Source organism: Brevundimonas sp. LPMIX5 (assembly GCF_003576505.1).
GTDB classification, from domain to species: Bacteria; Pseudomonadota; Alphaproteobacteria; order Caulobacterales; family Caulobacteraceae; genus Brevundimonas; species Brevundimonas naejangsanensis.
The window spans coordinates 337,520-394,089 of sequence record NZ_QWTZ01000002.1; the positions used below are offsets into that span (position 1 = coordinate 337,520).

Here is a 56,570-nt window from a genome sequence, read left to right on the forward strand (position 1 = left end):
GCCGCTCTGGACCTCCTGCACCAGCACTCCGGCGATGAAGGGGTGGTCGGGAGCCGGCGCGCCCGGCACGCGCCGCGCCGCCGGAGTCCAGAAGACGGGTCCGCCGGAGTTGCCCTGCGCCACCACGAAATCGAGCAGGAAGGTCGGGAAATGCCGGATCGGCGTCAACGGCCATGAACTGATCCGTCCCAGCCGCAGGATCGGGAAACCAGCCCGGTTGGCCGACAGCCCATGCGGATAGCCCAACGCCATCAGCTCATCCCCAGGCCCCATGCGCCAGCGGTCAAACGCCCCCGCATCGGCCAGCCAGCCCGACGGGATCGCCGCCTGCGCAAAGGCGGGCGGCGCTGAGATCTGCATCACCGCCACGTCCCGTTCGGGGTGAGAGGTCCAGACTGGTTCGCCCGCCGCATCGCGGATGGTCAGGGTTTCCGGCGTGAATTTCCAGACGCCGTCCGCCTCGGCCGTCCGCCAGCCTATCCGCGCCTCACGCCCCGGCATGACATCCAGCACATGGCGCGCGGTGACCAACAGGACGCGCGGCGTCCCATCCGGGCGCGGCGCCGCAATCAGGAAGCCCGTGCCGACCTTTCGCTGGCCGCCGTCGATGGACTGATCCAGTTGCACGGTGGCGTTGATGACCCCGACGGTCAGATCCCATTCGGGCGGCGCAGCGGCGACGACGGCCGGTTGTTCGGGCGGAAGATCCTGAATGACCATGACGCCATTTGACGCCGAGCGTCGCCGGGCACAAGGTCCGGCTCAAATCATATTCCAGGGGGAAGCCAAAGCCATGAACCGCCGCGAACTGATCGCCTCGACCGCCGCCGTCGGCTTGGTCGCCGCCTCCCCCGCCCTTGCCCGCCAGAGTACCGGAGCCTCGATGTCCAAACCCACGCCGCCCGTCGCCAAGAAGGTTCCTGTCCGCATCGAGCAGCTGGGCCGTGTCCGCGTCGACGACTATCAGTGGATGAAGGACGACAACTGGCAGGCCGTGCTGCGCGACCCGTCGCTGATCAAGGCCGACGTCAAGGAGCACCTGACGGCCGAGAACGCCTATCGCGAGGCCATGATGGCCTCGACCCTGCCGTTGCAGGCTCAGATGTTCGAAGAGATGAAGGGCCGTATCAAGGAGGACGACAGCTCCGTCCCCGCCGCCGACGGCCCCTGGGAATACTACGTCCGCTACAACACCGGCGACCAGCACCCCCTTTATTGCCGCCGCCCCCGCGGCCAGAAGGAGGGCGAGGTCATCCTGCTCGACTGCAACAAGCTGGCCGAGGGCAAGGCCTATTCCGAAGTCTCGGCGACCGAGCACAGCCCCGACCACGCTTTGTTCGGCTATGCCGAGGACGCGCAGGGGTCCGAAGTCTACAAGATCTATGTGAAGGATCTGGCCACCGGCGAAGTGCTGCCCGACCCGATCGAATCGGCCAGCGCCAACTTCACCTTCTCGCCCGACAGCCAGTGGATCTTCTGGACCAACCGCGACGATAACGGTCGCCCGGACAAGATCTTCCGACGCCCGGCGCGCGGCGGCGAGACCGCCCTGGTCAACGAGGAAACCGACGAGGGCATGTTCCAGGGCATCGGCCGCACCGCCGACGACGCCTTTATCGTCATCACCATCGGCAATCAGGAAACCTCGGAAAGCCGCACCATCCCGGCCGCAAACCCCACGGCGACGCCCGTGGTGGTCGAGCCGCGCCACGTCGGCCGCCTGTATGACCTGGACCACTGGGGCGACCGCTGGGTCATCCGCACCAACGCCGACGACGCCATCGACTTCAAGGTCATGGAGGCCCCGACCGCCTCGCCCGGCAAAGCCAACTGGAAGGATCTGATCCCGCACACGCCCGGCCGCTTCATCGAGGGCGTGGCCCTGGTGAAGGACTATCTGGGCCGCCAGGAACGCGCCGACGCCAACACCAAGATCGTCATCCGCGACCGAGCGGGCGCCGAACATGAGATCGCCGTGGACGAGCCCGCCTACGCCCTGTCGCTGGGCGGGGCCTCGGAGTTCGACACCACGGTCATGCGCTATGGCTACAACTCCCCGTCGACGCCGACCTCGACCTATGACTACGATCTGAAGACGCGCGAGCGCACCCTGCGCAAGGTTCAGGAAATCCCCTCGGGCCACAACCCGGCCGACTATGTGGTCGAACGGCTGAACGCCCCGGCCTCGGACGGCGAACTGGTGCCGGTGACGGTGCTGCGTCGCAAGGGCACTCCGGTCGACGGGTCGGCGCCGCTGCTGCTCTACGGGTACGGCTCCTACGGCATTCCGATGGCGGCGAGCTTCTCGACCAACCGCCTGTCGTTGGTGGATCGCGGCTTCATCTACGCCATCGCCCATATTCGCGGCGGCTCAGACAAGGGCTGGAACTGGTTCCTGACAGCGCGCCGCTTCACCAAGAAGAACACCTTCACCGACTTCATCGCCGCCGCCGAGCACCTGATCGCGCAGAACTACACCAGGGCCGGAAACATCGTCGCCGAGGGCCGCTCTGCGGGGGGGCTGCTGATGGGCGCCATCACTAATATGCGGCCCGAACTCTGGGCCGGCGTGATCGGCGGCGTGCCCTTCGTCGACGTCATCAACACCATGAGCGACACCAGCCTGCCTCTGACGCCGCCGGAATGGCCTGAATGGGGCAACCCGCTGGAGGACGCAGCGGCCTATGACTACATCCTGTCCTACAGCCCCTACGACCAGATCGATGCCAAGCCCTATCCCGCCCTGCTGGCGACGGGCGGCCTGTCCGATCCGCGCGTGACCTATTGGGAGCCTGAGAAGTGGGTGGCGAAACTGCGTCCCGCCTCGATCTCCGGCAAGCCGGTGCTGCTGAAGATCAACATGGAAGCGGGCCACTTCGCCTCGTCAGGCCGGTTCGACTATCTGAAGGACATCGCCCACGATTACGCCTTCGCCGTCTGGGCTGTCGAAAAGGGCTGGGAGAAGGCCTGAGCAAGGCAGGCGCGCTGCATCAATGCGGGGGACATCGGCGCGCGCGACGCCCCCGCCTCCACCAGAGCAGCGAGCCTCGGAAAAACGTCGCTAACAACTGAATTCGCAGATTTTTATCAAAAAGCGCGACAATGCGCTTGACCGAAGCGATGACGCCCCGTATCCGCTCCTTCCTCTCCTCCTCGCGGGGAGAGCAACGCGGGTGTAGCTCAGTTGGTTAGAGTGCCGGCCTGTCACGCCGGAGGTCGCGGGTTCGAGCCCCGTCACTCGCGCCACTCCTCTCAAGGCTTTGAGGGAGTGGCGCACCGCCCTTCCCTCTTCTCCTGAAATCGAAACGGTACACCGGAGGCGCGCATAACGGCCGCCTGCCGATTTCGTGTGCGGTATTCTCCCCGTTCCTCGTCCATGAGCGCCAGTTCCTAGGCTCTTCCCGGTTTTCAACGCTCAAGGAAAAAAGGCGGCGAGCCCGAAAGCTCGCCGCCTCGCTTAAAATCTCCGTGGAGACTTAGAAGTTAGCCGTAACGCCGAAGAAGAAGTAACGGCCCATGGCGTTGTAGAGTTGCGGATAAGTGTTGTTGTTACCCGTCGTACCAACCGAGTAGGACAGCGGCGGATCGGAGTCAAAGACGTTATTCACGCCCATGCGCACCGAGATATTGTCCCGCATCTGCCAGGTTCCAGCCAGATCGAAATAGTTCTGGGCATCCAGTTCTCGATCCAGGCGGCCTGCAGCAGCGTTGTTCAAGCTCCCGTCTGCACCCAGAACAGCAATTTCAGCCGGGCCATAATAACGCCAGGTGCCGTTGATATTCAGACCATCGATCGGAGTTCCCCAGTCAACGCGCATACGATGGCGCCATTCCGGGTTCGGCACGCCGCACTGGTTGGCGTAGAAGCCCGCGCAATCATACACCGAGTTGTCGAAGCCTAAGCCCGTATCGGTTTCGAGCTTCTCGATCCAGGTGCCGACCATGGAGAAGCCAAGCGTACCTGCCCGCTCCCAACCGAAGTCGGCCAGATCGACATTATAGTTGGCTGCGATGTCGACGCCAGACGTCTTCAAGCCCCCAATGTTGGTATTGAGGTCGCGCACATTACCCGACCCGATCCACAACTGACCATTTGCGTTTCTTTGAATGTTATCGCAAGCGGCCTGCAGACCAGCCGTATAGCACGCATCAAGCGAGTTTTGCTCGCCAATAGAAGAGATCAGATTATCGACCTTAATGTTGAAATAATCAACAGTCAGATTGAACCCTGGCAGGAATACAGGCGTAAAAACAACGCCCAGGGTCAGAGTATCCGACTCCTCAGGATTAAGATCAGCAGATCCACCTTGAAGAACATTGTACTGACCCGCAGGGCTGCTCAATGCACCACTTTGCGACTGAGAGTCTGAGACCTGCCAAGGATTGTTACCGATACAAGATGCCGGAATGCTTCCATTAACGCCATCCGCATCGTCATTCAGGTCATCACAAGGGTCGTTGTCCATATCGAACAGGTTGAAGCCCTGCGCGGTGAACAGCTCAATGACATTTGGCGCCCGAACAGCACGCTGCATGCTAGCACGGAAGCGGACCGACGAAACCGGCGCCCAATCCGCGCCGAACTTCCAGGAATCAGTACCGCCGCCTAGCTCATACTCTGAGTGACGATACGCCAAGTCGACCGACAACTGATCAGCAAAGGCCATCCCCTCCGCGATCGGCACCTGAGCTTCGACAAAGACGTCATACACCTGATTGGCGCCGTTTAGACCCAAGGTCGGGCCGCCTTGGCCAGCCCCATCACCGGACGTGAACGAAACGTCAGGGGTCAGATCCAGGGCGTCACGGCGATACTCAGCACCAAACGCCGCCTGGACGCCTCGCGAAGCCCACGGCGTCTTCAAACCGTAAGCACCGAGATCCGCCGTCATAGAACCCGTCACAACCTGCTGGGTGGTCCACCCCGTCGCAACCAAGGGGACCTGCAGATAGTTCAACGCCTCTTGGGTCACGCCACCTTCTTGGAAGATGTTATACGGGACGCACTCGGCATCGATGCCGGCCAACACAGACGAACACACCGGATTACCGGTAACCGGATCTGCTACAACATCCAGAGCCCGTGCTAGGCGCGTATTTGAGAACTCGTTGCGATAGATGTTGGTAAACTGCGAGCGAGAATACTGAATTGCAACATCGTAGCTCCACGCATCATTGAGATCACCGCGAGCGCCCACCACACCTCGATAGGCTTGATAGCGAATATCAGACTGGCGCCCGCCGCCCTCAACGTTACGACGACCGATAAACATCGGCACATAGTTCGGATCGTCGAGCAGACGGAAAGCATCAGGGTTTGTTGCGTCCGACAGCTCGGGCAGATCAGTCGCCGGATTGATCCAGACGAAGGTATCGTAGGCGGCTTGAGCCGCCGCACCACAACCGATAGCCGCCGCCTGGACAGCATTCAGAAGCGGATTATCGCAGTTCACATATGAAGATCCATCCGTAGTGCGGAATCCACCTTTGAATTCGCCAAAGAAATTCCCGGACGGCGCAATCTGGGCGACTGTAGAATAGTCGCTGAACATCAATTGCGTATAAACTTCAATCTTGTCAGTAACGTCATAATGTCCGAACGCTCCTAAGGTGTAGCGCTCATCTGGTCGCTGAAAATAGTTCAACGGCCCGAAGTTATAGGCATCCGCACCCGAGTAGTCTCGGAATCCGCCGTTACCAAGCGTCAAGTCGAAGCTCGGCATCGGGTTTACATCAACGCCGCCAATCTTGAATTCATTGCTCCCAAAATCGGAGAACAAACCTGGATAAGACGTGCCTGAACCCGCGCACTGGAAAGAGTCTGGCGTACCTGCTGCGGGGGCGCCAAGGGAGCAGGCCGAATAATCGTAATCCCGTCCAAGAACCTTATTGTTCTTCCGGTAGCCCGCATACAACGTGATGTTGCCGCGATCATCAGGGGCATTGACGCCCATCAAGATATTTATCTCGCGGCTGAAGCCCGTATAGACGTTATCGTCTGGCATCATGTATTGTGACGGGTTTCCAGCAGCTCGATCGGCTAGAACGTCGCGAACGTTACCTACGCCGTCATAATTATTATTATGCTGATTAAAACCGTACTGCGCGTCGATTTCGATACCTTCAAAATTACGGCGCATGATGAAGTTCACCACGCCAGCGACGGCATCCGAGCCATAGACGGCTGAAGCCCCGCCGGTCAGAACTTCAACTCGCTCGACCATCTGACCAGGAATCTGGTTCAAGTCGGCGGCATCGTCCTGAGGCGAGCCATAGCCCATCCGCTTTCCATCTATCAGCACTAGGGTGCGCGACGAGCCCAAGTTCCGTAGCGAGACGGTCGCCGTGCCCGAGGCGCCGTTAGCGACGGTCGAGTTCTGCGCGGCGAAGGCCTGCGGTAGTTGCGACACCAGGTCCTCGACGCGCGTCACGCCTTGAACGTCGATATCCTCGCCCGTCACCTGCGTCACCGGGCTGGTGGTGGTGAGGTTTGGTTGACGCAGACGCGATCCCGTAACAACGATGTCGCTGACTTGGCTGGGTTGATCGGCCTGAGCAGCCGCCGTGGTCTGAGCCATCGCCGGCGCGGCGAAGCCGGCCAAGGCGAGACCCGCGATCATCGTCGACGTCAGCAGACGCTCGCGTTTGATCTGAAGCTTCAAGGTTCATCCTCCTAAGTGGTGATCGACTCCGGTGAAGTCCCCCTCCACCCGTCGACCACGGATAACCTCGGATGGCATCCAGGCTGGACGTTCCGCCGATATCCAGACAGCAGGGTAGGCATGCTGATCGAATATAGGCCACGCAAATTACATGACAGTTACGATTGCGCCTCTCATATGTCGTAATTTCGCCACGCTATGACGAGCATGAATTTGAACGCGCTTCGAGCATAACGGACATTTCCTTGTCAAAACTGAAATTTCGAATGGGGCTAAAATGCGACTAATGTTGACCCTTTGCGCCGCCACAATCAGCGCGTTCGGCCTCAGCAGCGACGCCGTGGCGCAAGTTCACACCACTGAACGCTCCGCCATGCTGAGTGCGCTGTCGGAGTGCCGGGCCATGCCGGATGCAGCAGCGCGTTTGGCCTGCTTTGACCGAACGGCGGACGCTTTGGATACGGCTGAACGCCAGGGCGATTTGGTGGTGATGGAGCGCCAACAGATTCGCGAAGCGCGTCGTCAGCTATTCGGCTTTACCGCTCCGGCTCTGCCCGCTCTTTTCAGCAGAGGCAGTGATGGAGAGCAGGGCGAATCCGATCTCGATTCGGTGGAAACGACCTTGCTGGGCGCGGGCCAGGATCATGAAGGGAAATGGACCTTCCGGCTGGCCGATGGCAGCGAATGGCGACAAATCGATTCCGCCCCGGTTCGTTTCCAGAATCGAAACGGGACAGAAGTGCGCGTCCGTCGCGCCGCTCTGGGCAGCTTTCTGCTGACTGCGGGAAAGAGCCGCGCCGTACGGGTGAAGCGGCAGTAGGTTGAACTTAAGGCTGACGGCGCGCAGAGAAGCTGGCCATGATCCCTTACGTTCGCCAGTTCGACTTCGCCTATGGACGGCGCGATCAGGTCTCGCCGTTGATCCAGCGCGTCATTGCGGACAACCCCGGGCCTTTCACCTTCACAGGCACGGGGACCTATATCATCGGCCGGGATAGGCCTGACGCGGGCGTGGCGGTCATTGACCCTGGCCCGCTGGATGACGTTCACTTGGACGCCCTGCTGCGCGCGGTGGCCGGACGCACGGTCAGTCATGTGCTGGTCACCCATACGCACCGCGACCACGCCCCCCTAGCCCGCCCGTTCGCAGAAGCGGTCGGTGGCGCGCCGATCCTGGCCATGCAGCCGCCCGCGCGCACCATTCACGCCTCGGACAGCGGCCTGGATGAGGATGACGACGAGGATTTCCGTCCCGATATCGTCCTGACCGGCGCAGAACGGATCGAGGGCGACGGCTGGACCCTTGAGGCGATGGCGACGCCCGGCCATGCCTCGAACCACATGGCCTTCATTCTAAGGGAAGAGAACGCCCTGTTCAGCGGCGACCATATCATGGGTTGGTCGACGAGCGTCGTGGCGCCGCCTGACGGTGACATGACGGCCTATATGCAAAGCCTCGACGCCGTACTGACGCGCGGCTTTTCGACCATCTGGCCCACACATGGCCCAGCGATAACCCAGGTCGCGCCCTTCCTGAAGGCCTATCGCGCGCACCGACTGGAGCGGGAAGCCCAGATCATGGCCCGACTGGCGGCAGGCGACCGGATCATCGCGCAAATGGTGCCGATCCTGTACGCCGCCGTGGATGCACGCCTTTGGCCCGCCGCCAGCCTGTCGGTGCTGGGCCACCTGATTAAGCTGCTGAAGGAGGGACGCGTTCATGCCGAGCCTGAAGCCCAGCTTGGCGCCCACTGGCGACTGACTGAAGGCGATTAGGGCGTCAGTTCAGCCGCCACCGCCTTGGCGAGGCGGCAGGCTTCATCACCAATTTTCAGCCTGTCTCGTCCGGCGACGCGCACATCTGTCCGGCCAGGGCGGATGCGAACGGTGACGTCGTGGGTGACGCCGAACCAGGCGCTCTGCTTACGCCCATCAACTCGGAAGGGAGACGTGCCGAACACGGTGAAGCCTGCCTTTTCAAGCGCCCAGGCGGCCGTTTCAGGCGCAACCTGCGTCGATGCAGGCTCAAGTCCCGCACAGGCCCGAGGATGGCTGTCGTCTGTGCCGGCGAGGCGCCTTTCAGCCGCAAGGCCCCGAGCGAACGCGGGCGGCTCATTCACATCCGTGGTCACATCGCGCGGCGCGTCGGTGAAACGACGCTCCTGAAGCACATAGCCTGCGATCGTCGCGCCCGCGATCAGCAGGGCGGCGCCGGCGATACCCATGAGACGACGCTCGCGAAACGCCAGCAGGCAGGCGACCAGAGCCGCCGCCAGACCGAGGTAGGCCAGAATGCGTCCGACCGTGAGCGCCAGCACCCCCATGCCGAAGTCCGTGCTCCACAGCTCGCCTCGGGTTCCTGCGGACGCAACCAACAGCAGGCCCGGCGCCAGCAGCGTCGTTGCAAGAAGCAGCTTGGCGAGCGTGTTTCCCTTGGGGCGGGGCGTCGACATGGGATCCTCCCTAGCAGTCAGCCAGCGGCGGGCAATTGATAGTCCTTCATCCGCTCTCTCAGGGTCTTCTTATCAATCTTGCCCGTGGCGCCCAGCGGAATGTCGTCCACGAAGACGACATCGTCAGGCATCCACCATTTGGCGATCTTGCCCTGCAGGAAGTCCAGATGCTCCTGCTTGTCCTCGGCCTCGCCATCCTTGAGCTTGATTAACAGCACGGGCCGCTCGTCCCACTTCGGGTGCGCCGCGCCGATGACGGCGGCCAGGGCGACCTTCGGGTGGCCCACGGCGATGTTTTCGATGTCGATAGAGCTGATCCATTCGCCGCCGGACTTGATCACATCCTTGGCGCGGTCGGTGATCTGCATGAAGCCGTAGGCGTCCACGCTGGCGATGTCGCCCGTGTCGAAGAAGCCCTCGTGGTCCAGGATGTCCCCGCCCTCGCCCTTGAAATAGGCGCCGGCGATGGTCGGTCCCTTGACCATGACCCGGCCGAAGGTCTTGCCGTCATGGGGCATTTCCTGCCCGCCGTAATTCTTGATCTTCAGTTCGACGCCCAGCGGCGGCGTGCCCTGCTTCAGACGCCAGGCCATCTGCTCGTCATAGGGCTTGGCCTTCAGCTCAGGCGTCAGGTTAGCGATGGTGCCGATCGGCGACGTCTCGGTCATGCCCCAGGCGTGAACCACCTCGACGCCGAACTGGTCCTGAAAGCCTCGGATCAGGGCCTCAGGACAGGCGGACCCGCCGATCAGAACCTTGCGCAGGGTCGAAAACTTCAGCCCGTTCTCGACCATATGACCATACAGCCCCTGCCAGACCGTCGGCACGGCGGCCGAGAAGGTCACGCCTTCGGTCTCGATCAGTTCATAGACAGAAGCGCCGTCCATCTTGGCGCCCGGCATGACCAGCTTGGATCCGGCCGCCGGCCCGCCGAAGGCTATGCCCCAGGCATTGGCGTGGAACATCGGCACGATGGGCAGGATCACTTCGCTGGGCGTCGCCCCCATGACCGTCGATTGCAGGCCCAGCAGGGTATGGATGAAGTTCGAACGGTGCGAATACAGCACGCCCTTTGGATTGCCGGTCGTGCCCGATGTGTAGCAGAGGCCGCAGGCGGTCTGCTCGTCAAAGCCGCCCCAGACGACGTCGCTGCTGACCTGTTCCAGAACGGTCTCATAGGCCTCGGCTTTCGGCAGCTTGGCCTGAGGCATGTGGGCGGCGTCGGTCATCACGATGACCCGCTCGACCGTCGGACAGTGCGGCAGGACGGCTTCGAGCAGCGGCACGAAGGTCAGGTCGGTGAAGATGACCCGGTCTTCGGCATGGTTGATGATGTAAGCCAGTTGCTCGGGAAAAAGACGGGGGTTCAGGGTGTGGCAGACGGCGCCGATTCCCATGATCCCGTACCAGGTCTCCATGTGGTTGCCGGTGTTCCAGGCCAGGGTGGCCACACGGTCTCCCGGCTTGATCCCCCAGGCCAGCAAGGCGTTCGAAACCCGGCGCGCGCGATCATGAATGGCGGCGTAGGTGGTGCGGACGATCGGCCCTTCGACCGAGCGGGTCACGACCTCGCGTCCCCCGTGCCAGTTCTTCGCGTGGTCCAGGATCTTGTCGACCGTCAACGGCCAGTCCTGCATCATACCCAGCATTCGGCATTTCCCTCGTATGTGCGCCTAATTGAAAGCAGCGCTTGTCGCCACGCTAAGACAGGTGAACCGCCACAGGCAACGTGACGCAAGGGAAGCCTGCCCGCGACAGATCGCCTTAAAACCGCCCACGCCGGGCTTGCCTTACAACGCGTCCGGAGGAAGTAGAGCGCCCATGACCATCTTGATCGCAATCACCGGCGGTTCGGGCTCGGGCAAGAGCACCCTGGCCGAAGCCCTTGTTTCCTCCCTGCCCGACGGCATAGCCACGCTGTTGCGGGAAGATTCCTACTATCTGGACGCCGCGTCCATTCCCGGCTTCGACGCCGCGACGCATGATTTCGACGACGTGGCGGCGCGCGATCACAATCTGCTGATCGCCGATCTGGCTGCGCTCAAGAGCGGACAGGCCATAACGGCGCCCGTCTATTCCTTCATCCATCACGGGCGAGAGGCGCAGGGCGAACCGGTCAGCGCCACTGACGTGATCGTGGTCGAAGGCACGCACCTGCTATGCACGCCCGCCCTGGCGGCGCTGTTCGATATCAAGGTGTTCGTCGATACGCCTGCGGACATCCGCTTCATCCGACGCCTGTTGCGCGATCAGACTGAACGCGGCCGCACGGCGGAATCAGTCATTCAACAGTACCTCGGCACCGTCCGGCCCGGCCATGAACGGCTGACCGAGCCGTCGCGAGTCCACGCTGACTTCATCGTCGCCGACGCCACGGCGGCCGTGCGTCTGGAAGACCCCCAGGCCGTCGTGCGACTGGCCGCGCCCGTCCTCGCCCACCCCCTGCTAGAGACCTGGCTGGCGTAACGACGGTCAGGCGTGACGTTTTACGATCCCGTTGCAATTGCGGCGACTTAAAGGCAATCTCCGGCGAAAGGCTGGTGAACGCCATGACGGCCCCTATCAACGATATCGACGACCCTCGGCGCACGGCGCTGGTCCGGCAGGCGCGGCAGCATTTTATCACCGAAGGCTATGTCGGCACGCGGATGGAGCCGATCGCACGAGAGGCCGGCGTCTCGACCGCCACCCTTTATGCGATGTTCGAGAATAAGGCCGCCCTCTTTGCGGCGGTGATCGAGGAGGCGGCGGCCGACTTCACGGTCAGAATGTCAGCGGTCCAGAACTGCACCGGGTCGCCGCAAGAGCGTCTGCTGGGCTTCCTCACAACCTATGCCGACTTCATGAGCGACGCCTTCGTCCAGGCCATTTTCCGCCTGGTCATCACGGAACGGTCGCGATTTGAAGCCTTGGCCATCGCCTTTTTCGACAAGGCGAAGAACGATTTCGGCGGGCCGCTGATCGTCGCGCTGAACGAGATGGAGGCCAGCGGCGATCTGAAGCTGGAAAAGGCCTCCTGGGCGGCAGGGCAACTGATGGGAATGATCGAGCATCCCGTCTTTTTCGTGCCCATGGTCACGGGCGGCCAGGTCCGCGCCCAACGCGCAACGGCCGAGATCGCCGCCGACGCCGTGCGGACCTTCCTGTCACGCTATCAGGCCTGAGAGGCCGTTTTTACGGCCACAGGCGGCTGGTCGACCAGGTCTCCGCCACGCGATCGAACCGCAGCCGATCATGCAGGCGGAACGGACGGTCCCGCCAGAACTCGATCTGCTGAGGAAGAACGCGCCAGCCGGTCCAGCGGTCCGGACGCGGCACCTCCTCGCCTTCGAACCTCGCCGTCTGTTCGGCGACCCTCGCCTCCAGCGCATCGCGGCTGCTGAGAGGGCGAGACTGGTCTGAGGCCCAGGCGCCGATGCGGCTTTCCCGCGCCCGGCTGGCGAAATAGGCGCTGGCCTCCTCGGCGCTGATGCGCTCGACCGCGCCGCGTACGCGGACCTGGCGTCGCAGGCTCTTCCAGTGAAACAGCAGGGCGGCCGCCGGATGGGCCCAAAGCTGCTCTCCCTTGGCGCTCTCCTGGTTGGAGAAGAAGGTGAAGCCCCGGGCATCGACATCCTTCAACAGAACCATGCGGACGTCGGGCATGCCTTCTGCATCGACGGTGGCCAGAGCCATAGCGTTGGCGTCGTTCGGCTCGCTGCGCTTGGCCTCTTCCAGCCATTCGACGAACAGGCCGATCGGCTCATCACGATCAAAGATCGTGTCATCGGCGTTGGCCGCCAACTGGGCGGCGTAATCGTCTGCGGATGGGCTGGGCGGGATAACCGACATAGTCACTAACAAGGCTTCCTGAGGCCGCATAAAGGCGCGGGCCATCCCTGGCTGACATGGCTCCTGTGTCAATAGCCCAAAGCGTCGCCGCGCACCCTGTTCCGCGCTGGCGCATCGAAAGACGGTTAACCTCGTCTTGACCATAGTCCCGCACGGTGTCGCCATGAACGCGCAGCCGTTTCTTTCCATGGCCGAGGCACGGATGCTGTTGAGGCTGCGCGGCCCCGCGGACGCCGATGGGCTGACGGCGGCGTTTCGCGCCGCTGTGAAGGCCGTTCACCCCGACCATCCCGATGGCGACGCCGAGCGGTTCAGAAGAACAGTCGCCGCCTACCGCCTGCTGCAGGCGCAACTCCCCGCCCTGCCCGCGCCTGTTCGCGTCGAAAGCCGAGCCGAGACGCCCCTTCCTGCGCGCCAGGTCATCCCGGCCCTGATCGTACTGACCCCCATGCAGGCGCTGAGCGGCGGAACCGTCTGCGTCAGGGCGTCAGGCCGCCAGCTGCTGGTGCATGTCCCGCCCGGCGTACGAACGGCGGATCGTATTCGCCTGAAGGACGTCAAGGGACTGATCCCGGTCTTGATCCGCCCTGCAGATGGCCTGTCGGTGCTGGGCGCGGACCTGTTCATGGACTGGCCGATCGCCTCGCGGCTGATGCGAGACGGCGGACGGATCGAGATCGACACCCACGCCGGGCCGCAACCGGCATGGCTGGTGCCGGACATGACCGCGCCGGTTCGCCTGCGCATGCCGGGCCTGGGCCTGCCCGCGCGTGGCCGGCGTCCTGCAGGCGACCTGTTCGTGAAGCTGATTCCGTCTGACGAACTGCCCTCAGCGGCCGAGGATATGCTGCTTCGGTTCACTCGGGTCTGGACGCCGCAGCGCATGGCGGCTTAAGCCTCGCCGTCATGTCGCACAACACCTTCGGCCATCTGTTCCGCATCACCACCTGGGGCGAAAGCCACGGCCCGGCCATCGGCTGCGTCGTCGACGGCTGCCCGCCGCTGATCCCGCTGACCGAAGCCGACATTCAGCCCTGGCTCGACCTGAGAAAGCCCGGCGGCAGCCGCTTCGTCACCCAGAGGCAGGAGGCCGACCAGGTCCGAATCCTGTCCGGCGTCTTCGATGACGGAAACGGTCCAGTCACGACCGGCACGCCGATCAGCCTGATGATCGAGAACACCGATCAGCGGTCCAAGGACTATGGCGAGATCGCCCGCGCCTTCCGCCCCGGCCACGCCGACTACGTTTATCAAAGCAAATACGGCGTGCGCGACCATCGCGGCGGCGGCCGTTCCTCCGCGCGCGAAACGGCCAGCCGCGTGGCGGCCGGCGCCGTCGCCCGCAAGGTGCTGGGAGAGAGCATCGTCATCCGCGCGGGCGTGGTCCAGCTCGGCCCGCATCGCATCGCCGACGACGCCATCGACTTCGGCGCCGTCTACGACAACCCCCTGTTCGCTGCCTCGGCCGAGGTCGTGCCCGCCTGGGAAGAGTATCTGGACGGTGTGCGCAAGGCGGGCTCGTCCATCGGCGCCGTCGTGGCGCTGGAGGTCAAGGGCGTGCCCGCCGGTTGGGGCGCGCCCCTCTACGGCAAGCTGGACGCTGAGCTGGCTGCAGGCCTGATGTCCATCAACGCGGTCAAGGGCGTCGAGATCGGCGCCGGTTTCGGCGCAGCCGAGCTGTCGGGCGAGGACAATGCCGACGAAATGCGCCTGGGCGCGGACGGCCGGCCGGTTTTCCTGTCGAACAAGGCGGGCGGCGTACTGGGCGGCATTTCTTCGGGCCAGCCCCTTACCGCGCGAGTTGCGTTCAAGCCGACCTCCTCCATCCTGACCCTGCGCCAGTCGATCAACCGCGACGGCGCCGAAGTCGATCTGCGCACCAAGGGCCGTCACGATCCGTGCGTCGCTTTGCGCGGCGTGCCGGTGGTCGAGGCGATGGCCGCCATCGTCCTGGCCGACGCCATGCTGCGGCACCGGGCGCAGGTAGGCTGAACGTCAAAGAGGCCTACCCCGCCTGCGTCGCCTTCACCTTGATCTCGACGCCGATGGCCTTGGACACCCAGTCGCCGCCCGCGTCGGACATCATGCCCATGTTCAGGGCCGTGCGGTCCAACTCCAGCTTGCCCGCAACCGTCGCCGTCCCGTTCGCCTCGTCGAAGGTGAAGGGCAGGACGACCGGAACCGTCGTCGTCTTGATCCGCAGAGTTCCGGCCGCCTCATAGCGGTTTCCGCCCAGCGCCTTGAACGCCGTCGCCTGGAACCGGGCGGTCGGATAGGTCGCGGTATCGAACCATTCGGCGCCCGGCAGGCTGCCTTCCTGGGTCGCGTCGCCCGTCTTCGCCGAACCGGTCTGGACCGTCACTACGGCTTTCGAGCCCGCCAGATCGGCCGGGTGGAACCACACTTGCGCGTCCCACTGCTCGAACCGGCCGGTGAACGCCTTGCCGGTGTGGGTTCCGGCGAACTGAATGGTCGAGACGGCCTTGTCCACGGTCCAGGCTGCGGCCGTGCCCGGCGTCACGGCGGCGTCGACTGCAGGCGCCGCGACGGGCGCGGAGGCGACCGCCTGCCCTTCCGCCCTCAGCGCAGGCCTGGCCGCCAGACCGAAGGCGGCGCCGATCACAACCACGAAAGCAACGCCCGCCAGCCGCTCGGCCCAGCGCAGGGCTGGCGTCGGTTCGGGCGCAAGGCCGTGACTGTCGTCGCCATGCGGCAGGACCGGGATCATGTGCGACAACACGCCGTCGCGGTCGAAGAACTGATGCTTCAGCGCCGCTCCGACGTGCAGGACGACCAGAACGATGGCGCCCCAGGCCAGCTTGCTGTGCGCGCCCATGGCCATCCACGCCGTAGCGCGGCGGGCGGCTTCAGAAGCGTGCTCGATGAAGGGCAGGTGCGGAATGGTGAACAGGCCGAACCAGCTGGTCGCCACGGCCAGCGGCGTGTCCGTGACCACGGCCCAGCCGGTCGAGACATAGATCCACCCCGTCAGCGGCAGGGCCAGCATCAGGGCATAGAAGGCGGCGTGCGTCGCCCGCGCGGCGAACTGCTCCCACCCCTTCATGGCGCCCGGCAGAGCCGGGACCGGGTGCGTAAGCCGCCACACGATCCGCAGCACCGTCAGCGCCAGAATCAGAAAGCCGATCGACTTGTGAATCTGGAAAACGCGATAGGCCAGCGCCTGAGTGTCCGGCTGAGCAATGGCGTCGCTCATCCACCAGCCCATCGGGATCATCGACAGGATGGCGACCGCAATCAGCCAGTGCAGGGCGATGGCGACGGCGCTGTATCGGCTGGGGCGGCGGGTCATGAAAACTCTCGCGTCAGTCTGAACATGAAGAGGGCGGGACCAAACGGCCCCGCCCCTTCGTCGTGGTTCGCCTATCAGGCAGCCGGTGCGGCCGGAGCGGCTTCTTGAACGAACTCGGCGTCGAAGCGAATCGTCACCTCGTCGCCGACCGGGCCCAGCGGCATACCGAAGTCGGTGCGCTTGAACTTGCCCTCAGCCGCGAAGCCGATGGCCGGAACAGGCATGAAGGGGTGCTTTTCCAGATCGCCGTTGAAGGTGGCGTCCAGCGTCACCGGCTTGGTCACGCCCAGGAAGGTGAGGTCGCCCGTCACCTTGGCCGTGCGCGCGCCGGTCAGCTCGACCTTGGTGGACTTGAAGGTGATCTGCGGGAAGGCCGTGGCGTTCAGGAAGTTCTTGTTCTTGGCGATGTCCTCGCTCCAGCTCTTGAAGCCGGTGGCGGCGTGGGTGCCGACGTAGTCGCCCTGATAGTTGGCGTCGACCGAGGTCGGGTCGATGGTCGCCTCGACCGTGCTGTTGGCCAGGTTGGCGGTATCCAGCGTGATCTTGGCGTCGAACTTGTTGAAGCGCGCCGTGTAATTCGAGATCGAGTTATGCGGCAACGACCACTGCAGCGAGGCGTGGGTCGGGTCCATCACATAGACGCCCGAGGTGGCCTTCAGCGCGACCGGAGCGGTCGAGGCGGCGTCGGTCGTCGGTGCGCCGGCGGTATCGGCGGGCTGGCTGCAGGCGGCCAGCAGGGCGGCGGCCGAAACGGCGATCAGGGCGGCTTTGATCTTCATGGGGGAGAAAACCTCAATCAGGCGGTTGAAACGATAACTGGACAGAAGGTCCGCAAACAGGTCGTGTGTCAGCTCGGCCTCGCCGTCGCGACTGCAACAGTATAAGTTGCCATTGACGCGCTTCAAGTCCCTGCATCACGAAAATCGTCATCCGGCTCACGAAAAAAGGATTGAGGTGCGTCCGGCGACGACGGCGCCTATCCTTGCGACTCACATGACCATCCGCCGTCTCCCCCCCGAAACCGTCAACCGCATCGCCGCAGGCGAGGTGGTCGAACGCCCGGCCAGCGCCATCAAGGAACTGGTCGAGAACGCCATCGACGCCGACGCCCGCAGCATCGAGATCCAGGCGGACGGCGGCGGCCTGACCCGCATCCTCATCGCCGACGACGGCAAGGGCATCCCGCGCGACGAACTGCCTGTCGCCATCGAACGCCACGCCACCTCGAAACTGGAGCCGGACGATGCAGGCGACGTGGACCTGCTGCGCATATTCACCCTCGGCTTCCGGGGCGAGGCCCTGCCCTCCATCGGCTCGGTCGCCCGGCTGAACATCACCACCCGCGCCCGGGCCGAGACGGGCCTGCCCCAGAACGACGCCTGGGCCGTCTCCGTCGAAGGCGGCGCCCAGCGCCCCCTGTCGCCCGCCGCCTTCCCGGGCCCGCACGGCGCGCGGGTCGAGGTGCGCGACCTGTTCTACGCCACCCCTGCCCGGCTGAAGTTCATGAAGTCCGAGCGGGCCGAGGCGATGGCCATCTCGGAAGAGATCAAGCGTCAGGCCATGGCGCACGAGGCCGTCGCCTTCACCCTAACGCTGGACGGCAAGACCACCCTGCGCCTGCCCGCCGAACACCCCGGCGACGAGGGGCGACTGAAGCGGCTTGGCGCCCTGCTGGGCCGCGATTTCGAGGCCAACGCCCTGTTGATCGACCAAGAGCGCGACGGCGTGCGCCTGTCCGGCTATGCGGGCCTGCCGACCTATTCGCGCGGCAATGCGGCGCACCAGTTCCTGTTCGTCAACGGCCGCCCGGTGCGCGATCGCCTGCTGCAGGGCGCGCTGCGCGGGGCCTACGCCGACTTCCTGGCGCGCGACCGGCATCCGGCGGCGGCCCTCTTCATCGACATCGACCCGCTGTATGTCGATGTGAACGTCCACCCGGCCAAGGCCGAGGTGCGCTTCCGCGATCCGGCGCTGGTGCGCGGCCTGATCGTCGGCGCCCTGCGCCACGCCCTGCACGCGGCGGGACACCGCGCCTCGACCACGGTCGCTGCAGACGCCCTGTCAGGGTTCCGGCCGCATACGGGCGATGCCCTCTACAACCCCGCCACGCCGCAGTCATTCAGCAACGCCGCGCCGGGCTGGAGCGGCTGGCAAGGCTGGTCGCAACCGGCCGCCGCCGCCCAGAACCTCCCTGGCCTCAACGAACGCTCTGGCCGCGTCGAACACACATGGAGCGGTGAATCCGCAGCCCCCAGCTTCCGCACCTTGGGCGAAATCCAGGCCGAACATGCCGGTCAAATCGCGCCTGGCGCCCCTGCCCCCGTCGACCTGATCGACTATCCGCTGGGCGCTGCGCGGGCCCAGCTTCATGCGAACTACATCGTGGCCCAGACCCGCGACGGCCTCGTCATCGTCGACCAGCACGCCGCCCACGAACGTCTCGTCTATGAGCGGATGAAGGCCCAGATGGCCGATGGCGCCGTCACCCGCCAGGCCCTGCTGACGCCCGAAGTGGTCGAACTGGACCCCGCCGAAGCCGAGCGCGTCGCCGCCAAGGCCGATGAACTGGCCGAAATGGGCCTGATCGTCGAAGCGTTCGGCGCGGGCGCGGTGCTGGTGCGCGAAACCCCGGCTCTGCTAGGCGACACCGACGTTCAGGGCCTGATCCGCGACATCGCCGACGACCTGTCCGAACACGGCGCCGCCCTGTCGCTGAAAGAGCGCATGGCCGAAGTCTGCGGCACCATGGCCTGTCACGGCTCGGTCCGCTCGGGCCGTGTCCTGTCGGCGCCCGAAATGAACGCCCTGCTGCGCCAGATGGAGGCCACGCCCCACTCCGGCCAGTGCAACCACGGCCGTCCGACCTATGTGGAGCTGAAGCTGCACGACCTCGAGAGGCTGTTCGGGCGGCGCTGATCTTTTCGTCGCCCTACCGCTTCGCTACTTGAGGGCATGGCTCCTTCCGTCCTCTTCGTCTGTCTCGGCAACATCTGTCGCTCGCCGCTGGCCGAGGCCGCCTTCCGCGAAAAAGCGCGTCGCCTGAAGCTGGATGTGATCGCCGATTCCGCAGGAACCGGCGGCTGGCACGTCGGCGCTCCGCCCGACCCGCGCGCCCAGGCAGTCGCCCTGAGGAACGGCGTCGATATCTCGGCCCTGCGCGGTCGCCAGGTGAAGCCCGCCGACTTCCGCCGCTTCACCCATCTGGTGGCGATGGATCACGAGAATCTGGCGAACCTGCGCCGCCTCGCCCCGCCCGACGCCACGGCGAAACTGAGCCTGCTTCTGGACCACGTCGAGGGCCGCGCCGGTCAGGCCGTGGCCGACCCCTATTTCGGCGAGGACGACGGCTTCGACGTCACCTGGGCCGACGTCACGGCGGGCGCCCGCGCCCTGGCCGCCGAGCTCAGGCGTCTCAGAGGCTGAGCGCCTCGACCAGACCGCTGGCCTTGCCGCCCGACGCGACTTCGCCGCCGCCGAGGGCGTAGACTGTTCCATCCACGCTGGCCGCCGCCAGACCGTGACGCGGGGTGCGCATGGCCGGTCCCGCCGTCCAGGCGTCGCGCGCCGGGTCATAGAGCCAGGTCTCGGCAAAGACCCCGCCGCTTCGCCCTTCTAACCATTCACCACCGAAGGCGACCAGCCTTCCGCCCGCCTCGGCCATAGCCAGACCGCCGCCGACCTGCTTTCCGGTCGCGGGCGAGGCAGGGATCGGCGCCAGGGTGTCCCAGCGGTCGCTGGCGGGATCATAGCGGTCCAGCCGCCCGGTTCCGCCGCCGTCCACCGTGCGGCCGCCCGCCACGAACAACTTGCCGTCCAGCACGGCGCCCGCCGCGCTGTTGCGGGCCATCGGCGCCGGACGCGCCGTCTCCCAGCGATTGGCGGCGGCGTCGAAGACCAGATGGGTCGCCACGTCGCCCTGATCGTTCCACTGACCGTTCGCCTCGCCCTTGGGCGAGCGGCCGGTGATCAGGTGCACCCGATCGCCCACCGATAGCCCGACCGTCTCGCACAGACGCTCGGGCATCTCACCCACCTGAGCCCAGACGCCCTGATCGATGGCCCATATATCCGTCATGGCCGTCCATTCGCCGCCGTCGCGCCGGTCGTAGCCGCCGAAGGCCCAGATTCGTCCAGCCGCCGCCGCCAGCATCGGGTGATGGCGCGGTTGCGGCAGTCGCGGCCCCTCGCTCCAGAGGTCGGCCTTCACGTCATAGACGGCGGTTCGATCATTGATGTGCAGCCCGCCTGTCGCCGCGCGGACCAGGCCCCCTGCGACCGTGATCCGCCCATCCAACGCGGCGCAGTAGATTTCCTGCGTCGGCCACGACATCGAGGCGCGCGGCGCCCAGCCCGTCTGCGCGAGAGATACGGAGGGCGCCGCCGCGACAGCGGCGCCGGCGGCCAGAAAGGTGCGGCGGTGCAGGATCATGGCGCCAGCCTAGCCGTGGCTGTCGTCCTGCGCTAGAAGTCCGCCCCCTTCCCCCAACGGGATCGACCATGTTTGAGATTGTAGCCACGGCATAGGCCCGGACGCTGATCGTCCCGAGGCCTCCTGAGCCCGCCCCGCGCAGCCTTGCGCCGGGCGCGTGTCTTCTCATGCCTTGGAAATCTCAATCCCATGAACCTGTCACGTGCGGAGCAACGCACGCTCCACGCCCTCGCCCAGGGCGGTCGCATCCTGCTGGAACGCGACGAACAGGGCCGCATCCTGGCCGCCCGCTGCTTCACCCGCGAAGGCTGGGTGCTGGACAGCTGCAACCTTGATCAATGGCGCAGCCTGAAGCGCAAGGGCGTCATCAAGTCCCGCAATGGCGGCCCCTATGTCGTCAACCGCGACGGCCTCAGCCGCCTGCGCAGCCGGGCCGACAACCGGACCTCAGGCCGAGGCTTCTGACGCCCTGAGGAACAGGACGCGCGCGGCGCCATAGTCGCGCGCGTCCAACCGCTCATAGCCGGGCGTGTCGATCTCGGGCTCGTCCGAGCCGCGCTCGAAGACCACGATGGCGCCCGGCGCCAGCCAGCCGCCCTCCAGCAAGCGCGCCAGCGTCTGTTCGCCCAGTCCCCTGGCGTAAGGCGGGTCCAGAAACGCCAGGGTGAAGGCCTCGCCCGCCGAACCGGGACGCGGCCCCAGGTCAGTTGCGCTGCGCCGATGCACACGGCACCGGCCGAACAGACCATAGGCGTCCATATTCTCACGAATGGCGCCGCGCGCGCCGTCGTCCGTATCCACGAACAGGCAGAAGGCCGCCCCGCGCGACAGAGCCTCGAACCCCAGCGCGCCCGAACCGGCGTACAGGTCGATCACCCGCGCCTCATGCAGGCCCTCGGCCCAGGGGGCGTGCTCCAGCACGTTGAAGATCGCCTGACGCGCCCGATCCGAGGTCGGGCGCGTGTTCTGCCCCTCGGGCGTGACGATGGCGCGCCCCTTAAGGCTACCCGCTACGATGCGCATGGATCAGCCGCGTCCGCGCGGGCCGCCGCGACCGCCGCCGCCCGAAGGCTTGCCGCCAAAGGGTCTGCCGCCAGAGGGCTTGCCCCCGAACGGCTTGCTTCCAAAAGGCCTACCCTCGCCGCGAGGTCCGCCGGGCCGGTCGCCCGACCGCTCGCCAAAGCGGTCGTTGGGACGCGCGTCGGAACGCCCGCCTGCGCCGCCGGAACGGCCGAAAGGCTTATCGCCGGGCTTGCCGCCGGGGCGACCGCCCTTGGGCGGGCCGCGACGGTCGTCGATGAACTGGTCGGCGCGCGGTTCACGCGGCTTGAACGGGCGGCGCGGGCGGTCGTCGTTCCCGGCGCCTTCCCCCTCGCCCGGACGGGCGCGCGGCTTGAAGCTCTTGGAATGCTCGAACCTGGGCTTGGCCTTGGCCCAGCCTTCTTTCTTGGCGGGTTTGCCGAACTCAGCGCCCTCCTCCGCAGCCGTCTCGGCGGCGCGTACGCGGCTGGGCTTGCGCGACGGGTCGGACATGGCTGAACCCGATTTGCCGCGTACGATCGGAGCGCCGGTGCGGCGGCCGGGCGTCGGAGCGAGCGTCTCGACCGTATTGCCGGTGGGCAGGTTCTCGGGGCGGATGTGCTCGGCCAGCATCTCGCGGATCACGCGCGGGCCGACTTCCTCGACCGCGCCGACCGGCAGGGTGCCGAGTTGGAACGGGCCATAGGCCAGGCGGATCAGGCGATTAACCGTCAGGCCGACGCTTTCCAGCACCTTACGGACTTCGCGGTTCTTGCCCTCGGTGATCTGGACGCTGAGCCACAGGTTGGCCGAAGACTTCTCGCCCTCGGCCTTTTCCTTGGCCTTGTCGATGGTGGCCTCGACCGGGCCATAGCGGACGCCGTCGACGACCACGCCGTCCTTCAGCTTGTCCAGCTGTTCCTGAGTGATGCGGCCGCGCGCACGGGCGCGGTACTGACGCACCAGAGCCGTGTCCGGCAGCTCCAGCGCCCGGCTCAGTTCGCCGTCATTGGTCAGCAGCAGCAGTCCTTCGGTCGCCAGATCAAGACGGCCGACCGAAATCACGCGCGGCATACCGCTGGGCAGGGCGTCGAACACATTGGGGCGGCCCGCCGGGTCGTTGTGGCTGGTGATCAGGCCCGCAGGCTTGTGATAGCGCCAGACGCGCGTGGCCTGGGCCGCCCCGATCGGCTTGCCGTCGACGGTGATCTTGTCGTCGCGCTTCACCAGCACGGCGGGCGTGGCCAGGATGCGGCCGTTCACCGCCACCTTGCCCAGACCGATCAGCCGTTCGACCTCGCGGCGCGAGGCGATGCCCGCGCGGGCCATGACCTTGGCGATTCGTTCGGTGCGTTCCGGCGCCTTGGCTTCGGGTGCAGGCTTGCCGCCGGAACGGCCCTCGGCGCGGTCGCGGGGCTTCCCGCCCGGCTTGCCGTCCTTGTCGAAGGGCTTTCGCGGGCCCTTGTCGGCGAAATTACGGGGACCGCGCGCGCCGTCGTCTTGACGGGAGCGGGGCTTCTTGTCGTTGTCTTTGGGATGGCGATCCATGATGAGCGGTTCATGAGCATGGCGCTCGATCTGGCGCAAGCGGCGGCTGAGGCTGGCGAGGTGCCGGTCGGGGCCGTGATCGTGGACGAAAACACCGGCGAAGTGCTTGGGCGCGGGCAAAACGGGCCCATCACAGCCCATGATCCGACCGCCCATGCCGAGATCATCGCTCTGCGCGATGCGGCGGCGACGTTGCAGAATTATCGCCTTACGGACCTGACTCTCTATGTCACGCTGGAGCCGTGCGCCATGTGCGCGGGCGCCATCAGCCACGCCCGCATCGGCCGGGTGGTCTGGGGGGCCGACGATCCCAAGGGCGGCGCCGTGCTCCACGGCGGGCGTTTCTTCGACCAGCCGACCTGCCACTGGCGGCCGCAGACTGAGGGCGGCGTCATGGCCGACCCTGCGGCCGAGATGCTGCGCGGCTTCTTCCGTTCACGGCGGAAACCCCGGGCAGGAACGCCGGGCGACACCGGGCGTTGAAGCTCCAAGCTTGACCTTGAGAGGGCCTCCATTGCCGACCCGCATCCTATGGCCGACCGTCGCCGTTTCCGCCCTCGTTCTGTTGTCAGCCTGCGGGCAGGAGCCCCGCGAGGCGCCGACCGACAGCGATACGGTGCGCCAGCGGGCCGTCGAGGCCCAAACCGCCCGTCGCCGCACCGGCGCCGAGCTTCAGGACCGCGCCCTGAACCGCGTCGTCCATGCAGTCTACCTGTGCAACAACTCTGAGCGGCTTTCGGTCGATTTCGACAATCCGCGCCAGATGGCGACCGTGCGCAACTCCAACGGCGAAGCGGTCGATCTGTATCAGGAGCGCGCCGCCGACGGGATCTGGTATCGCGCCTCGGGTTATGAACTGCGCGGCAAGGGCGTCATGGCGACATGGAGCGCCGGCGACCGCGAACCGACCGAGTGCCGGGCGGTGGATTAGGCCAAGGCCGCCAGCCGCTCGTCCAGCCGCCGCCGCACCTCGGGCCAGTCGTCGTCCAGGATGGCGAACTGGGCCGTATCGCGCGCCCGGCCCGTCCAGGTGGTCTTGTGCTTGCGCAGCACGCCCTCGTGGGTCGCGCCCAGCTTGCGTATGGCCGCCTGACTGGCGGCGTTCAGGGCGTCAGTGATGATCTCGACCCGGATCGCCCCGTTCGAGAAGGCGTAGTCCAGCAACAGACGCTTGCAGGCCGGATTGATCGCGCCGCCGCGCGCCTCCGGCCGGTAGAAGGTCGAGCCGATCTCGCAGCGCCGGTGTTCGGGCCTGATCTCATAGAGGCTGGTTGTGCCGACGACAGCGCCGTCGCTGCGCCGCCGCACGGCGTAGGCGATGCGCGATCCCGTCGCCATCGCCTTCCTCGCCGCCTCCCACCAGCCGTCGAAATGCGGCCCATAGGCCGCCCCAACCATGCCGTTCCAGGCGTCGCGATCGCAATCCAGCGCCGCCCTCACATCATCCTTCAGAGCCTCGGTGAACGGCTCCAGCCGGACGAAGGCGTCTTCAAGGACGACGGGCGGCAGGTTCACGCCGCGCCCTCTCCGATCAGGAAGGCGCGCACCGCCTCGGCGTTCACATTCTTGTCGGTGAAGGCGTCGCCCACGGCCCGCGCCAGGATCAGCGTCAGGCGCCCGCCCTCGGCCTTCTTGTCCCCCGCCATCCGCCCGATCAGGGCGTCGGCGGCGAAGCGATGGTCGATGTCCGACAGCCGCGTCGGCAGGCCCGCCGCGCGGATGCCCGCCTCAGCGCGATCAGCCTCGGACACCGAACACAGACCCTGCTGCGCCGAATAGCGGAAGGCCATAGCACAGCCGAGCGCCACCGCCTCGCCATGTGTCAGGGTCTCGCCGAAAGCCAGTTCGGCCTCCAGGGCGTGACCGAATGTGTGGCCCAGGTTCAGCAGGGCGCGGCGGCCCGCCTCCTTCTCGTCCTCGCCGACGATCTGGGCCTTGATCTCGACCGAGCGGATCACCGCCCGTTCCAGAGCGTCAGGATCGCCCTTCGCTCCTGCTGCGCCCCCAGAAGGCGATGTGTCGCCCAGCCAGTCGAAGAAGGCCGCGTCGCAGATCAGGCCGTGCTTCAGCACCTCGGCCCAGCCCGAGCGCACCTGACGGACCGGCAAGGTGGCCAGCGCCTCGATGTCGGCCAGCACCCGACGCGGCTGGTGGAAGGCGCCGATCAGATTCTTGCCGCGCGGGGTATCGATCGCCGTCTTGCCGCCGACCGAGGAATCCACCTGAGCCAGCAGGGTCGTCGGAATTTGCACGAAATCGACTCCGCGCATGAACAGGGCCGCCGCCAGGCCGGCCAGATCGCCCACCACGCCGCCGCCCAGGGCGACGACCATGCTCTTTCGATCCAGCCCTTCGGCCAGCAGTCGATCCAGAACGGCCTCAAGCTGTTCAAACGACTTGGACGCCTCGCCCGCCGGAACCGTCACCAGCCCCGTCGCCAGCCCCGCCGCCGCCAGAGACGCGCGCACCGTTTCGCCGTGGATGGCCGCCACCGTCTCGTCGCTGACGATGAAGGCGCGCGTGGGCTTCAGCGCCGCGACCTCGGCGCCCGCCGCCTTCAGCAGGCCCCGCCCGACAACGACCTCATAGGGGGCGAAAGCGCCGCCTGCGACCGGGATCGTCGTCGTCATCGCTTGGTCTCCTGCCGCCCGAACCGGCGCAACTGTTTCAGAATGGCGTCCACGGCCTGACCGTGCGAGCCGCCGCCCACATCGACCGTCACATCGGCCTGTCCGTAGATGGGGTAGCGCGCCTTGGCCAACTCGTTCAGCGCAACCAGCGGATCGCGTCCGCGCAACAGGGGGCGCGTATCGCGCCGGCCTACACGTTCGGCGATCACCTTCAGATCGGCCCGCATCCAGACGCTGACGGCGTGTTGCTTCATCAAGGCGCGCGTGTCGGGGTTGAGCACTGCGCCGCCCCCGGTCGCCAGCACGATCGGCGGCCCTTCCAGAAGGCGGCGCATCACCCGCGCCTCGCCCGCCCGGAACTCGGCCTCGCCGCGCGACGCGAAGATTTCGCTGACGGTCATGCCCGCCGCTTCCTCGATCACCTGATCCCCGTCGGCGAACGGCAGGCCCAGTCTCTGAGCCAGCCTCCGCCCCACCGTCGATTTCCCGACGCCCATCAGCCCCACCAGGGCTATGGTGCGGACCGAAGACAGCGGGAAGGAATCAGGCGAGGCGTCGGAAGGCATGGTCCGTATACCCTCTACACGAGACGCCGCCCGGCTCCACACCTCAGAAGAGACGACCTGACACGGCATGACACCGCAGATCGAAGCGTTCCTAGAGATGATGGCGGTCGAGCGCGACGCCTCGCCCCATACGCTGGCCGCCTATGGCCGGGACCTGGCGGACGCGGAGACCTGGCTGGGCGACGCCGGGGGACTTATGGCTGCGCCGCAGGAGGCGCTGGAGGCGTGGTTCGCCGATCTGTCGCGGCGCGGGCTGTCGGCCGCCACCGCCGCACGCCGCCGCGCCTCCGTGCGCCAGTTCTACCGCTTCGCCCTGGGCGAAGGCTGGCGGCCCGACGATCCCTCGCGCCGCCTCGACGCGCCCAGACAGGGCCGCAGCCTGCCCAAGACCTTGAGTCGCGACGAGATCGAGGCCCTGCTGGCCGCCGCCGGCGCCGCAGACAGCGCAGCAGGCCTGCGCCTGATCGCCCTGGTCGAGATGGCCTACGCCTCGGGCCTGCGAGTCTCCGAACTGCTGGCGCTCAAGGTCGAGGCCGTGCGGCGCGATCCGGCCTATCTGATCGTGCGCGGCAAGGGCGGCAAGGAACGGCTGGCGCCCCTCAACACCGCCGCGCGTGAGGCGATCAAGGCCTGGCTCGACGCCCGCGACGCCGCGCGCAAGCCGAACACGCCCGACAGCGCCTGGCTGTTTCCCTCCCACGGCAAAAGCGGCCATCTGACCCCGCGCCGCTTCGCCCAACTGCTGGATCAGGCGGCCATCACCGCGGGGATCGATCCGGCCCGCATTAGCCCCCACGTCCTGCGCCACGCCTTCGCCACCCACCTGCTGGAAGGCGGCGCCGACCTGCGCGTGGTCCAGACCCTGCTGGGCCACGCCGACATCTCGACCACCCAGATCTATACCCACGTCGCCACTGACCGCCTGTCCCAGGTGGTTCACGCCAACCATCCTCTGGCGAAGGACGACTGAACCCGCGCTTGCTCCGAAGCGTTCCGCGCTCTAGGTTCCGCCGCCTTCCGTAGCGCAATGCGCGCTTCCTCCTCACGGACGCCTAATGGCCACGCACTATCTCGAATTCGAAAAGCCGATCGCCGAACTGGACGCCAAGATCGCCGAGTTGTCGCTGCTGGCGCCGACCAGCGGATCGTTCGAGACCGAGATCGCCGCCCTGCGCAAAAAGGCCGACGCCATGCGTACGAAGGCCTACGCCAACCTTGACCCGTGGATGCGCACCCAGGTCGCGCGCCACCCGCAGCGTCCCCACTTCATCGACTACGTCGACGGCCTGTTCACCGACTTCGTGGAACTGCACGGCGACCGTCAGTTCGGCGACGACCAGGCGATCCTGGGCGGTCTGGCGCGTTTCCGCGGCCAGCCGGTCGTGATCATGGGCCATGAAAAGGGCCACGACACCCAGACCCGCATCACCCACAACTTCGGCATGGCCCGCCCCGAGGGGTATCGCAAGGCCGTCCGCCTGATGGACATGGCCGAGCAGTTCGGCCTGCCGGTCCTGACGTTTGTCGACACCGCCGGGGCCTATCCGGGTCTGGGCGCCGAGGAGCGCGGCCAGGCCGAGGCCATCGCCCGCTCAACCGAGCGCGGCCTGACGCTGGGCGTGCCCTCCATCGCCACGGTGACGGGCGAAGGCGGTTCGGGCGGCGCTATCGCCATCGCCGCCGCCAGCCGGGTGCTGATGCTGGAGCACTCCATCTATTCGGTCATCTCGCCGGAAGGCGCAGCGGGCATCCTGTGGCGCGACGGCTCGCGGGCCAAGGACGCGGCCAACGCCATGAAGATCACGGCGCCGGACCTGATCGAGCTGAAGATCGTCGATCGCGTGATCCCCGAGCCGCTGGGCGGCGCCCACGCCGACCGCGAAAAGGCCATTCAGAACGTCGGTCAGGTTCTGGAAGAAGAACTGAAGGCCATGTCCGGCCTGTCGGCTGAACAGCTGAAGAAGCAGCGCGCCGACCGTTTCTACGCCATCGGCCGTCTGGGCTGATCGAACGCAGCGAGCCGTTGCCAGGCGGCTCCTCGGCGTCGAAGCTGCGCCGATGCGATTCGTCCAAGGCTCAGTGATGCGTGATTCGAGGCTCCCATGCGCGGCATGAACGGGGTCGGCGAAACCCTGCGCGAAAGCGCGGTCTTCAACTTCGATGGGGCGATGACGATGGTCGTCGACGACTCCCCTTTCGCGATGGAGTTGACGGCGCAGGCGCTGCTGGGTTTCGGCATCAAGGTGCGCCACACCTGCGCCGAAGCCGCCGAGGCCATCAAGATTCTGCAGACGCATCCGGTCGATCTGATCCTGGTCGACTGCGAAATGCCGGGCATGAGCGGCTATGAGTTCGTGCGCTGGCTGCGTCGCTCGGGGCTGGAGCCGAACGCCTATGCGCCCGTCATCATGACCGCCGCCCACGTTCGCCGCTCCAAGGTGTCTGAGGCGCGCGACTGCGGGGCCAACTTCCTGATCACCAAGCCGTTCAGCGCCGGGGTGCTGCTGGAACGCATCGTCTGGGTGGCGAAGGATACGCGCCCCTTCCTGGAGGTCGGCGATTATTTCGGCCCGGACCGTCGCTTCAAAGAGGAACCCTGGCCCGGTCCCGAGCGTCGTTCCGAAGAGATTCGCAAAGCGCAATTCGAAGCCCAGCGCAGAGGCTCGATAGAATTATGACCGTCATCACGCACAATCGCCGTCGCTCGCGCCTGTCGACCCTGATCGACCAGCCCGGCGGCGTCAGCGTCGGAACCGCGCTGAAGCAAGCGCACGCCAATCTGGCCGAGTATGAGGCCCGCAGCCGAGAGGTTATCGAGGAACAGGTGTCCGCCTTGGCGGGCATGAAGCCGCCCTCCAGTACGGACGAAGCCTCCGCCGCATTGGATCAGGCCTATGCTCGCTCCAGCGCCGTGATCGATGCGGCCGGGCCGTTCGAGATGAAGGACATCTGCACCGCCGCCGCCAACCTGTGCGATCTGATCGACGCGGCGCCGGAAGATCAAAGCTTCGACTGGCGCATCGTCACCGTCCACGCCCAGGCGCTGCGCCTGCTGCTGACACTGCCGGCCGAGGCCAACGACGCCCGCGCCCAGGTGCTGGAGAGTCTCAAGGACGTGCTGAAGGCCAAGGTCCCCGGCGGCGCCAAGGGCTAAAGCCGGATCAGGTCTGAGGCGCCTGCGTCCTGGCGCCCCGCGTCTGCTTGCGCCACAGGGCCGCATATTCTCCGCCCTGACGCGCCACCAGCTCATGGTGCGCCCCGCGCTCGACGATGCGGCCGGCCTTCAGCACCAGAATCTGATCGGCGTCGGCCACGGTGGACAGTCGGTGCGCCACCACCAGGGTCGTGCGCCCTGCCCTCGCCTTGCGCAGCGTCTTCTGAATGGCGGCCTCGGTGCGGCTGTCGAGCGCGCTGGTCGCCTCGTCCAGGATCAGGATGCAGGGGTCGGCCAACAGGGCGCGGGCGATGCCGACGCGCTGGCGCTCGCCGCCTGACAGCTTCAGACCCCGCTCCCCGACGCGGGTCTCCATGCCTTCGGGCAGGCCGCGGATGAAGTCGGCCAATTCGGCGCCCTCGGCTGCGGCCCAGATCGCCGCCTCGTCCGCATCGGGCCGGGCGAAGGCGATGTTGGCGGCGATGGTGTCGTTGAACAGGGCCACGTCCTGCGGCACCAGGGCCACGGCGGAACGCAGGGACGCCTGGGTCAGGCCGCGCGCATCCCGACCGTCGATCAGCACCGCGCCTTCCTGCGGGTCCAGCAGGCGCAGGGCCAGTTTGACGATGGTCGACTTACCGGCGCCGGACGGACCCACCAAAGCGGTCGTCGTGCCGGCGGGCGTGACAAAGCTGACGTCGTCCAGCCCGGCCGCCCGCGCGTCGTGCCGGAAGCCCACATGATCAAAGACGATCTCGGCGCCGCAGCCGCTTTCAGGCCGGGTCAGGGCCACCGCGTCGGACGCGTCGGCCACCTGCGGCGCCTGGCGCGTCACCTTAAGCATCTCCTCCATGTCAATGAAGGATTGTCGGATTTCTCGATAGGCGAAGCCCAGGATGTTCAGCGGCGCATAGAGGGAGATCATGATCAGCACAGCGGCCGTCACATCGCCCGGTCCCATGCGCCCGGCCGCCGCCTCGAACCCGGCCATGACCGCCATGACGCCCAGGCCGACGTTCATGATCAGGCCCTGGATCAGGTTCAGCGCGGCCAGCGAGGTGTTCGCCTTCAGCGAGGCCTGAACATAGGTCGACAGGGATCGGTCATAGGCCTCGGCCGCGCGGCTTTCGGCGCCGAACGACTTGACCGTCTCATAGTTCAGCAGGGCGTCCACCGACAGGCCCGCCGCCTCGCTGTCGGCGGCGTTCATGGCGCGCCGGTGTTCCAGCCGCCAGTTGGCCATAGCGAAGGTGGTGACCGCATAGACCAGCACGACCGCCACCGCGACCGCGCCGAAGCGCCAGTCGTATTTGCCGCCCAGCACCGCCGCCGCCAGCACCAGCTCCAGCACCGTCGGCCCCAGGTTGAACATCAGGATGCGCAGTAGGAAGTCGACGGCGCGCGATCCCCGATCCATCACCCGCGACAGGGCGCCGGACCGCTTGGTCTGGTGAAAGTCGAGCGATAGGCTGAGGGCGTGGGCGAAGGTCTCGGCCGCCGTCTTGCGCTGGGCCGCCGCGCGCACCGGCGCGAACACGACGTCCGACAACTGCGGCGTCGCCGCTGACAGGAAACGGACCAGGGCCCAGCCCACGGCGAAGGCGGCGAAACCCAGCCCCACAGACGCCGCCGGACCCTGATCCGCCGCCAGATGATTGACCGCCGCGCCCAGCACCAGCGGAGCCAGAACGCCTAGCCCCTTGCCCGCCAGTGTCAGCAAAATCGCGCCCGTCACGCGCCACGGCAGTTGCGGTGCGCCGGACCGCGCCACCACGCCGATCAGGCTCTTCAGCGCCTCCAGTGTCGGCGGCGCCTCCTGTTGAGAGGCATCGACCCCGGCGTTCATGGCCTTGGTCGCGACATCGCCGCGCCGTCCCGAGCGCTCACCCCGCATCGCCGCGCTCCGCCGTCGTCATGCCATCGAGGCGGAACCGGAGCGCCACCTCAGCTCAGGCTCGCCACGGCGTCGATGAGGGCGTCCACCGCCGCCTCTTCGGTCGCCCATGAACAGACAAAGCGCACCGAACCATCGTCGAACTGATAGCAGGCCCAACCGGCGGCGTTCAGCGCCTGATGCGCCTCGTCCGGCATCCGCACGAAGACCGCATTGGACTCTACCGGATGAGCGAGAACGAAAGACGTCCGGGCCTCGATGCCGTCGGCCAGGCGCTGGGCCATCAGATTGGCGTGGGCGGCGCCCGACAGCCAGTCGCCGCTTTCCAGCAGACCCAACAGCGGCGCCGCCAGCAGCCGGCCCTTGGACGCCGTCTGCCCAGCCTGTTTCAGCCGGTTGTCGATCCGCCGCGTCAGGCTCTTGTCGAAGATCACCAGCGCCTCGACGCAGTGGGCGCCCGCCTTGGCGCCGCCGAACGACAGAATATCCACGCCGAGCCGCGCGATATCCTTGGGGTCGAAGCCCGCCGCCACGGCGTTGGCCAGCCGCGCCCCGTCCATATGGACGCCCAGCCCCGCCCGTTTGGACGGTTCGATCAGGTGGCGAAGCTCTTCCTCGGAATAGACGGCGCCGTACTCCGTCGCCTGGGTCAGGCTAAGCGCCGCGGCAGGCTGGCGGTGACCGACGACCGGCTCTTCCAGAGCGGCGTGCAGCGCCGCTACGTCGACCTTGCCCGAATAGCCGGGCAGACCGATCAGGCCGACGCCTTGGCCGAAGAAGCCAGGCGCGCCGGTCTCATCGGTGCAGATATGGGCTGCGTGGTGCGCCAGCACCGCCTCATACGGGCGCGCCAGCATCGACAGGCCGATGGCGTTGGCCGCCGTGCCGCTGAACAGGAAGCGCACCTCGGCGTCGGCGTCCAGCGTCTGACGGATCAGATCAGCGGCCCGCGCCGAAGTCTCATCCGCCCCATAGGCCCGCGTGAACCCCGTATTGGCCGCAATCAGGCTCTGCAGCGCCGAAGGCGCCATGCCCGCCGTATTGTCCGAGCCGAAATCAAAACGCACGGATCACTCTCCCCCTTGGCCCGACAGTCCGTCCTGAGCCGCATCATTCTGTAGCGGGGCCATGACGACCCGCGCAAACTTGGCGTCCTTCGCCGGCACCTCGACCTGGTGCGGGAAGGGAATCTCGATACCGGCCTCGTCCAGAGCCTCCTTGCCCGCCTGCATCAGGTCGGACTGGGTCTGCCACCAGTCGGCGTTGTTGACCCAGGCGTGCAGGGTGATCTGGACCGCGCTGTCCAACAGACCCGTGACGCCGGTCCACGGCGCCGGGTCCCTCAGGACCCTGTCGTTCACCTTGGCGACCGACGCCAGAACAGCACAGGCGTCCTTCAGGTTTTCACCGTAGCCCACGGTGAAGTTGATCTCGATGCGGCGCGTCCGCTGCCCCGTTACATTGACGATGACGTCGCTCAGCACCTTGGAATTCGGAATGACGATCTTGTGGTTGTTGGCGTTGGTCAGCTGGGTGGTGAACAGATCAAGCTTCTGCACCGTGCCGGAGGCGCCGCCCACGTCGATGGCCTCGCCCACGCGGTAAGGACGCAGGATCAGCAGCATCACCCCCGCCGCCACATTCGACAGCGTCCCTTGCAGGGCCAGGCCGACCGCCAGCGAGGCAGCGCCCAGAACGGCGATGATCGAGGTCGTCTGCACGCCCAGGCGCTGCAGTACGGCGATCATGCCGATGATGATGACCACCACCCGCACGATCTGCACCATGAAGGCCAGCACCGTGGGATCGCGCCTCACCAGCCGCGTCCGGCCCAAAATTTTCCGCGCCGCGCCCGAAGCCCAGCGGGCGGCGAGCAGGGTCAGGACAAAGATGATCGCCGCAATGGCCAGGTTGACAGCGAAATCGCCCAGCAGATCCATAGCCTTGGCCAGGATAGCGGCGTCCATGCTCAGCCTCTGCTCGCCGGCGGCCATCGCCTGAGCCAGAGGCTCGGACAGTACGACGGGACTATGCAGGAAATTCATGAGCATGAACCGGGTCTAACGCACGTGGAGCCGATTGGAACCCCGATGCTCAAGCTTTTTCACCTGCGCTGACCCGACCGCCGCCGCGCTCGATGGCGTCCAGCAGGTCGAGCACCGTCTCGAGCGTATCCGCCTCACGCGCGGGCTTGTCCCAGCGGATGCGGCTGACCCGGGGAAAGCGCATGGCGACGCCCGATTTGTGCCGCGTCGAGCGCTGAAGTCCCTCGAAGGCGATCTCCAGCACCAGGCCGAAATCCCGTTCGGCGCGGACCGCGCGAACGGGGCCGAACCGATCGGTGGTATGGTCGCGTACGAATTTGTCGATCTGTTTCAGTTCCTCGTCGGTGAAGCCGAAATAGGCCTTGCCGACCGGCGTCAGCGCGCCCTCGTCGGTCCAGACGCCGAAGGTGTAGTCGGAGTAGAAGCCGGACCGCTTTCCGTGGCCGCGCTGGGCGTACATCAGCACCGCGTCGATGACGTGGGGGTCGCGCTTCCATTTGAACCAGGGCCCTTTCGGGCGACCGGCGACATAGAGGCTGTCGCGGCGTTTCAGCATCAGACCTTCTGCAGCGGCGCCGACCGGCGGATCGGCCCGCAAAGCCGCCAGATCGTCCCATGTCGCGTGGGTCAGCAGCGGCGACAGCGCCAACCGGTCGCCCGTATGCCCCGCCACCAGTCGTTCGAGCCGCTCTCGACGCTGGGTCAACGGCAGCGCGCGCACATCCTGCGCGCCGTCGGCAAGCAGGTCGTAGGCCAGGATGGCCGCCGGATAGTCCTGCACCAATCGCGCGCTGGCCGTCTTGCGGTTCAGCCGCTGCTGCAAGTCGCCGAACGGAGCGACAGCGTCATCGCGCACGACGAGCAGTTCGCCATCTACAGCGCCATAAAAGGCCAGGGCCTGAACCACATCGGGAAACGCCGCAGAAATGTCATCGCCGGTGCGGGAATAAAGCCTCGTCACCCCGCCTTCGCGCACCGCCTGAACCCGCACGCCGTCCCATTTCCACTCGGCCAGGAAGTCTGTCGGATCCAGACGGGCCACATCAATCGCTTCATCCAGAGCGGTCGCCAGCATGACGGGACGGAAGCGGCCGGGAGCCTCGGCGCTAGGGCGCTCGCCCCGCCCTTCCAGCCAGGCGAACAGGTCGCCATAGGGCGCAGTAAGACCGTGCCAGACTTCTTCGATTTCGGCCACGTCGACTGGCGGCAGAACGGCGGCCTGTTCGCCGCCTTCCGGCCTCGGCGGCTGGCTGACGGCGTCGGGCCGCATCATGGCGGCGGCGGTGCGCGCCAGGCGCGCCGATACGCCGACGCGCAGACCGCCTGTGACCAGTTTCAACAACGCCCAGCGTCCCTTGGGCTCCAGCGCGTTCAGCCAGCCTTCGATCAGACGGGGCGCTTCCTGTCGTCCTGCGCCCTGAAGCGCGTCCACGACCTCGCCTAGCGACGGCTCGCGGTTGGGGCGATGGTCGGGATCGGACGGCCAGATCAGGGCGACCGTCTCGGCCAGGTCGCCCACATAGTCGTAGGACCAGCCGAACAGAACAGGGTCGACCCGCGCCTCCGCCGCCTTACGGATCATCGCCGGTTTGGCTGCAGAGAACGCCAGGTCGCCGGTCAGCGCCGCCAGCGCCCAGCCGCGATCCGGATCCGGGGTGGCGCGGAGGTAGTCGCGCAGGAGAACCAGCTTCGCCTTGCGCGACGCGGTAAGCGACAGTCGATCAAGCAGTTCGGCGAAACGGCGCAACTCGGCTCCTGAGATTCGGGCGTAGCCTTATGCAACGCCGAACCTCGCAAGCGTTTCCGTAACCGTCAGGCGGCCTCGTTCTCGATAAGCACTTGCAGCGCGGGCCGACCGCCCTTGGCCTGGGCCATCAGGCTGGCCAGGCTGCGGAAATCAATCGGCTTGTTCAGATAGGCGTCGGCGCCCGCCGCCATGCCCGCCTCGTGATCCTCGTTCCGGGCCGAAGCCGACAGGACGACGATCGGCGTCTCAGCATTGACGCCGCCTTCGCGGATCAGACGGGTCGCCGTCAGACCATCCATGATCGGCATGTTCACGTCCATGATGATCAGATCAAAGGCCTGATGACGGGCGATATCGACCGCCTCCTGGCCGTTCTCCGCCGTCGTGGTGCGGCGTCCGGTCGAGCCCATCCACGCCTCAAGGATCATGCGGTTGACCGGGTGATCCTCCACGACCAGCACCTTCATGCCGTCCGGTTCGATGCTATCGGCATCCGCGTCGGCCTGAGCGGCCTCATCTTCCCAGCAGACGACCTCGCCCTCGACAGCGAAGGTGAAGACCGAACCCGAGCCGACCTGAGACTGCACCGTGATGTCGCCGCCCATGATGTTGGCCAGGCGCCGCGAAATCGTCAGGCCCAGACCCGTGCCGCCGAAGCGTCGTGTCGACGAAGCGTCGATCTGGGTGAAGGGCTGGAACAACTGATCCATGTCGCCTTCTGAAATCCCTGCGCCGCTGTCGTGCACCGCGAACTCGAACGCCACGCGGCGCTCGGAGATACGGCGGCTTCGCGTCACAAAGCGGATTTCGCCGCTCTCAGTGAACTTCACCGCGTTGGACAGCAGGTTCTGCACCACCTGACAGACACGCAGGGGATCGCCGCGCACGACGGCAGGCGTATCGCCCTCAAACTCGGACACGAACCTCAGCCCCTTGGCCTCGGCCTGCGCCTCGAAGGGACCGACGATGCGGCGGTGAAGGTCGTCCAGCTGGATGTCGATGGACTCGAAATTCATCCGCCCCGCCTCGATCTTGGTCATGTCGAGGATGTCGTTCAGCAGGCTCAGCAGATTGTCGCCGGAGTTGCGGATGATCGCCAGATATTCGCGCTGGGCGCCGTCCAGCCGCGTCGCGCTCAACAACTGGGCCGCGCCGAGCACCCCGTTCATCGGCGTGCGCAGCTCGTGAGAAATGACACCCAGAAAGTTGGATTTAGCCTCGTTGGCGGCGTTCGCCTTGTCCCGAGCCGCTTCCAGTTCTTCGATCAGATGAGCCTGATGCTCCTGGAAGGCGCGGATGCGTTCCTCGCGCAGCATGGTCATCGTCACGAGGACGAACAGGGAGGCCGCCGTGAACGGCGCCAACATGACGAAGGGCCAGAAGGCCGGATCGCCGATCAGGGTCACAGCAATGATGGCCGCCGCGACGCCATAGGGCGATGAAATCACGATGGCCTGTTTAGGCGAGCTGCGCAGCTGGGCGAACACGAGCACATAGCCCGAAATCAGCAGGGCGATGGCCAGTTCGCGGCCGAAAAGCGAGGGCGAGAACCACGCCATAAGCGGCGCCGCCGCCCAAGCCGCCGTGGTCACGGCGCCGACAATGGGGAACACCTTACCCCAGCCTGCTTCAGCATTCTGACTGCGGCTGATCCGCTTTTCAACGACGCCGCGCAGAGCCCCCGCGGCGAGGGTGCCAGCGAACCACAACAGGCCATACAGCAGACCCACGGTCGCGATCAGCCCAACGGCCCAGCTGGTGATGATCAGATAGCGGAGATAGTGGGTCTGCAGGATGGCGGACAGGGCCTGGGCGGCGCTGCCGGCCTCCTGGCTCTCAAGCCCCTTCCCTATGCCTTCTGAACCCACCATGGCGACGCCCCCGCTCGCTGCAAATATTCTTCGGGAGCGGACGCTATGGCCAAATGTTCTAAGAGGATGTGAATGAGGAGAACTACGTAATCTCAAATCGGTGAATATCAGGTCCCGGCTTCGCCCGGCGTCTGAGCGCGGATCGACAGGGCGTGGACCGGGCCGTTGAGCTCGGCTTTCAGCGCGGTGTTGACCGCCCGCTGCCGCGCGACGCGATTCATGCCTTCAAAAGCCGCCGAAACGATCCGCAGCTGGAAATGACTTTCCCCGCCGTCCTGGGCGTCGATTCCCCCTTCGTGGTGGTGACCGGCGTGTTTCCAGCTGTCGTCCTCCAGCTCAATCAGGCTCGGAGCGAAGGCCGCAGCCAGTTTTTCACGGATAATCGTCGCTACAGGGCCGTTCGACATGGTCATTCCTTGAAGCCGTCCAAATCAGCCCTACACTTCGGAGGATGTCTGCGTCTTTTCAATACAAGCCTCGCTTCACCGATATCCGCGTGAAGCCCCCCCGGCCCGAGGAGGAACAGGCCGAGGCCGATGTCCTGCACCTGAAGCCCGGCGAGAAACGCTGCGAGTGGCCTGACTGCTCGCGCCCGGCGACGGCCAAGGCCCCCAAGTCGCGCGAGCAGATCAATGAGTTCTACGATTTCTGTCAGAGCCATGCCGGGCAGTATAACAAGGGCTGGAACTTCTACGCCGGCATGAACGAGGGCCAGATTCGCGCGGCGCAGGAAAACGAGGCCATGACCGGCGGACGGCCGACCTGGCAGATGAAGGCCGGGCCCCAGACGCGCGAGGCCGCCGCCTTTGCAGCCAAGTTCGGCACGAACAACAACTCAGGCGCCGGTTCATGGCGCGACAGCTTCGGCCTGTTCGGACGCAGAACCCAGGAAGCGCCGGTCGCCGCCGCCCCCGAGCAGCGTATGGGGCGGCTGGAACGCGCCGCCCTGGCCGACCTGAACCTGGAGCCCGGCGCCGACAAGGCCGCCGTGAAGGCCCGCTATCATGAGCTGCTGAAACGCTTCCACCCGGACACCAACGGCGGCGACCGTGGAGCGGAAATGAAGCTTCAGAGCGTCATCAAGGCCTGGAAGACCTTGAAAAAGGCCGGTTACGCCTGATGGACCGAAGCAGGCCCGCGCCGCCGGGAGCGGCGTCGACACGCGTGACCTGCCCGCCCTGTTGAGACGAGTCCCAGATTTCCGCGAAGACGTCGGCGCCGCTTTCGCCGCGCATCACCCGACGGGTCTCGCGGATCGCCTCAAGGAAGGTGTCGGCCTCAAGCGCAAGCATTTGAGGCGTCCGGCCGGGCGCGTCGTACACATAGCAGAAGAACTGCGGCAGCGTGGTCATCTCAGCCCCTCCCCGATGGGAGCGATGCGGCAATTGTTAACATCGAGCTGTGGATATTCCGAATCACAGAACCGTTGTTTCTGAGAGGCGTTGAGACAGCTTCAGCCCCTTCACAGCCCACGGAGTCTGTCTCATGGAAATCCTGTACCGCGCCCACGCCACGGCTTCCGGCGGAGGCCGCGACGAGGGCCGCTCGGCCACCGACGACGGCAAGATCGACGTCCGCCTGTCCGTACCGACCGAAATGGGCGGCAAGGGCGGCGACGGAACCAACCCCGAGCAGTTGTTCGCGACTGGCTACGCCGCCTGCTACCTGGGCGCCCTGCGTCTGGTGTCAGGCAAGGCGGGGACGCCTGTCGGGCCGGACACCAAGGTCGAGGCAGGCATAGGTTTCGGCAAGAACACCCGCGGCGAAGGCTTCAACCTGGATGTGACGCTGAAGGTCACGGACCACGGACTGGACGAGGCGGTTATCAACGACCTTACCCACAAGGCGCATCAGGTCTGCCCCTACTCCAACGCCACGCGCGGCAATGTCGAGGTCGCCCTTTCGGCGGAATAATGCGGCCGGCCCAGCGCGAATAATCAATCCGGCCCCTCGCGCGTGTTGAGCCGCGCGCGCGAGGGCGCTAGGTGGATGGCCATGACCTCTCCGCTCGACGCCTCCCCCGACCCGCTCGTCACGCTGGAACCGCATCGCAAGGTCACGCTGAAGGAGGCATTCGGCATCGACTCCGACATGGTCGTGCCCGCTTTCGAAACGCGCGACAGCCATGTGCCCGAGATCGACGACTCCTATCGTTTCGATCCGCAGACGACGCTCGCCATCTGCGCGGGCTTCGCCCACGACCGCCGCGTGATGGTCCAGGGTTATCACGGCACCGGCAAGTCGACCCACATCGAGCAGGTCGCCGCCCGCCTCAACTGGCCGATGGTGCGCGTCAATCTGGACGCCCACGTCAGCCGGATCGACCTGATCGGCAAGGACGCCATCGTCCTGAAGGACGGCAAGCAGATCACCGAGTTCCGCGAGGGCATCCTGCCCTGGTCGCTGCAACGCCCGGTCGCCCTCGTGTTCGACGAATATGACGCGGGCCGCCCCGACGTGATGTTCGTCATCCAGCGCGTGCTGGAGGCGCAGGGACGCCTGACCCTGCTGGACCAGAACCGGGTCATCCGTCCGAACAAATGGTTCCGCCTGTTCGCTACCTCCAACACGGTCGGTCTGGGCGACACCACGGGCCTGTATCACGGCGCCCAGCAGATCAATCAGGCCCAGCTGGACCGCTGGAACATCGTCACCACGCTGAACTATCTCGACCACGACGTGGAAGCCGAAATCGTCGCCGCCAAGGCGCCCGAGTACGACACGCCGGACGGCCGCCGTCAGATCGCCGCCATGGTCCGCGTCGCCGACATGACGCGTAACGCCTTCATGAACGGCGACATCTCGACCGTGATGTCGCCCCGTACGGTCATCACCTGGGCCCAGAACGCCATCATCTTCGGCGGCGACCTGGCCCTGAGCTTCCGCCTGACCTTCCTGAACAAGTGCGATGAGCTGGAACGGCCGACCATCGCCGAATTCTATCAGCGCGCCTTCGGCGAGGACCTGCCGGAATCCGCAACGCGGGTGAAGATCGCCTGACGCCCTCGCGCATCGTTAAATGAAAAGGCCGCCCTCCGATCCGGAAAGGCGGCCTTTTTGTTCAGCCGTGCTGACGGCTCAGCGCAGGCTGGACGCAAACATCCGCGGCCGCGAACGCCGCACCAGCCACAGGTTCACGGTCGCCGCCGCCAGCACCAGCGCCGCCACGGCCTGGTGCAGGACGCCCAGCGTCACCGGCACGGCGTGGATCAGGGTCATGACGCCCAGCCCCGCCTGGAACCACAGCGCGCCCGCAAAGACGACCGCGGCGACGCCCAGCCCGCCGTCCAGACGCCCGCGCAGGGCCTGGACCGCATAGAAGGTGCCGGCGAACAGCAGCACATAGGCGCCCATCCGATGGTTCAGTTGCACCAGTCCCTGATCATGCAGGAAGGCCAGCGCTCCCTGCCCCCATGCGATCGGCGGGAAGAAGGCTCCGTTCATCAGCGGCCAGTCCGTGTAGATCAGGCCCGCCTTGGCGCCCGCCACCAGACCGCCCAGCAGGCACTGGATGAAGACACCGCCCAGCAGCAGTCCCGCGCCCCAGGTCCAAGCCCGCGACGGGCGGTTGGCGTCCACGCCGGCCCATGCTTCCAGCCCCGTCCAGATCAGACCGGCGAAAATCAGGAAGGCCAGGCCCAGATGGGTCGCCAGCCGCTCCGGCGCCACATCGACGCGCTCGGCCAGACCGCTGGACACCATCCACCAACCGATCAGCCCCTGCAGGCCGCCCAGAGCCAGCAGCACGGCGCAGCGGCCGATCAGGCGGCGCGGGATCACCCGGAACGCAAGGAAGGCGATGAAGGGCAAGGCGAAGACGGCGCCGATCAGACGCCCCAGCAGCCGGTGCGCCCACTCCCACCAGAAAATGTACTGGAACTGCGCCATGCTCATGCCGGCGTTGACTTCCGTGTACTGGGGGATGGCCTTGTACTTGTCGAACGCCTCGACCCAGTCAGCGTGGTTCATCGGCGGCAGGGCGCCCATGATGGGCTTCCATTCCGTGATCGACAGACCCGATCCGGTCAGGCGCGTCGCCCCCCCGACCACGATCATGGCGAACACCAAGGTCGCGCAGAAAAACAGCCACAGCGCCACAGCGCGGCTGCGATCCAAATCCCCAATACGCTTCATTCGACGCCTGCCGTTCGCCCCGATATGCTGGCCGCCTCTTCACAGGCGGCGGAACCGAGGGATATGCCCCTCCCGCGTGGCAAGATCGAGTCGCTTTCTTCGCCAAAGCGTCGCACAGCAGTCAGGGAGCGCCGGTCGGTGCAATATATCGAGATCGCCATCGCCATCATCGGCGCCGTGGCCCTGGCGTGGATCGCCGACCTTCTAACGGGACGCCGAGGCATCGGGGCCGTCATCCTGGTCGCCCTGGTCAGCGCGGCGTGCGGCGCCTTTCTGGCCATTCGCGTCTTTGCGGTCGCCGCACTGACGGACTGGGAATGGCTGTTGTGGTCGCTGGTGACCACGGTCATCGGCCTGGCGGCCTTCTTCCTGTTCAGGAACAAGCGCTGATGGCGCCCCGCGCACGCCGGTTCGTCGCCACCGTGGCGGTGGTGTTCTTCCTGATCTTCTGGATCTGGGGGGCCGTGACTGTGCACGACCTGCTGCCCAAGGCCTGGTGGATCGATCTGATCTTCTTCACCGTGGCTGGGATCGGCTGGGGCGTGCCGCTTATTCCCCTGCTGCGCTGGGCCGAACGGGAATAGAGGTTCGGCCGGACCGCCCCGATGTCAGGGCGGCCCGGCCTTCTTATCAGAAGCGGACGCGCACGCCGCCGAAGACGCCGCGACCGGCCGTGCCGTAGCCCAGCACGGTCTGATATTCCTCGTCGAAGGCGTTCTCGATCCGGCCATAAACTTCCAGATTGTCGTCGATCGGATAGGAAGCCCGCAGGTCGACCAGAGTGAAGGCGTCGACCTTCACCGCGTTCTCCAGGTCATTGAACGACTCGCCGACGTAGCGAACGGACAGGCCCGTCTTCAGGCCAAAAGCCCAGTCGTAGTCCGCCGCCAGATTGCCCATGTGCTCAGGGCGGCGACGCAGGCGCTTGCCTTCGTTTTCGCCGACGGCGTTCTTGGCGTCCGTCCAGGTGTAGTTGGCGTTCAGGTGCAGGCGCTCGGTCACGTCGAAGCGGCCGATCAGCTCGACGCCCTTGGCCTCGGCCTTCTGGATGTTCTGATAGTAGCCGCCGTAGGGCTGGCTGCAGATCGGGTGAAGGTCCCCAGGCAGGCAGTTGGCGTAGTCGATCTCATTGTCGCTATCGCGCTGGAAGTAGGTCGCCGAGACGACAGCGCGGTCGAACAGTCGCTGTTCGACGCCGATCTCCCAGCTGTCGACCTCTTCCGGCTGCAGATCCAGGTTGCCGTATTCGCTGTAGAGCTCGTACAGGCCCGGCGCGCGGAAGCCCTGTCCCCAGCTGGCGCGCAGCACGGTCGCGCCGTCGTTCAGCGACCAGGCCGCCGCAACCTGCCCCAGCAGATTGTCGCCATACTGAGCGTGATCGTCATAACGCAGCCCGCCGGTCAGGGTCAGGCCGTCCAGCACGGTCCACTGAACCTGACCATAAACGCTGTTCAGCTCAGCCTCGCCGCGCCCGTAGTCGGCGTTGGGATTCCAGTCGCCCAGCGAGCGGGACTTCATTTCCGACTTTTCGTGCTCGACGCCGAAGGTCGCGTTCAGCGTCTCGGTGACGGCGAAGGCGCCCTGATATTCCCAGCGCCGGTTCTGACCTTCGGCGTCGAAGGTCAGGGTCTGGATTTTATTGTCGGGGTTGAAGTTGCGGCGATCCGTATCGGTGTGGGCATAGCCGATGCGGTTGCGGAAACGGCCATCCAACAGGTCGAAGTTCAGACCGGCGTAGGCGACCAGTTCCTGGGTCTTGCCGTAATCGCGGCTGTCGCCGTTCCAGGCGTCCAGATCCGCGCGTCCGCTGGACCATACCGAGCGCAGATCCACAGAGACGGCGTCGGTGATCTTCAGATTCAACCGACCTGACAGGCCGGTGTTGTCATAGCCGTCGTCCTCGGTCCCCGTGGCGTAGGCCGAATAGCCGTCGGTCGAATAACGGCTGGCCGCCAGGCGCCAGCTCAGGCGCTCATTGGCGCCGCCGACGCCGCCGCGGAAATAGGTCGTTCCGCGCGCGCCGGCCTCGGCGTCCAGGCTGCCCTGGAAGGCTTCCGTCGGCTCGGTCGTGACGATGTTCACCACGCCGCCGATGGCCTGGCTGCCCCACAGGGTCGACTGGGCGCCGCGCAGGACCTCGATACGCGCGGCGTCGCCAACCAGCAGGTTGCCGAAGTCGAAGCCGCCCTGGGTCGAGGACGGATCGTTCAGCTTGACCCCGTCGATCAGCACGACGGTGTGATGGCCTTCGGCGCCGCGAATACGCAGGCTGGTCACGGTGCCCGGCCCGCCGTTGCGGCTGTAATTGACGCTGGGCGTCTGCGCCAGAAGCTCGGCCACGGCCGTCGTCTGGCGCGCTTCGATGGCGGCCCGCGTCAGGACGGTGACGGAAGCTCCGACCCGCTCGATCGGCTGAGCTGAACGGTTGGCGGTGACGACCACGTCCTCGACGGCGGTCGCGCCGGCGCGGCCCGCCACGTCAGGGGCGGCCGCCTGTTGATCAGCGCCTTCCGCTGCATAGGAAGGGGCGGCGGCCAGAAGGCTGGCGGCGGCCAGGGCGGCGAATGCGGTCCGGTTCAATCCGGTTCTCCATATGACGACGCCGCGCCCGACCGACCGCGCTCTGACGAGCAAAGGCGGCCGCTGACGCGGCTGGTTTCAAGACTGTCGTCACACGAGTTGCCTCGACCGCCCGGCACATCCCGACCGCGCGGAGAACGACGGCGACAGGCAGGTCTCCTGGCTCGCGGATCAAGGCCGGTGCGCGTCGCCTTCCCAGTGGTCGATCAGGTCGAAACCCTTCGAGCCGCCAGTGGCGTTTGACGCGCGGGCTAGCCGCTTACAGTTGCGGGAACAGCCGGAGTTTCACACTCCATTCCCTTTTAACCCCCCGTTCGGAGGGACCTGACGCGGTCGCCGCAGTAAGGCCGCTTGCCGCTGAGGTCAACCTGGCCGCCATTGCGGCAAAGCAGAGCGAAGAGGCGGCGCCCAGGAAAAAGGGGCGCGGAGATGATCTCTCCACGCCCCTGATCCTTGTTGAACTGAACCGACGTCAGACGGCGGCGGTTTGCGCCTGTCCGTCCGGACTGTCCGCTTCGGGAATGTCGTCCAGTTCGCCTTCCCACTTGGCGACCACGGCGGCGGCGACGGAGTTGCCGACGACGTTGGTGGCCGAGCGCCCCATGTCCAGCAGGTGATCGACGCCCAGCACGATGGCGATCCACGCCTCGGGCAGGCCGAAGTAGGTCAGGGTGGCCATGATCACCACCAGCGAAGCGCGTGGAATGCCGGCAATGCCCTTTGACGTCACCATCAGCAGCAGCAGCATGAAGATCTGCTGCGACACGCTCAGATGCACGCCGTGGGCCTGCATGATGAACATGGTGCCGAAGGTGCAGTAGAGCATCGACCCGTCCAGATTGAACGAATAACCCAGCGGCAGGACGAAGCTGACGATGCGACGGCGCACGCCCACCTTGGGCAGGGCCTCAAGGATACGGGGATAGGCCGCTTCCGAACTGGCGGTCGAGAAGGCCAGCAGGGTCGGGGTGCGGATGGCCCGGAACAGCGGGACGACCCGCTTGCCCAGCACCACGGCGCCCGCCACGAACAGCAGGCCCCACAGCGTCGCCATTGACCCGTAGAAGCCCAGCACGAACTTGGCGTAGGTGCCCAGCATCTCCAGCCCCTGCGTGGCGATGGTCGAAGCCAGGGCGGCGAAGATAGCGAAGGGCGCCAGCTTCATCACGAACTCGGTCACCTTCAGCATGATGCTGGCGGCCTGTTCGACCAAGTGCAGCACCGCCGGCGCCTTGTCGTCCAGGGCCGCGACCGCCGTGCCGACGAAGACCGAGAAGACCACGATCTGCAGGATCTCGTTCCTGGCCATGGCGTCGAAGATCGAGGTCGGCACCAGGTGGGCGATGAAGCCGTGCAGCGAGAAGGCGTCGGTCGAGGCCGCCGGGGCCGTCGCCGCCACCGCTTCCGGCAGGTGCATGTTCGCGCCCGGCTGCAGCAGTTGGACCATCACCAGACCCAGCACCAGCGAGACGATCGAAGCGCCGATGAACCAGGTCATGGTCTTCACGCCGATCCGCCCCACCGAGGCGGCGTCCTCCATATGGGCGATGCCCGCCACCAGGGTCGTGAACACCAACGGCGCGATGATCATCTTGATCAGCCGCAGGAAGACATCCGTCACCACGTTGAGATTAGAGGCCGCGGCCGAAGCCTGATCCCCCGTCAGAAAATGATTCAGGCCCCAGCCTGTCACAACGCCGAGGACCATCGCCCCGACGATGAGGTAAGCGAACATACGTTTCATACAGTCGTCCAGGTTCGCGGCGCAGAAACCCCCAACGCCGCCGTTACACCAATGGAGGGCCCCACCGCCCGCATCTCAGCCGCAGCGAATAGCCGATAAAACCTCTATGGCACATCACATATTTTTGCATGGACAGGCCTGCGTCACACCGCAGCCTGAGCCTCGTCCAGCAAAAGTCGGTCACGCCAACCGTCATAAGCGACATCGACATTGGCCGGAAGCTCTCGCTTCAATCGCTGATAGTCCAGATCGATATGCAGATTAGTTAGCACGGCCTGCTTCACGCCCGTCTGCGCGATCCAGTCCAGCGCCTTGTCGACATGGGCGTGGGTCGGATGAGGCGTGTAACGAAGGGCGTCCAATATCCACAGGTCAGCCCCGCGCACTGCTTCCAGCGCCTCGTCATCAAGGTCGGACACGTCGCTGGAATAGACCACCCCGCCGATCCTGTAACCGACAGATCGAATCGGACCGTGCGCCTGGTCGAAGGTGACGACAGGCAGATCCCCTCCCGGCCCCGGCACGCTCCAGCGACAGCCGTGCGGCGGAAGCGGACGCGCCTCAACGATGGCCGGATAGCCGTGCTGGCTCTCGAAGATGTAGTCGAATCGTCGTGTCAGGGCCGCATGGGTCGGCTCATCCATCCAGGCCGGAATGCGTCCCCGCGCATGGGCGGCGAAGACCCGCAGATCGTCGATGCCGTGGGTCTGGTCCGCATGGTCGTGGGTATAGAGGACCCCGTCGATGCCCCGGACATCCGCCATCAGCATCTGCTGGCGGAAGTCAGGCGAGGTGTCGACGACCACGCTGGTCACGCCATCGGGACCATGAAGACGGGCCAGCATGGAACAGCGGGTGCGCCGGTTGCGCGGCTCGGCCGGATTGCAGTCTCCCCAGTCGCCGTCGCCGCGGGGCACCCCGCCCGACGAACCGCACCCCAGGATAACGATCTCCAGTTCTCTCATTCGGCGGGCCGGGGGATACGGTCGAACAGGTTGAAGAAGGCGTCGGTCGTCAGGCGATCCGCCTGTTCCGGCGTCCATCCTCGAATCTCGGCCAGCTTGGCCAGCACCAGGCCGACATAGGCCGGCTCGTTGCGGCGGCCCCGATGCGGGATCGGCGCCAGATAGGGGCAGTCCGTCTCGACGATGATACGGTCTTCGGGCATCCGGCGGATCACCGCCCTCACCTCTTCGGCCGCCTTGAAGGTGGCGATGCCGGAAACAGAGAACCAACCGTCCAATTCCATCGCTAGTTCAGCCAGTTCCATGCCGCTGGTGTAGCAGTGCATGAGGAATTTGAACGGCGCCCGCCCATGTTCTTCGCGCAGGATGTCGGCCATAACCTCATCCGCCTCACGGGTGTGGATGACCAGCGGCAGCCCGGTACGGCGCGCCGCCTCGATATGCTGTCGGAATACCGCCGCCTGCACGTCGCGAGGGCTGAGGTCGTAATGGAAGTCCAGTCCGCACTCCCCGATGCCGATGACGCGCGGACGCTGCGCCAGCTCGACCAGACAATCGGCCGTCAGGTCGGCGTAGTCCTTGGCCTCGTGGGGATGCACCCCGACCGTGCACCAGATGTCGGCGTTGTTCATCGCCAGCGCGTGGGTCGCGTCAAAGGTCGACAGCTTGTCCGAAATCTCGACCATCAGCCGCACGCCCGCCTCTCTCGCGCGCGCGATCACGGCGTCGCGGTCTTCATCGAACTGGGGCGCGTGAAGATTGACGTGACTGTCGATGATCATTTCAGGTGAACGCCCTCATACCGATGCCTTGACGCGGGCGATGTCGGCCAGGGCCCCGGCCAGCACATCGCCCTTGTCCATATTCAGGCCCGCCGCGCGGTCCGGCAGTTCCGACAGCCGCCCCCACAGCTCAGCCCACAGGGCGCCCTCGCGGCCGCCGGTCTCGACCGCACGCCGCTTCACCGCCGCGATCAGCCGATCCATCAGGGCGTCGAACCGCGCCTGACCTTCGGCGCCGCGAAAGCCGTCAGCCACGGCCAGTTGCTCGGCGCGGTCCACAGCGCCGCCTTCGACCCAACTGCGCGCCAGACGATCCGTTTCGGACATGGCGCCGGACGCCAGATCCAGCGCGGCGCCCGGCGAGCCGCCGGCCATACGCGCCGCCTCATCCGCCTCCGACGGCGACACGCCGGTGCGGCGCTGGACCAGCTCTGCCAGACGATGTTCGGGCCAGACCGGAAAGCTGAGACGGCGACACCGCGAGCGGATGGTCGCCAGCAAACGGCCCGGCGCGTGCGTCACCAGGAACAGAACCCCGCTTTCAGGCGGCTCCTCAAGAATCTTCAACAAGGCATTGGCGGCATTGACGTTCAGGTCGTCGGCAGCGTCGATGATCGCCACCCGATGCCGCGCCTGGGACGGGCTTTTGGCGAAGAACTCCGGCAGGTCGCGGGCCTGTTCGACCGAGATCGACTTCTTCTGCTTGCCGCCCTCGATCAGACGCTCAAGCACCAGCAGATCAGGGTGCGACTGAGCCGAAACCAGACGACTGACGGGATCGTGCGGCGCGGCGCCGAGCGGCCCGCGCGAAGGATCCGGCGCCGCGCCCAGCAGACGCCGCGCGGCGCGGTAGGCGAAGCTGGCCTTGCCCGATCCCTCGACGCCGCACAGAAGCCAGGCGTGGTGCAGACGGCCACGGTCCAGCGCGTCCAGAAAAGCCTCTTCGGCCTTGAGGTCGGCGATCAGATCGAACCGGTCGCGCGGATGCTCGCTCAAAGCAGCCGCGCCTCCACCACCGTCCAGAGGCGTTCGGACACCTCATCGACCTCGCCCGTCGCGTCGATGACGACACAGCGGTCGGGGTGGCGCTCAGCCACTTCCAGAAAGCCTTCGCGGAGCTTCTGATGGAAGGTTATGCCCTTGGATTCAAAGCGCGTCTCGAACAGCCCGCGACCAAAGGCGCGTTCCAGGCCCACATCCACCGGCAGGTCGAACACCAGGGTCAGGTCCGGTTGATCGCCGTCGACCACCGCAGCGTCCAGCGCCTCGATCAGGCTCTCGGGCGCGCCGCCGCCTGCGCCCTGATAGACGCGGCTCGAATCGGCGAAGCGGTCGCACACCACCCAATGTCCTGCTTCCAGCGCGGGGCGGATCGTGCGCTCCAGATGGTCGGACCGGGCGGCGTACATCAGCAGGGTCTCGGTGCGTGCGGACCAGCGGTCCGCCTCGCCCGACACGGCGATATTGCGGATTTCCTCAGCCCCCGGCGAGCCTCCCGGCTCCCGCGTCTGGACCACGTCCAGCCCAGCGGCGCGCAGCCGCTCGACCAACAGGCGCGCCTGTGTGGTCTTGCCAGCGCCTTCGCCGCCTTCGAACGTGATGAATCTGCCTCGCTGCACCCGCGCACAATGGCGACCCGCGCGACGGACGCAAGACCCGTCAGCCGCCTATCAACAGGGCGTCGCTGAAACCGCGCGCAATCACGGCCTGACGCGCGCGTTCAGCAGCCGTCGCATCGGGCCAGGGACCGACGACGACACGAAACAGGGTCCGGCCGTCCCGGTCGAGGTTCTGGATAGAGGCGCGGTCGCCGAGGCGGCGGGCCACCCGGTCTGCGCCGCGCCGATCCGAATAGGCCCCGGCCTGCACCCAATAGGCGGCGGCAGGAGCAGCGTAAGACGGAACAGGCTGAGGCGCAGGCGCCTGAGCCGACGCGGGTGGCGGCGCCGTCGCGACTTCATAATAAGGACGCGCTCCCGCCTCTCGGCTCGGCGCGGCGTCGTTGCGGGCAGGCGCCGCTTCTGCGCGCTGCATCGGCGTCCCGCCGCCCTGACGCGGGGCCCGGCCGACATAGCGGACCCGCACCTCGCCCACCCCCTGATTCAGCAGGCCCAACTCCTCAGCCGCGCCGCGCGACAGGTCGATGATCCGCCCGTCGACGAAGGGGCCGCGATCATTGACGCGCAGGATGACCCGACGCCCGTTCGCCCGGTTGGTGACCTCGACCAGACTGGGCAGCGGCAGGGTCTTGTGAGCCGCCGTCAGGCCGTTCATGTCGAAACGCTCGCCCGTCGAGGTCGAGCGGCCGTGGTGATAGGAGCCGTACCATGACGCCTGTCCCACCTCGTCATAGTTGGGCTGCTCCTTCGGGTGATACCAGCGGCCACGGACCTGGTAGGGCCGCATGGTCCCGGAAACGATCGGCGCGGGGTCGGTCACCACCGGCGGCTTCAGCGGCGCCTCGCGCCCTCCGCCCAGGCTGGCGCACGCCGCCAGGGTCGAAAAGGCGGCGGCGACCACCGCCGCTCTCAGGATCCGGGCCCACATGGTTTCGACGCACTCCGACCGACTGACAGGCCCTCCTTATGCGCCCGAACGGTTTCCGGTTTGGTTAACGTCGCGTTTGCGCCTATGAGCGCGGCTGAACGTCGCGCGTCTTCTTCCCTCCCCCTCCCCGAAGCAGATTTTGGCCCCATCGCTGTATCAGACCCGTTCCGGGGTCTTCATTCTCGCCACCCTGTGCTGCGCCCTATGGGGCAGCGCCTTCCCTGCGGTGAAGGGCGGCTACGCCCTGCTGCACATCGCCCAGGACGACATCGCCAGTCAGTTGGTTTTCGCCGGGTGGAGGTTCGCCCTGGCGGGACTGATCCTGCTGTTCGTCGCCGCCGCGCTGAAGAAGCCGGTGCTGAGGCTTGAGCGACGCCAGACGGCGCAGGTGGCCCTGCTGGGCCTGACGCAGACTGCGATCCAATACGTCTTCTTCTATATCGGCCTGGCGCATGCGACCGGCGTGAAGTCGTCGATCATGAACTCCACCAGCGTCTTCTTCAGCGTGGTCCTGGCTCACTATCTGTATGCCGACGACCGCCTCAACGGACGAAAGGCGCTCGGCTGCCTGATCGGTTTTCTGGGCGTCGTCGTCGTCAATCTGGGCGGGTCAGGCCTTGGGTTCGACTTCAGCTTGCTGGGCGAAGGTTTCATCGTCATCGCCGCCTTTGTTCTGGCGGCGGCCTCCATCTACGGCAAGCGCGTCTCGCGCCAGTTGGATCCGATGGTCATGACAGGCTGGCAGTTGTTCATCGGCGGCGCCGTACTGACCGGAGCCGGGTGGGCTGCGGGCGGCCATCTGGAGACGCTGAACGCCGCCTCGGGCGCGCTGTTGCTCTATCTGGCTCTGTTGTCATCGATCGCCTTCGCTGTCTGGAGCATACTGCTGAAACACCATCCAGTCGGCCTGATTGCGGCCTTCAACTTCCTGATTCCCGTCTTCGGCGTGACTCTGTCCGCCGCCTTCCTGGGCGAGTCGATGTTCAAATGGAGCTATCTGATCGCCCTGATCCTGGTCTGCGGCGGCATCTGGCTGGTCACCCGCTCCACACGCGCGGCGACCTCGGCCTGACCCGCGCTTTCTGCTTGGATCACGGACAGCTTTACGGCTATGCACGCGAGCGCGCCGAGTCGCGCTGGACAGGTGGCCGAGTGGTTTAAGGCAGCGGTCTTGAAAACCGCCGTAGGTGGAAGCCTACCGTGGGTTCGAATCCCACCCTGTCCGCCATCCGAGCCGATGCCGCCTTTCGAAGAATGAGGCCTACAGCCCTGAAGCCGCCTCGCTTTAGGCCGCCAGCTACATTCTCAAGCGCCCGGAACGAGAAGACTCACGTTTCCTCGTCCAGTCAGAGCTTACGCTGAAGCCGCGCCAAAGCTAATCATCGTTCGTCGTGACAATCGCCTCATATCTTTCCAGATGATAACGAATCTGGGGATCGGACCGATAAGATTGAACGGATCGAGTTTGATCAATGATCAACACGCTTTCATCATCTAGCCGGTAAGCTGGCCAGTCCGTCGAACCATTCCTGTTTGGATCGCCATTCTTTGCAAAGTTCGTCCAGTACTCGCCAAGGAGGTTGGAGATCGCGATATCGTCAGCGTCGCCCTGCCCCTCGCTGAACTGGCTGCCGAACACAAGAGGAACCTCATCGCCATGATTGGCGCCCGGCTGGCGACCCCGACGTTCGCTGGAAAGAAACGCGTAGCGATAGACATAGGCCGCCCGCCCCTGCCGGGCTGTCTCGGCGGCCAGGAATTGAGCGGGCGCGTGGAAAGCCGTGTCAGAGAACCACTTCTGCGCCAATTCCCGATCATCCAGCGAACCATAGACCGCACGCGCCTCGCTCGGGTCCTGCCCATGCAGGACGCTATCGAGCGGTAGCGGAAAGCGCGCCGCGACGCCCTCCTCCCAGCTCGTCGAGCCGATCATAAGGGCCGCCGGCTGATTGCGACCTTCGCGAAAGATGCGGCCGGGATTATCCGGCAAAACTCGACCGTCGATGACCGGGATCATGGCGTTCGCCATCTCAGTCTCTGTATAGACGAGAACATCCTGCCAGGGCAGCGCCCTCAGGCCATCCGCTTCTTTATCCGCCGGAAGGCCCAGGACCCGCGCCATCGCTCCCCCATCAGCTTCCAAAGACATAGCGGCCGGTGTTGAGCGAGAGAGATAGCGGGGATAGTCAATGCTGACATTGCCGCTCTGAGCGATGGCCTTGTGAAATTTTCCAGCAGACAGCGGCGACGCCATCAAGGCCGTCACTGCAACCGAGCCGGAAGACTGACCGAATATGGTGACATTATCCGGATCACCCCCGAAGGTCGCGATGTTGGCCTGAACCCAATCCAGGGCCGCCATCATGTCCATCAATCCATAGTTAGCCAAAGGCTCATCGGATTGAGCCGCGGTAAGCGAAGGATGAGCAAAGAGCCCCAGGCGATCCAGACGGTAGTTGATGGTCACGACAACAACGCCGCGTCGCGCCAGCGCGGAGCCATCGTAAAGAGCGCCTGAACCGAAACGTGCATTACCGCCGTGGATCCAAACCATCACCGGCGCCTTGGTCTGTGCATCCAGTTGCGGGCTGTAGACCGCCAGACTGAGGCAGTCTTCGTCCATGCCGAACGCCGCGACCCTATTTCCCCTCGCAACCGACTGCGGACACGCGGGGCCGTGCCGCGAAGCATCGCGAACGCCGTCCCAGGGATGAGCCGGCGCAGGCGGACGCCAGCGCCCCTCGCCTGCCGTCGACGCAGCGAAAGGGATTCCGCGAAAAATCGTGACGCCGTCCGCCATGACGCCTCGCAAAACGCCGCTGGACGTCGTCACCTCCGGCGCGCGCGGCGCGACCTCAGCGTGAACACTGTTCGTCGCCAAGAATATCGCCAAGGCCGCTAGGCCGCTCGAAACCCCGACTCGCGTCAACATACAGACACCCCCGAACAAACCACCCTCCATTCACCGCCAGAAAACGAGAAAAACCTGCAAAGCTATTACTTTCAAGACGATTAGATTTTAAGCTCCATGAACATTTTCAATGACCAATACTTTATAACAGTATAAATATTTTGTCTCGCAGACAAACTGGAAAATTATCTTACATCCATCGAGCGTCAACTACACTGATCTTCAATTGTGATTTTTGTCAACTTCCCTTATGCAATTTGTCTGGACAAAGTTTATTCGGGATGACCAAATGACACATCAATGAGTCATTTGGGGGAAAACGCCTCATGAGTGTCTTCAGCCGTGGGTGGGTTTTCGCTGATCGCGCCCAACGAAATGGCGGCATCGGATGGCACCAAGCGAACGACCTTCCTGGAGGGCGCTCGTTCGTCCCGGAGGCGGCGGAATGACGCTGTCGCGTCGCCTCTTTCTTGCAGCAGGCAGCGCCAGCGTCGGCGCAGCTTCGATAAGGCCAGCAAAGGCGCGAAGCGAGCCGGTTCTGGACGCTGTCGTTATCGGAGCGGGTTTGAGCGGCTTGGCGGCCGCCAGAACCCTGGAATCCGCAGGGGCCCGCGTCGCAGTTCTGGAAGGCGCCTCCCGGGTCGGCGGCCGCCTGTTCACCCTTGATGATTTGCCCGGTCGGCCGGATGCCGGCGGCATCCAGATCGGCAGCAACTATCATCGCCTGATCGGTTTCGCCCGCGAACTGGGCGTAGAACTGGTCCCTGGCGGAGAATTTGATCGAGCTGCGCTCTATCACGTGCGGGGCGAAACGGTGACCGCGGAGCATTGGCCGAATTCGCCAGCCAACCTTCTGGAGGGCGCTGAACGCAACCTTCCCCCGATCGCGCTCAGCGGCCTGTACGCCCGGCGCCTTCCCGGCCTGTCCAGTGTGGACTCTTGGCGAGGTGAAGAAGGCAGACAACTTGATATCGCCTATGATGCAGCTTTGAGAGCGGCGGGCGCCAGCGAGGAAGCTGTGCGCTTAATCGCAGCCAATCTCGATCGACACGGCATGGGCGCCTACTCAGCTCTGAATGGAGCCCGCTCAGCGACCTTCTATGCGTCAGCAGGCCCCCAGGCCTCGCTCAGCGTGGTCAGCGGCGGCTCTCAGCGCCTGCCTGAGGCCATGGCCGCCGCCATGACGGCTGAACCACGACTGGGCCAGCGCGTGACCGGCATCGAAGAGACTGCACGCGGCGTCAAAATCCACATCGACGGAGGCGCCCCGCTCATCGCCAGGCAGGCCATCTGCACCATCCCCTTCGCCGCGCTTCGCGAAATCAGCGTGGAAGGCCCCTCGTTTCCGGCGATGCGAGACGTCATCGCCACCCTCCCCTACAGCCAGGCCAGCTTCGCCTATCTGTCGGCCAGCGAGCCGTTCTGGAACCACGACGGTCTGCCCCGGATGATCTGGAGCGACGATCCGATGATCGGTCGCGTATTCGTCCTTGGCGATTCCCCCGCCATGCTCAAGGTATGGCTAAGCGGCGCGGACGCTCTTGCGGTGGACCGCATGCCGTCTGCGGACGCCGGGGCGGCCATCATCGCCCGATTGGAAGCTGTTCGCCCTTCGGCGCAAGGCAAGCTGAAGCTGGAACGTCTTTTCAGCTGGAGAAAAGAACCCCTGGCGCGCGGCGTCTATCACCATATCGGCGCCGGTCAGGCCGACATGCTGGCGCGTGCGGTCGTCGCTGAAGGTCAGCGTCTGCATTTCGCCGGTGAGCACATGGCCCGTTCGGCCACCGGCATGGAAGGGGCGCTGGAATCCGGCGCCCGCGCCGCAGAGACAGTACTCGCCCAACTGTAAACGCCAATGAGTTGGGAGGCTCTTGGCGCTGTCGAACAGAAAACCAAATACAAAGGAGGAGGAACCCATGAAGTACAAGGCCGCGCTGAGCATATCCGCCGCTGCATTCGCACTTCTTCCTATGACCGCCGCGGCTCAGACAAGCCAGACGGCGTCGCAGGACATCAACACTCAATTCGAAGTCGACGAGGTTGTCGTCACCGCGCGCAAGCAGGCTGAACGACTGTCGGACATTCCACTGGCGATCGCCGCCTTCGATGCGAACCGGATTCAGAATGAAGGCATTCAAGACCTCAACGATGTCGCTCGCCTTACGCCCGGCCTGAATTTCACGTCGGTGATCGGCGAGTTCGTGCCTACGCCCATCGTGCGAGGCGTGGCTCAGACGGACCTGTTCGGTTCCGACCCGAACGTCGCCATATTCATCGACGGCGTTTACACAGGCGCCCGCGAAGCCCTGAACTTCGCTCAGGCGGACATCGAGCGTATTGAAGTCGTCAAGGGACCGCAAAGCGCGCTCTATGGTCGCAACGCCTTCTCGGGCGCCATCAACATCATCTCCAAAAGACCGTCTGACAGCTATTCAGGTCGGGCGGAGCTCACATACGGCACGCATGGTCGCCTGGCGGTCGTCGGCTCTGTATCGGCGCCGCTGATCAAAGACGTCCTGGCGGTCAAACTGACCGCGTCTCATAGCGAATACGAGGGCAGCCACCGCAACGTGACCGGCGGCCCCACGCTGGGCGGTTACGCCTATCGCACTTTTCAGGGGACCACGCGCTTCACGCCGAACGCCGCAACCGAGATCATCGCCGGCCTCTACTATTCCGATGACAAGATCAGCCCCCCGGCGGTGTCCGGACTTAAGCCGAACTGCGAACCCTCAAGGGGCGTAAATCAGGCCTGGTGCGGCGTGCTGCCGACCCTGGACAAGAACGAGTTGAGTTCGCACCCCGACGCCTATGGTCAAACGCGCGAGACTCTCCATGCATTCCTGGATGCGCGCGTCGATCTGGGCGATTGGCAACTTGGCTGGATTACGGGATACAACGATGTCGAGCTTAGCGCCCTGACAGATGCGGGCCGCGGCATCCAGCCCGTGTATATGTATCGCACGCCGACCGGCGCGATCCGCACCTTTGAGACTGACATACTGCGCGAGGAAGGCACGCCTACCTTCCGCGAATTCAGCCAGGAAATTCGTCTGACCTCGCCCCAGCACGCCGCCGTGCGCGGCAGCATCGGCGCCTACTATTTTTCCGGCACGCAGGTCCGTCCGAACTTTGATGGCGTAATCACCGAACCCCTGCCTGCGGACTTTGCCGCCACCTTCCCGGTTCCAGGTCCCTGGGGCACCTTCTTCGACGGCGTCCACTTCGATAAGACCGTCGAGCGTGAGGTCAAAAACCTGTCGGCTTTCGGCTATCTGGAAGGCGATGTCACAGACAAGCTGACGCTGCGAGGCGAACTGCGGTACGGATACGAACGGCAACACACGACCCGGCCCGCATCGAACATCGGCCAGCCCAGCGCGGCCATAGACAAAACGCTGAGCTTCCGCACCTGGACGCCGCGCGTCAGCCTTCAATACAAGCCCAACCGCGACCTGCTTCTCTACACTTCGGCCGCACGTGGCGCGAAGCCCGGCGGCTTCGACCTGAACGCGCCAACCGAGCAATACGACCCTGAATACAATTGGACCTATGAGGTCGGCGCCAAGGCCAGCCTGCTGAACGCGCGCGTTGTTCTGGACCTCAACGCCTTCTTCATCGACTGGACGCAGATTCAGATTCCGGTTCTGGATCAGACCCAGGCGCCGCCGATCGCCGTGACCCGCAACCTCGGCGACGCAGAGTCAAAGGGCTTTGAAGCCCAGATCAATCTGCGCCCGACGCAAG

Annotated in this window: 53 protein-coding genes, 2 tRNA genes and 1 riboswitch (2 of these 56 running past the window's edge); of the genes, 26 read left to right on the forward strand and 29 right to left on the reverse strand. The window is 65.6% G+C overall.

The features are described from left to right. A protein-coding gene (locus tag D1604_RS02655) for a trypsin-like serine peptidase (protein WP_119412073.1) crosses the window boundary here: on the reverse strand, window positions 1-720 show its 5' portion. The gene continues 84 nt to the left of window position 1, outside the view; only the first 720 of its 804 coding nucleotides appear in the window; the start codon lies at window positions 718-720; the stop codon falls past the left edge of the window. A 73-nt stretch (window positions 721-793) separates the two neighbouring features. Between D1604_RS02655 and D1604_RS02660 the strand changes: the two genes are divergently transcribed. Beyond that, window positions 794-2,971 (forward strand): S9 family peptidase, encoded by a 2,178-nt coding sequence (locus tag D1604_RS02660; protein WP_119412074.1) that lies wholly within the window; start codon window positions 794-796, stop codon window positions 2,969-2,971. 198 nt (window positions 2,972-3,169) lie between these two features. Further along, window positions 3,170-3,246, forward strand: a tRNA-Asp gene (locus D1604_RS02665). Window positions 3,247-3,476: 230 nt separating this feature from the next. Here D1604_RS02665 and D1604_RS02670 read toward each other — a convergent pair. Next, window positions 3,477-6,662 (reverse strand): TonB-dependent receptor domain-containing protein, encoded by a 3,186-nt coding sequence (locus D1604_RS02670; protein WP_199683633.1) that lies wholly within the window; start codon window positions 6,660-6,662, stop codon window positions 3,477-3,479. Window positions 6,663-6,948: 286 nt separating this feature from the next. Here D1604_RS02670 and D1604_RS02675 point away from each other — a divergent pair, with 286 nt between their 5' ends. Continuing rightward, window positions 6,949-7,482 carry a hypothetical protein gene (locus tag D1604_RS02675; protein WP_147399864.1) on the forward strand — a complete coding sequence of 178 codons (534 nt, stop codon included), beginning with the start codon at window positions 6,949-6,951 and terminating at the stop codon, window positions 7,480-7,482. 38 nt (window positions 7,483-7,520) lie between these two features. Further along, window positions 7,521-8,438, forward strand: coding sequence for an MBL fold metallo-hydrolase (locus D1604_RS02680; protein WP_119412076.1), 918 nt, complete (start codon window positions 7,521-7,523; stop codon window positions 8,436-8,438). Here the strand turns inward: D1604_RS02680 and D1604_RS02685 are convergent. Both D1604_RS02685 and D1604_RS02690 read right to left on the reverse strand, forming a co-directional pair. Next, the gene (locus D1604_RS02685; RefSeq protein WP_024352676.1) at window positions 8,435-9,115 is read right to left on the reverse strand and encodes a DUF1499 domain-containing protein; all 681 of its coding nucleotides are present in this window, start codon (window positions 9,113-9,115) and stop codon (window positions 8,435-8,437) included. The genes D1604_RS02680 and D1604_RS02685 overlap by 4 nt on opposite strands. Window positions 9,116-9,132: 17 nt before the next feature. Then, a complete protein-coding gene (locus D1604_RS02690) occupies window positions 9,133-10,764 on the reverse strand; it encodes a long-chain-fatty-acid--CoA ligase (protein WP_119412077.1) in 1,632 nt (543 codons plus the stop codon). A gap of 172 nt (window positions 10,765-10,936) precedes the next feature. Between D1604_RS02690 and udk the strand changes: the two genes are divergently transcribed. After that, the gene (gene udk / locus D1604_RS02695) at window positions 10,937-11,581 is read left to right on the forward strand and encodes a uridine kinase (protein WP_119412078.1); all 645 of its coding nucleotides are present in this window, start codon (window positions 10,937-10,939) and stop codon (window positions 11,579-11,581) included. Window positions 11,582-11,664: 83 nt separating this feature from the next. Next, window positions 11,665-12,279: a TetR/AcrR family transcriptional regulator gene (locus D1604_RS02700; protein ID WP_119412426.1), complete on the forward strand. Its 615-nt coding sequence runs from the start codon at window positions 11,665-11,667 to the stop codon at window positions 12,277-12,279. A gap of 10 nt (window positions 12,280-12,289) precedes the next feature. Here the strand turns inward: D1604_RS02700 and pdxH are convergent, their stop codons facing one another. After that, window positions 12,290-12,946 (reverse strand): pyridoxamine 5'-phosphate oxidase, encoded by a 657-nt coding sequence (gene pdxH, locus D1604_RS02705; RefSeq protein WP_233551874.1) that lies wholly within the window; start codon window positions 12,944-12,946, stop codon window positions 12,290-12,292. 163 nt (window positions 12,947-13,109) lie between these two features. On the opposite strand from pdxH, the gene D1604_RS02710 reads away from it, so the two are divergent. Continuing rightward, on the forward strand, window positions 13,110-13,841 hold the full coding sequence (locus D1604_RS02710) for a J domain-containing protein (RefSeq protein WP_119412080.1): 732 nt from the start codon (window positions 13,110-13,112) through the stop codon (window positions 13,839-13,841). A gap of 11 nt (window positions 13,842-13,852) precedes the next feature. Then, a complete protein-coding gene (aroC, locus tag D1604_RS02715; RefSeq protein WP_119412081.1) occupies window positions 13,853-14,938 on the forward strand; it encodes a chorismate synthase in 1,086 nt (361 codons plus the stop codon). 13 nt (window positions 14,939-14,951) lie between these two features. Here aroC and D1604_RS02720 read toward each other — a convergent pair whose 3' ends face one another. Both D1604_RS02720 and D1604_RS02725 read right to left on the reverse strand, forming a co-directional pair. Further along, window positions 14,952-16,256: a YceI family protein gene (locus D1604_RS02720; RefSeq protein WP_119412082.1), complete on the reverse strand. Its 1,305-nt coding sequence runs from the start codon at window positions 16,254-16,256 to the stop codon at window positions 14,952-14,954. A gap of 74 nt (window positions 16,257-16,330) precedes the next feature. Continuing rightward, the gene (locus D1604_RS02725) at window positions 16,331-17,035 is read right to left on the reverse strand and encodes a YceI family protein (RefSeq protein WP_119412427.1); all 705 of its coding nucleotides are present in this window, start codon (window positions 17,033-17,035) and stop codon (window positions 16,331-16,333) included. Between the two features lie 214 nt (window positions 17,036-17,249). On the opposite strand from D1604_RS02725, the gene mutL reads away from it, so the two are divergent. Together mutL and D1604_RS02735 are read left to right on the forward strand one after the other, a co-directional pair. After that, the gene (gene mutL / locus D1604_RS02730) at window positions 17,250-19,172 is read left to right on the forward strand and encodes a DNA mismatch repair endonuclease MutL (protein ID WP_119412083.1); all 1,923 of its coding nucleotides are present in this window, start codon (window positions 17,250-17,252) and stop codon (window positions 19,170-19,172) included. A gap of 36 nt (window positions 19,173-19,208) precedes the next feature. Next, a complete protein-coding gene (locus tag D1604_RS02735; protein WP_119412084.1) occupies window positions 19,209-19,679 on the forward strand; it encodes a low molecular weight protein-tyrosine-phosphatase in 471 nt (156 codons plus the stop codon). Here the strand turns inward: D1604_RS02735 and D1604_RS02740 are convergent. Then, window positions 19,669-20,685 (reverse strand): Kelch repeat-containing protein, encoded by a 1,017-nt coding sequence (locus D1604_RS02740; protein WP_119412085.1) that lies wholly within the window; start codon window positions 20,683-20,685, stop codon window positions 19,669-19,671. The genes D1604_RS02735 and D1604_RS02740 overlap by 11 nt on opposite strands. A 189-nt stretch (window positions 20,686-20,874) precedes the next feature. On the opposite strand from D1604_RS02740, the gene D1604_RS02745 reads away from it, so the two are divergent. Beyond that, window positions 20,875-21,150, forward strand: a complete 276-nt coding sequence (locus tag D1604_RS02745) for a YjhX family toxin (RefSeq protein WP_119412086.1) — start codon at window positions 20,875-20,877, stop codon at window positions 21,148-21,150. Here D1604_RS02745 and rsmD read toward each other — a convergent pair. After that, window positions 21,133-21,708: a 16S rRNA (guanine(966)-N(2))-methyltransferase RsmD gene (rsmD, locus tag D1604_RS02750; RefSeq protein ID WP_119412087.1), complete on the reverse strand. Its 576-nt coding sequence runs from the start codon at window positions 21,706-21,708 to the stop codon at window positions 21,133-21,135. The two genes, D1604_RS02745 and rsmD, sit on opposite strands and share 18 nt — an antisense overlap. Before the next feature lie 3 nt (window positions 21,709-21,711). Continuing rightward, entirely contained in the window at window positions 21,712-23,253 is a 1,542-nt protein-coding gene (locus tag D1604_RS02755) for a pseudouridine synthase (protein WP_119412088.1), read from the reverse strand. A 12-nt stretch (window positions 23,254-23,265) separates the two neighbouring features. On the opposite strand from D1604_RS02755, the gene tadA reads away from it, so the two are divergent. Together tadA and D1604_RS02765 are read left to right on the forward strand one after the other, a co-directional pair. After that, window positions 23,266-23,736 (forward strand): tRNA adenosine(34) deaminase TadA, encoded by a 471-nt coding sequence (tadA, locus tag D1604_RS02760; protein ID WP_373561200.1) that lies wholly within the window; start codon window positions 23,266-23,268, stop codon window positions 23,734-23,736. A 31-nt stretch (window positions 23,737-23,767) separates the two neighbouring features. Then, window positions 23,768-24,184, forward strand: coding sequence for an MliC family protein (locus tag D1604_RS02765; RefSeq protein ID WP_119412089.1), 417 nt, complete (start codon window positions 23,768-23,770; stop codon window positions 24,182-24,184). On the opposite strand, the gene D1604_RS02770 is transcribed toward D1604_RS02765, so the two are convergent. Genes D1604_RS02770 through D1604_RS02780 form a run of 3 tightly spaced genes read right to left on the reverse strand, consistent with a single transcriptional unit; the run spans window position 24,181 to window position 26,449 of the window. Continuing rightward, on the reverse strand, window positions 24,181-24,768 hold the full coding sequence (locus tag D1604_RS02770) for a GNAT family N-acetyltransferase (protein ID WP_119412090.1): 588 nt from the start codon (window positions 24,766-24,768) through the stop codon (window positions 24,181-24,183). The two genes, D1604_RS02765 and D1604_RS02770, sit on opposite strands and share 4 nt — an antisense overlap. Further along, entirely contained in the window at window positions 24,765-25,883 is a 1,119-nt protein-coding gene (gene aroB, locus D1604_RS02775) for a 3-dehydroquinate synthase (protein WP_119412091.1), read from the reverse strand. The genes D1604_RS02770 and aroB overlap by 4 nt, the downstream gene beginning before the upstream one ends. Then, on the reverse strand, window positions 25,880-26,449 hold the full coding sequence (locus D1604_RS02780) for a shikimate kinase (protein ID WP_119412092.1): 570 nt from the start codon (window positions 26,447-26,449) through the stop codon (window positions 25,880-25,882). Before D1604_RS02780 ends, aroB begins: the two co-directional genes overlap by 4 nt. 67 nt (window positions 26,450-26,516) lie before the next feature. On the opposite strand from D1604_RS02780, the gene D1604_RS02785 reads away from it, so the two are divergent. The 4 genes from D1604_RS02785 (at window position 26,517) to D1604_RS02800 (ending at window position 29,603) form a co-directional block, all read left to right on the forward strand. Beyond that, entirely contained in the window at window positions 26,517-27,419 is a 903-nt protein-coding gene (locus D1604_RS02785; protein WP_119412093.1) for a tyrosine recombinase, read from the forward strand. An 85-nt stretch (window positions 27,420-27,504) separates the two neighbouring features. After that, the gene (locus D1604_RS02790) at window positions 27,505-28,455 is read left to right on the forward strand and encodes an acetyl-CoA carboxylase carboxyltransferase subunit alpha (protein ID WP_003166956.1); all 951 of its coding nucleotides are present in this window, start codon (window positions 27,505-27,507) and stop codon (window positions 28,453-28,455) included. Between the two features lie 96 nt (window positions 28,456-28,551). Next, window positions 28,552-29,127 carry a response regulator gene (locus tag D1604_RS02795; protein WP_024352655.1) on the forward strand — a complete coding sequence of 192 codons (576 nt, stop codon included), beginning with the start codon at window positions 28,552-28,554 and terminating at the stop codon, window positions 29,125-29,127. Next, entirely contained in the window at window positions 29,124-29,603 is a 480-nt protein-coding gene (locus D1604_RS02800; RefSeq protein WP_119412094.1) for a chemotaxis protein CheE, read from the forward strand. Before D1604_RS02795 ends, D1604_RS02800 begins: the two co-directional genes overlap by 4 nt. Window positions 29,604-29,610: 7 nt before the next feature. Here the strand turns inward: D1604_RS02800 and D1604_RS02805 are convergent, their stop codons facing one another. The 6 genes from D1604_RS02805 to D1604_RS02830 all read right to left on the reverse strand — a co-directional run bounded on the left by D1604_RS02805 (window position 29,611) and on the right by D1604_RS02830 (window position 37,567). Then, window positions 29,611-31,497 (reverse strand): ABCB family ABC transporter ATP-binding protein/permease, encoded by a 1,887-nt coding sequence (locus D1604_RS02805; protein ID WP_119412095.1) that lies wholly within the window; start codon window positions 31,495-31,497, stop codon window positions 29,611-29,613. A gap of 50 nt (window positions 31,498-31,547) precedes the next feature. Then, the gene (locus D1604_RS02810) at window positions 31,548-32,564 is read right to left on the reverse strand and encodes a threonine aldolase family protein (protein ID WP_119412096.1); all 1,017 of its coding nucleotides are present in this window, start codon (window positions 32,562-32,564) and stop codon (window positions 31,548-31,550) included. 3 nt (window positions 32,565-32,567) lie between these two features. Further along, the gene (locus D1604_RS02815) at window positions 32,568-33,548 is read right to left on the reverse strand and encodes a mechanosensitive ion channel family protein (RefSeq protein ID WP_119412097.1); all 981 of its coding nucleotides are present in this window, start codon (window positions 33,546-33,548) and stop codon (window positions 32,568-32,570) included. Window positions 33,549-33,591: 43 nt separating this feature from the next. After that, window positions 33,592-35,289, reverse strand: a complete 1,698-nt coding sequence (locus D1604_RS02820) for a cisplatin damage response ATP-dependent DNA ligase (protein ID WP_119412098.1) — start codon at window positions 35,287-35,289, stop codon at window positions 33,592-33,594. A gap of 65 nt (window positions 35,290-35,354) precedes the next feature. Then, window positions 35,355-37,160 carry a response regulator gene (locus D1604_RS02825; protein ID WP_024352649.1) on the reverse strand — a complete coding sequence of 602 codons (1,806 nt, stop codon included), beginning with the start codon at window positions 37,158-37,160 and terminating at the stop codon, window positions 35,355-35,357. Window positions 37,161-37,267: 107 nt separating this feature from the next. Then, window positions 37,268-37,567, reverse strand: coding sequence for a BolA family protein (locus D1604_RS02830; protein WP_233551821.1), 300 nt, complete (start codon window positions 37,565-37,567; stop codon window positions 37,268-37,270). 44 nt (window positions 37,568-37,611) lie between these two features. Between D1604_RS02830 and D1604_RS02835 the strand changes: the two genes are divergently transcribed. Next, window positions 37,612-38,280, forward strand: coding sequence for a J domain-containing protein (locus D1604_RS02835; RefSeq protein ID WP_119412100.1), 669 nt, complete (start codon window positions 37,612-37,614; stop codon window positions 38,278-38,280). Here D1604_RS02835 and D1604_RS02840 read toward each other — a convergent pair. Further along, window positions 38,240-38,512, reverse strand: coding sequence for a hypothetical protein (locus tag D1604_RS02840; protein WP_024352646.1), 273 nt, complete (start codon window positions 38,510-38,512; stop codon window positions 38,240-38,242). The two genes, D1604_RS02835 and D1604_RS02840, sit on opposite strands and share 41 nt — an antisense overlap. Before the next feature lie 133 nt (window positions 38,513-38,645). Here D1604_RS02840 and D1604_RS02845 point away from each other — a divergent pair, with 133 nt between their 5' ends. Together D1604_RS02845 and cobS are read left to right on the forward strand one after the other, a co-directional pair. Next, window positions 38,646-39,074, forward strand: coding sequence for an organic hydroperoxide resistance protein (locus D1604_RS02845; protein ID WP_119412101.1), 429 nt, complete (start codon window positions 38,646-38,648; stop codon window positions 39,072-39,074). Window positions 39,075-39,149: 75 nt separating this feature from the next. Beyond that, entirely contained in the window at window positions 39,150-40,160 is a 1,011-nt protein-coding gene (gene cobS, locus D1604_RS02850) for a cobaltochelatase subunit CobS (RefSeq protein WP_199683639.1), read from the forward strand. 78 nt (window positions 40,161-40,238) lie between these two features. Here the strand turns inward: cobS and D1604_RS02855 are convergent, their stop codons facing one another. Beyond that, window positions 40,239-41,294, reverse strand: a complete 1,056-nt coding sequence (locus D1604_RS02855) for a COX15/CtaA family protein (RefSeq protein ID WP_119412102.1) — start codon at window positions 41,292-41,294, stop codon at window positions 40,239-40,241. Between the two features lie 138 nt (window positions 41,295-41,432). Between D1604_RS02855 and D1604_RS02860 the strand changes: the two genes are divergently transcribed. Together D1604_RS02860 and D1604_RS02865 are read left to right on the forward strand one after the other, a co-directional pair. Further along, window positions 41,433-41,684, forward strand: coding sequence for a hypothetical protein (locus D1604_RS02860; RefSeq protein WP_025977221.1), 252 nt, complete (start codon window positions 41,433-41,435; stop codon window positions 41,682-41,684). Next, window positions 41,684-41,878, forward strand: coding sequence for a DUF2842 domain-containing protein (locus D1604_RS02865; RefSeq protein WP_119412103.1), 195 nt, complete (start codon window positions 41,684-41,686; stop codon window positions 41,876-41,878). Before D1604_RS02860 ends, D1604_RS02865 begins: the two co-directional genes overlap by 1 nt. A gap of 46 nt (window positions 41,879-41,924) precedes the next feature. On the opposite strand, the gene D1604_RS02870 is transcribed toward D1604_RS02865, so the two are convergent. The 7 genes from D1604_RS02870 to D1604_RS02900 all read right to left on the reverse strand — a co-directional run bounded on the left by D1604_RS02870 (window position 41,925) and on the right by D1604_RS02900 (window position 49,912). Beyond that, complete coding sequence (locus D1604_RS02870) at window positions 41,925-43,874, reverse strand: TonB-dependent receptor plug domain-containing protein (protein ID WP_119412104.1); 1,950 nt, start codon at window positions 43,872-43,874, stop codon at window positions 41,925-41,927. 132 nt (window positions 43,875-44,006) lie between these two features. Then, a riboswitch (cobalamin riboswitch) is annotated at window positions 44,007-44,217 on the reverse strand. A 129-nt stretch (window positions 44,218-44,346) separates the two neighbouring features. Next, entirely contained in the window at window positions 44,347-45,618 is a 1,272-nt protein-coding gene (locus D1604_RS02875; RefSeq protein WP_119412105.1) for a dicarboxylate/amino acid:cation symporter, read from the reverse strand. Window positions 45,619-45,761: 143 nt separating this feature from the next. Beyond that, entirely contained in the window at window positions 45,762-46,583 is an 822-nt protein-coding gene (locus D1604_RS02880) for an MBL fold metallo-hydrolase (RefSeq protein WP_119412106.1), read from the reverse strand. After that, window positions 46,580-47,365, reverse strand: coding sequence for a TatD family hydrolase (locus D1604_RS02885; protein WP_119412107.1), 786 nt, complete (start codon window positions 47,363-47,365; stop codon window positions 46,580-46,582). Before D1604_RS02885 ends, D1604_RS02880 begins: the two co-directional genes overlap by 4 nt. 15 nt (window positions 47,366-47,380) lie before the next feature. After that, window positions 47,381-48,361 (reverse strand): DNA polymerase III subunit delta', encoded by a 981-nt coding sequence (locus D1604_RS02890; protein WP_024352636.1) that lies wholly within the window; start codon window positions 48,359-48,361, stop codon window positions 47,381-47,383. Next, window positions 48,358-48,984, reverse strand: coding sequence for a dTMP kinase (gene tmk, locus D1604_RS02895; RefSeq protein WP_119412108.1), 627 nt, complete (start codon window positions 48,982-48,984; stop codon window positions 48,358-48,360). The genes D1604_RS02890 and tmk overlap by 4 nt, the downstream gene beginning before the upstream one ends. A 40-nt stretch (window positions 48,985-49,024) precedes the next feature. Then, complete coding sequence (locus D1604_RS02900; protein ID WP_119412109.1) at window positions 49,025-49,912, reverse strand: septal ring lytic transglycosylase RlpA family protein; 888 nt, start codon at window positions 49,910-49,912, stop codon at window positions 49,025-49,027. Between the two features lie 139 nt (window positions 49,913-50,051). Here D1604_RS02900 and D1604_RS02905 point away from each other — a divergent pair, with 139 nt between their 5' ends. Next, the gene (locus D1604_RS02905; protein WP_119412110.1) at window positions 50,052-50,984 is read left to right on the forward strand and encodes a DMT family transporter; all 933 of its coding nucleotides are present in this window, start codon (window positions 50,052-50,054) and stop codon (window positions 50,982-50,984) included. Between the two features lie 66 nt (window positions 50,985-51,050). Continuing rightward, window positions 51,051-51,140: transfer RNA gene (locus D1604_RS02910), tRNA-Ser, on the forward strand. A 147-nt stretch (window positions 51,141-51,287) separates the two neighbouring features. Here D1604_RS02910 and D1604_RS02915 read toward each other — a convergent pair. Beyond that, a complete protein-coding gene (locus D1604_RS02915; RefSeq protein ID WP_119412111.1) occupies window positions 51,288-52,874 on the reverse strand; it encodes a carboxylesterase/lipase family protein in 1,587 nt (528 codons plus the stop codon). Between the two features lie 394 nt (window positions 52,875-53,268). Between D1604_RS02915 and D1604_RS02920 the strand changes: the two genes are divergently transcribed. Continuing rightward, on the forward strand, window positions 53,269-54,672 hold the full coding sequence (locus tag D1604_RS02920) for a flavin monoamine oxidase family protein (RefSeq protein ID WP_255413931.1): 1,404 nt from the start codon (window positions 53,269-53,271) through the stop codon (window positions 54,670-54,672). Window positions 54,673-54,739: 67 nt separating this feature from the next. Further along, window positions 54,740-56,570, forward strand: the 5' portion of a protein-coding gene (locus D1604_RS02925) for a TonB-dependent receptor (protein ID WP_119412113.1). The gene runs 482 nt beyond the window's last position; 1,831 of the gene's 2,313 nt are visible here — the first part of the coding sequence; it begins with the start codon at window positions 54,740-54,742; its stop codon lies off the right edge, out of view.

Coding starts and splice junctions, on each gene's coding strand:
- D1604_RS02660 (WP_119412074.1), top strand. CDS start 794: ATGAACCGCCGCGAACTGATCGCCTCGACCGCCGCCGTCGGCTTGGTC.
- D1604_RS02675 (WP_147399864.1), top strand. CDS start 6,949: ATGTTGACCCTTTGCGCCGCCACAATCAGCGCGTTCGGCCTCAGCAGC.
- D1604_RS02680 (WP_119412076.1), top strand. CDS start 7,521: ATGATCCCTTACGTTCGCCAGTTCGACTTCGCCTATGGACGGCGCGAT.
- D1604_RS02685 (WP_024352676.1), bottom strand. CDS start 9,115: ATGTCGACGCCCCGCCCCAAGGGAAACACGCTCGCCAAGCTGCTTCTT.
- D1604_RS02690 (WP_119412077.1), bottom strand. CDS start 10,764: ATGCTGGGTATGATGCAGGACTGGCCGTTGACGGTCGACAAGATCCTG.
- udk (WP_119412078.1), top strand. CDS start 10,937: ATGACCATCTTGATCGCAATCACCGGCGGTTCGGGCTCGGGCAAGAGC.
- D1604_RS02700 (WP_119412426.1), top strand. CDS start 11,665: ATGACGGCCCCTATCAACGATATCGACGACCCTCGGCGCACGGCGCTG.
- pdxH (WP_233551874.1), bottom strand. CDS start 12,946: ATGTCGGTTATCCCGCCCAGCCCATCCGCAGACGATTACGCCGCCCAG.
- D1604_RS02710 (WP_119412080.1), top strand. CDS start 13,110: ATGAACGCGCAGCCGTTTCTTTCCATGGCCGAGGCACGGATGCTGTTG.
- aroC (WP_119412081.1), top strand. CDS start 13,853: ATGTCGCACAACACCTTCGGCCATCTGTTCCGCATCACCACCTGGGGC.
- D1604_RS02720 (WP_119412082.1), bottom strand. CDS start 16,256: ATGACCCGCCGCCCCAGCCGATACAGCGCCGTCGCCATCGCCCTGCAC.
- D1604_RS02725 (WP_119412427.1), bottom strand. CDS start 17,035: ATGAAGATCAAAGCCGCCCTGATCGCCGTTTCGGCCGCCGCCCTGCTG.
- mutL (WP_119412083.1), top strand. CDS start 17,250: ATGACCATCCGCCGTCTCCCCCCCGAAACCGTCAACCGCATCGCCGCA.
- D1604_RS02735 (WP_119412084.1), top strand. CDS start 19,209: ATGGCTCCTTCCGTCCTCTTCGTCTGTCTCGGCAACATCTGTCGCTCG.
- D1604_RS02740 (WP_119412085.1), bottom strand. CDS start 20,685: ATGATCCTGCACCGCCGCACCTTTCTGGCCGCCGGCGCCGCTGTCGCG.
- D1604_RS02745 (WP_119412086.1), top strand. CDS start 20,875: ATGAACCTGTCACGTGCGGAGCAACGCACGCTCCACGCCCTCGCCCAG.
- rsmD (WP_119412087.1), bottom strand. CDS start 21,708: ATGCGCATCGTAGCGGGTAGCCTTAAGGGGCGCGCCATCGTCACGCCC.
- D1604_RS02755 (WP_119412088.1), bottom strand. CDS start 23,253: ATGGATCGCCATCCCAAAGACAACGACAAGAAGCCCCGCTCCCGTCAA.
- tadA (WP_373561200.1), top strand. CDS start 23,266: ATGAGCATGGCGCTCGATCTGGCGCAAGCGGCGGCTGAGGCTGGCGAG.
- aroB (WP_119412091.1), bottom strand. CDS start 25,883: ATGACGACGACGATCCCGGTCGCAGGCGGCGCTTTCGCCCCCTATGAG.
- D1604_RS02780 (WP_119412092.1), bottom strand. CDS start 26,449: ATGCCTTCCGACGCCTCGCCTGATTCCTTCCCGCTGTCTTCGGTCCGC.
- D1604_RS02785 (WP_119412093.1), top strand. CDS start 26,517: ATGACACCGCAGATCGAAGCGTTCCTAGAGATGATGGCGGTCGAGCGC.
- D1604_RS02790 (WP_003166956.1), top strand. CDS start 27,505: ATGGCCACGCACTATCTCGAATTCGAAAAGCCGATCGCCGAACTGGAC.
- D1604_RS02795 (WP_024352655.1), top strand. CDS start 28,552: ATGCGCGGCATGAACGGGGTCGGCGAAACCCTGCGCGAAAGCGCGGTC.
- D1604_RS02800 (WP_119412094.1), top strand. CDS start 29,124: ATGACCGTCATCACGCACAATCGCCGTCGCTCGCGCCTGTCGACCCTG.
- D1604_RS02805 (WP_119412095.1), bottom strand. CDS start 31,497: ATGCGGGGTGAGCGCTCGGGACGGCGCGGCGATGTCGCGACCAAGGCC.
- D1604_RS02815 (WP_119412097.1), bottom strand. CDS start 33,548: ATGCTCATGAATTTCCTGCATAGTCCCGTCGTACTGTCCGAGCCTCTG.
- D1604_RS02825 (WP_024352649.1), bottom strand. CDS start 37,160: ATGGTGGGTTCAGAAGGCATAGGGAAGGGGCTTGAGAGCCAGGAGGCC.
- D1604_RS02830 (WP_233551821.1), bottom strand. CDS start 37,567: ATGTCGAACGGCCCTGTAGCGACGATTATCCGTGAAAAACTGGCTGCG.
- D1604_RS02835 (WP_119412100.1), top strand. CDS start 37,612: ATGTCTGCGTCTTTTCAATACAAGCCTCGCTTCACCGATATCCGCGTG.
- D1604_RS02840 (WP_024352646.1), bottom strand. CDS start 38,512: ATGACCACGCTGCCGCAGTTCTTCTGCTATGTGTACGACGCGCCCGGC.
- D1604_RS02845 (WP_119412101.1), top strand. CDS start 38,646: ATGGAAATCCTGTACCGCGCCCACGCCACGGCTTCCGGCGGAGGCCGC.
- cobS (WP_199683639.1), top strand. CDS start 39,150: ATGGCCATGACCTCTCCGCTCGACGCCTCCCCCGACCCGCTCGTCACG.
- D1604_RS02855 (WP_119412102.1), bottom strand. CDS start 41,294: ATGAAGCGTATTGGGGATTTGGATCGCAGCCGCGCTGTGGCGCTGTGG.
- D1604_RS02865 (WP_119412103.1), top strand. CDS start 41,684: ATGGCGCCCCGCGCACGCCGGTTCGTCGCCACCGTGGCGGTGGTGTTC.
- D1604_RS02875 (WP_119412105.1), bottom strand. CDS start 45,618: ATGAAACGTATGTTCGCTTACCTCATCGTCGGGGCGATGGTCCTCGGC.
- D1604_RS02880 (WP_119412106.1), bottom strand. CDS start 46,583: ATGAGAGAACTGGAGATCGTTATCCTGGGGTGCGGTTCGTCGGGCGGG.
- D1604_RS02885 (WP_119412107.1), bottom strand. CDS start 47,365: ATGATCATCGACAGTCACGTCAATCTTCACGCGCCCCAGTTCGATGAA.
- D1604_RS02900 (WP_119412109.1), bottom strand. CDS start 49,912: ATGTGGGCCCGGATCCTGAGAGCGGCGGTGGTCGCCGCCGCCTTTTCG.
- D1604_RS02915 (WP_119412111.1), bottom strand. CDS start 52,874: ATGGAGGGTGGTTTGTTCGGGGGTGTCTGTATGTTGACGCGAGTCGGG.
- D1604_RS02920 (WP_255413931.1), top strand. CDS start 53,269: ATGACGCTGTCGCGTCGCCTCTTTCTTGCAGCAGGCAGCGCCAGCGTC.